The sequence below is a fragment of the Alistipes sp. ZOR0009 genome (assembly GCF_000798815.1).
Taxonomy (GTDB): Bacteria; Bacteroidota; Bacteroidia; order Bacteroidales; family ZOR0009; genus Acetobacteroides.
In genome coordinates, this window is record NZ_JTLD01000017.1 from 57,672 (window position 1) to 110,408 (window position 52,737).

The 52,737-nt window shown below is 42.3% G+C and carries 42 protein-coding genes and 1 tRNA gene (1 of these 43 cut by a window edge); 20 read left to right on the forward strand and 23 right to left on the reverse strand.

The genetic code is table 11. The features are described 5' to 3' along the window. Nucleotides 1-67: the 3' portion of a DegT/DnrJ/EryC1/StrS family aminotransferase gene (locus L990_RS05955; RefSeq protein ID WP_047446474.1), read on the forward strand. Its footprint begins 1,052 nt before the window's first position; the window shows 67 of its 1,119 coding nt (coding positions 1,053-1,119); its start codon lies beyond the left edge, outside the window; its stop codon occupies nt 65-67. A 46-nt stretch (nt 68-113) separates the two neighbouring features. Beyond that, nucleotides 114-1,055: a glycosyltransferase gene (locus L990_RS05960; RefSeq protein WP_052180781.1), complete on the forward strand. Its 942-nt coding sequence runs from the start codon at nt 114-116 to the stop codon at nt 1,053-1,055. 36 nt (nt 1,056-1,091) lie between these two features. On the opposite strand, the gene L990_RS05965 is transcribed toward L990_RS05960, so the two are convergent. The 3 genes from L990_RS05965 to L990_RS05975 form a co-directional block, all read right to left on the reverse strand. Then, nucleotides 1,092-3,440 carry a GumC family protein gene (locus L990_RS05965; protein ID WP_047446476.1) on the reverse strand — a complete coding sequence of 783 codons (2,349 nt, stop codon included), beginning with the start codon at nt 3,438-3,440 and terminating at the stop codon, nt 1,092-1,094. A gap of 3 nt (nt 3,441-3,443) precedes the next feature. Beyond that, entirely contained in the window at nt 3,444-4,214 is a 771-nt protein-coding gene (locus tag L990_RS05970; RefSeq protein ID WP_047446478.1) for a polysaccharide biosynthesis/export family protein, read from the reverse strand. A 108-nt stretch (nt 4,215-4,322) separates the two neighbouring features. Next, a complete protein-coding gene (locus tag L990_RS05975) occupies nt 4,323-5,285 on the reverse strand; it encodes an ROK family protein (RefSeq protein ID WP_047446480.1) in 963 nt (320 codons plus the stop codon). 354 nt (nt 5,286-5,639) lie between these two features. Between L990_RS05975 and L990_RS05980 the strand changes: the two genes are divergently transcribed. The 5 genes from L990_RS05980 (at nt 5,640) to L990_RS06000 (ending at nt 11,502) form a co-directional block, all read left to right on the forward strand. Further along, nucleotides 5,640-6,557, forward strand: a complete 918-nt coding sequence (locus L990_RS05980; protein ID WP_047446482.1) for an ATP-binding cassette domain-containing protein — start codon at nt 5,640-5,642, stop codon at nt 6,555-6,557. 18 nt (nt 6,558-6,575) lie between these two features. Further along, complete coding sequence (locus tag L990_RS05985; protein WP_052180782.1) at nt 6,576-7,463, forward strand: hypothetical protein; 888 nt, start codon at nt 6,576-6,578, stop codon at nt 7,461-7,463. 203 nt (nt 7,464-7,666) lie between these two features. Continuing rightward, nucleotides 7,667-9,322 carry an AMP-binding protein gene (locus L990_RS05990; protein ID WP_047446485.1) on the forward strand — a complete coding sequence of 552 codons (1,656 nt, stop codon included), beginning with the start codon at nt 7,667-7,669 and terminating at the stop codon, nt 9,320-9,322. Between the two features lie 71 nt (nt 9,323-9,393). Then, complete coding sequence (locus tag L990_RS05995; protein ID WP_047446487.1) at nt 9,394-10,281, forward strand: LysR family transcriptional regulator; 888 nt, start codon at nt 9,394-9,396, stop codon at nt 10,279-10,281. A gap of 186 nt (nt 10,282-10,467) precedes the next feature. Further along, a complete protein-coding gene (locus L990_RS06000) occupies nt 10,468-11,502 on the forward strand; it encodes a YeiH family protein (protein WP_047446489.1) in 1,035 nt (344 codons plus the stop codon). Between the two features lie 87 nt (nt 11,503-11,589). Here the strand turns inward: L990_RS06000 and L990_RS06005 are convergent, their stop codons facing one another. Together L990_RS06005 and hemW are read right to left on the reverse strand one after the other, a co-directional pair. After that, nucleotides 11,590-12,249, reverse strand: coding sequence for a DUF2461 domain-containing protein (locus tag L990_RS06005; protein ID WP_047446491.1), 660 nt, complete (start codon nt 12,247-12,249; stop codon nt 11,590-11,592). 12 nt (nt 12,250-12,261) lie between these two features. Beyond that, nucleotides 12,262-13,392: a radical SAM family heme chaperone HemW gene (hemW, locus tag L990_RS06010; protein WP_047446493.1), complete on the reverse strand. Its 1,131-nt coding sequence runs from the start codon at nt 13,390-13,392 to the stop codon at nt 12,262-12,264. Nucleotides 13,393-13,445: 53 nt separating this feature from the next. Here hemW and L990_RS06015 point away from each other — a divergent pair, with 53 nt between their 5' ends. Together L990_RS06015 and L990_RS06020 are read left to right on the forward strand one after the other, a co-directional pair. Continuing rightward, nucleotides 13,446-13,844, forward strand: a complete 399-nt coding sequence (locus L990_RS06015) for a VanZ family protein (RefSeq protein ID WP_047446495.1) — start codon at nt 13,446-13,448, stop codon at nt 13,842-13,844. Between the two features lie 454 nt (nt 13,845-14,298). Beyond that, nucleotides 14,299-14,772, forward strand: a complete 474-nt coding sequence (locus L990_RS06020; protein WP_047446497.1) for a hypothetical protein — start codon at nt 14,299-14,301, stop codon at nt 14,770-14,772. Between the two features lie 234 nt (nt 14,773-15,006). Here L990_RS06020 and L990_RS06025 read toward each other — a convergent pair whose 3' ends face one another. The 6 genes from L990_RS06025 to L990_RS06050 all read right to left on the reverse strand — a co-directional run bounded on the left by L990_RS06025 (nt 15,007) and on the right by L990_RS06050 (nt 23,310). Next, nucleotides 15,007-17,577, reverse strand: coding sequence for an adenosylcobalamin-dependent ribonucleoside-diphosphate reductase (locus L990_RS06025; protein WP_052180787.1), 2,571 nt, complete (start codon nt 17,575-17,577; stop codon nt 15,007-15,009). A gap of 396 nt (nt 17,578-17,973) precedes the next feature. After that, on the reverse strand, nt 17,974-19,800 hold the full coding sequence (ispG, locus tag L990_RS06030; protein WP_047446499.1) for a (E)-4-hydroxy-3-methylbut-2-enyl-diphosphate synthase: 1,827 nt from the start codon (nt 19,798-19,800) through the stop codon (nt 17,974-17,976). Nucleotide 19,801: 1 nt separating this feature from the next. Further along, on the reverse strand, nt 19,802-20,488 hold the full coding sequence (locus tag L990_RS19150; RefSeq protein WP_052180785.1) for a septal ring lytic transglycosylase RlpA family protein: 687 nt from the start codon (nt 20,486-20,488) through the stop codon (nt 19,802-19,804). Nucleotides 20,489-20,492: 4 nt separating this feature from the next. Further along, complete coding sequence (locus L990_RS06040; protein ID WP_047446501.1) at nt 20,493-21,173, reverse strand: porin family protein; 681 nt, start codon at nt 21,171-21,173, stop codon at nt 20,493-20,495. A gap of 58 nt (nt 21,174-21,231) precedes the next feature. Next, entirely contained in the window at nt 21,232-21,543 is a 312-nt protein-coding gene (locus tag L990_RS06045; protein WP_047446503.1) for an MTH1187 family thiamine-binding protein, read from the reverse strand. Nucleotides 21,544-21,546: 3 nt separating this feature from the next. Next, nucleotides 21,547-23,310, reverse strand: coding sequence for an Ig-like domain-containing protein (locus tag L990_RS06050; protein WP_156121374.1), 1,764 nt, complete (start codon nt 23,308-23,310; stop codon nt 21,547-21,549). 157 nt (nt 23,311-23,467) lie between these two features. On the opposite strand from L990_RS06050, the gene L990_RS06055 reads away from it, so the two are divergent. The 4 genes from L990_RS06055 to L990_RS06070 are packed head-to-tail and all read left to right on the forward strand — an operon-like array spanning nt 23,468 to nt 26,710. Next, nucleotides 23,468-24,064 (forward strand): riboflavin synthase, encoded by a 597-nt coding sequence (locus L990_RS06055; RefSeq protein WP_047446507.1) that lies wholly within the window; start codon nt 23,468-23,470, stop codon nt 24,062-24,064. 13 nt (nt 24,065-24,077) lie between these two features. Beyond that, nucleotides 24,078-25,121 carry a sensor histidine kinase gene (locus L990_RS06060; RefSeq protein WP_047446508.1) on the forward strand — a complete coding sequence of 348 codons (1,044 nt, stop codon included), beginning with the start codon at nt 24,078-24,080 and terminating at the stop codon, nt 25,119-25,121. A gap of 7 nt (nt 25,122-25,128) precedes the next feature. Beyond that, nucleotides 25,129-25,953, forward strand: coding sequence for a prolipoprotein diacylglyceryl transferase (gene lgt, locus L990_RS06065; RefSeq protein WP_047446510.1), 825 nt, complete (start codon nt 25,129-25,131; stop codon nt 25,951-25,953). Further along, nucleotides 25,910-26,710 (forward strand): hypothetical protein, encoded by an 801-nt coding sequence (locus tag L990_RS06070; protein WP_047446512.1) that lies wholly within the window; start codon nt 25,910-25,912, stop codon nt 26,708-26,710. The genes lgt and L990_RS06070 overlap by 44 nt, the downstream gene beginning before the upstream one ends. Here L990_RS06070 and L990_RS06075 read toward each other — a convergent pair. The 4 genes from L990_RS06075 to L990_RS06090 all read right to left on the reverse strand — a co-directional run bounded on the left by L990_RS06075 (nt 26,703) and on the right by L990_RS06090 (nt 30,620). Continuing rightward, entirely contained in the window at nt 26,703-27,374 is a 672-nt protein-coding gene (locus L990_RS06075; RefSeq protein ID WP_047446514.1) for a 2-C-methyl-D-erythritol 4-phosphate cytidylyltransferase, read from the reverse strand. The genes L990_RS06070 and L990_RS06075 overlap by 8 nt on opposite strands. Next, nucleotides 27,371-28,396: an NAD-dependent epimerase/dehydratase family protein gene (locus L990_RS06080; RefSeq protein ID WP_047446516.1), complete on the reverse strand. Its 1,026-nt coding sequence runs from the start codon at nt 28,394-28,396 to the stop codon at nt 27,371-27,373. The genes L990_RS06075 and L990_RS06080 overlap by 4 nt, the downstream gene beginning before the upstream one ends. A gap of 2 nt (nt 28,397-28,398) precedes the next feature. Further along, nucleotides 28,399-28,824 carry a pyridoxamine 5'-phosphate oxidase family protein gene (locus tag L990_RS06085; protein WP_047446518.1) on the reverse strand — a complete coding sequence of 142 codons (426 nt, stop codon included), beginning with the start codon at nt 28,822-28,824 and terminating at the stop codon, nt 28,399-28,401. Nucleotides 28,825-28,937: 113 nt separating this feature from the next. Then, a complete protein-coding gene (locus tag L990_RS06090) occupies nt 28,938-30,620 on the reverse strand; it encodes an ABC transporter ATP-binding protein (RefSeq protein ID WP_047446520.1) in 1,683 nt (560 codons plus the stop codon). A gap of 389 nt (nt 30,621-31,009) precedes the next feature. On the opposite strand from L990_RS06090, the gene L990_RS06095 reads away from it, so the two are divergent. Then, on the forward strand, nt 31,010-31,933 hold the full coding sequence (locus L990_RS06095; RefSeq protein WP_047446522.1) for a hypothetical protein: 924 nt from the start codon (nt 31,010-31,012) through the stop codon (nt 31,931-31,933). A 337-nt stretch (nt 31,934-32,270) separates the two neighbouring features. On the opposite strand, the gene L990_RS06100 is transcribed toward L990_RS06095, so the two are convergent. Further along, nucleotides 32,271-33,146 carry an AraC family transcriptional regulator gene (locus L990_RS06100; RefSeq protein WP_047446524.1) on the reverse strand — a complete coding sequence of 292 codons (876 nt, stop codon included), beginning with the start codon at nt 33,144-33,146 and terminating at the stop codon, nt 32,271-32,273. Between the two features lie 225 nt (nt 33,147-33,371). Here L990_RS06100 and L990_RS06105 point away from each other — a divergent pair, with 225 nt between their 5' ends. The 3 genes from L990_RS06105 to L990_RS06115 all read left to right on the forward strand — a co-directional run bounded on the left by L990_RS06105 (nt 33,372) and on the right by L990_RS06115 (nt 41,480). Continuing rightward, nucleotides 33,372-34,766 (forward strand): sugar porter family MFS transporter, encoded by a 1,395-nt coding sequence (locus tag L990_RS06105; protein WP_047446526.1) that lies wholly within the window; start codon nt 33,372-33,374, stop codon nt 34,764-34,766. Nucleotides 34,767-34,905: 139 nt separating this feature from the next. After that, nucleotides 34,906-38,223 carry a DUF5107 domain-containing protein gene (locus L990_RS06110; protein ID WP_047446528.1) on the forward strand — a complete coding sequence of 1,106 codons (3,318 nt, stop codon included), beginning with the start codon at nt 34,906-34,908 and terminating at the stop codon, nt 38,221-38,223. 80 nt (nt 38,224-38,303) lie between these two features. Beyond that, nucleotides 38,304-41,480, forward strand: a complete 3,177-nt coding sequence (locus L990_RS06115; protein WP_052180786.1) for a discoidin domain-containing protein — start codon at nt 38,304-38,306, stop codon at nt 41,478-41,480. Between the two features lie 258 nt (nt 41,481-41,738). Here the strand turns inward: L990_RS06115 and L990_RS06120 are convergent, their stop codons facing one another. The 5 genes from L990_RS06120 to panC form a co-directional block, all read right to left on the reverse strand. Continuing rightward, nucleotides 41,739-44,477: a M16 family metallopeptidase gene (locus L990_RS06120; RefSeq protein ID WP_047446530.1), complete on the reverse strand. Its 2,739-nt coding sequence runs from the start codon at nt 44,475-44,477 to the stop codon at nt 41,739-41,741. A gap of 170 nt (nt 44,478-44,647) precedes the next feature. Then, nucleotides 44,648-46,012, reverse strand: a complete 1,365-nt coding sequence (gene radA, locus L990_RS06125) for a DNA repair protein RadA (protein ID WP_047446532.1) — start codon at nt 46,010-46,012, stop codon at nt 44,648-44,650. A 100-nt stretch (nt 46,013-46,112) separates the two neighbouring features. Next, the gene (locus tag L990_RS06130; protein ID WP_081981615.1) at nt 46,113-46,601 is read right to left on the reverse strand and encodes an adenylyltransferase/cytidyltransferase family protein; all 489 of its coding nucleotides are present in this window, start codon (nt 46,599-46,601) and stop codon (nt 46,113-46,115) included. 142 nt (nt 46,602-46,743) lie between these two features. After that, a complete protein-coding gene (gene panD / locus L990_RS06135) occupies nt 46,744-47,094 on the reverse strand; it encodes an aspartate 1-decarboxylase (RefSeq protein ID WP_047446534.1) in 351 nt (116 codons plus the stop codon). 6 nt (nt 47,095-47,100) lie between these two features. Beyond that, a complete protein-coding gene (gene panC / locus L990_RS06140; protein ID WP_047446536.1) occupies nt 47,101-47,943 on the reverse strand; it encodes a pantoate--beta-alanine ligase in 843 nt (280 codons plus the stop codon). Nucleotides 47,944-48,112: 169 nt separating this feature from the next. On the opposite strand from panC, the gene L990_RS06145 reads away from it, so the two are divergent. Beyond that, nucleotides 48,113-48,925 (forward strand): glycogen/starch synthase, encoded by an 813-nt coding sequence (locus L990_RS06145; RefSeq protein WP_047446538.1) that lies wholly within the window; start codon nt 48,113-48,115, stop codon nt 48,923-48,925. Beyond that, complete coding sequence (locus L990_RS06150) at nt 48,900-50,321, forward strand: DUF4270 family protein (protein WP_047446540.1); 1,422 nt, start codon at nt 48,900-48,902, stop codon at nt 50,319-50,321. Before L990_RS06145 ends, L990_RS06150 begins: the two co-directional genes overlap by 26 nt. A gap of 29 nt (nt 50,322-50,350) precedes the next feature. Here L990_RS06150 and rfbB read toward each other — a convergent pair whose 3' ends face one another. Further along, nucleotides 50,351-51,403 carry a dTDP-glucose 4,6-dehydratase gene (rfbB, locus tag L990_RS06155; protein ID WP_047446542.1) on the reverse strand — a complete coding sequence of 351 codons (1,053 nt, stop codon included), beginning with the start codon at nt 51,401-51,403 and terminating at the stop codon, nt 50,351-50,353. Nucleotides 51,404-51,491: 88 nt separating this feature from the next. Next, nucleotides 51,492-52,532, reverse strand: a complete 1,041-nt coding sequence (gene galE, locus L990_RS06160) for a UDP-glucose 4-epimerase GalE (RefSeq protein WP_047446544.1) — start codon at nt 52,530-52,532, stop codon at nt 51,492-51,494. 129 nt (nt 52,533-52,661) lie between these two features. Here galE and L990_RS06165 point away from each other — a divergent pair. Continuing rightward, nucleotides 52,662-52,734, forward strand: a tRNA-Lys gene (locus L990_RS06165). The last annotated feature ends 3 nt before the right edge of the window (nt 52,735-52,737 follow it).

Below are 52,737 nucleotides of genomic sequence, written 5' to 3' on the forward strand. Positions count from 1 at the left end.
ACCGTTGCATCAAAATATTACGGATGAAGAGGTTGACCGAATTATTAAGGCAATTATCAAGAGGTAGCGGCTTATTATATAAAGTTGTCGTCTTTCAAACTTAAAAAATCTGAATGAAGGTTTCCGTTAAAATGCTGACCTACAACCATGAACTTTATGTTGCTCAGGCAATAGAAGGTGTTTTGGCGCAGGTTACTGATTTTCCTGTTGAGCTTATAGTTGGGGATGATGCTTCAAGGGACGCAACTGCAGATATTATACGCGATTATGCATCTCGTTACCCGCAAATAAAGGCGACTTTGAGAACTGCCAATGTGGGGATGGTTGAAAATTTTTTTAGCCTAGACTCTGAGGTTGATGGTGATTTTATTGCTTTTTGCGAAGGCGATGACTACTGGGATGATCCCTATAAGCTCCAAAAGCAGGTGGATTTTTTGTGTAAAAATCGGGATTACGCAATTGTTTATACCAATGTAAGGCAGTATGTTCAGAATGTGGGGTTTAAAAAGGAAATCCCTGCGGCTAGCTATTCTGGTTTTGTTTTGAGGGAGCTACTTAAAGGAGCGTTTATGTCAACGGTTACCGTAATGGTTCGTTCCTCTGCCTATAATGAGGTAAAAGAATCGGTATATCAGGTTATCAGCGAGCGCAGCTTAAGAATGATAGACTATCCTCTTTGGATTGAAATAGCAAGCAAGTATAAGGTGCATCATCTTAATGATTTTACTGCTGTTTATCGAATTTTAGGAGAATCAGCTTCTCATTCAATTGATCCTGAGCGACAGATCAAGTTTATAGAGTCGGTACTCGATGTTATTTCCCACTACTCCAATCAGTTTTCGTTAGCTTATATGGCGGAGCCTGGCATTGCCTCTAAGCTTCTGACTATTTACAGAATTGCGTTGATATATAAGTTACCAGATACTTCGAAGTATCGAAAACAGTTTTTAAAAGCCAAAAGCAGCACTTTGAAGATGAAGGTATATAACTTTATGGCTCGTTTTACTTTAACCGAGAATATTTTAAGGTATTTGCTACGAACTTTTACAAAATAAAAAGGCGGTGTTAACCGCCTTTTTATTTTGTATGTATTAGTTTTCGTAGTATTCGTGGTTATTTTCCTTGTTATACTTATAGCGATATTTGCTATAGTAGGCATGGCTCTTTTTGGAATCGAAATCATTAACAACAAGTGCTAGCTTATTATTAAGGGTGGTATGTAGGTCTTTGCAGTAGTCCACAACATCTTTAGGAGATACTCCTATTCGGGTAACAAATAGCACCAAATCAACATTGTTGAAGATAATCCTAGCGTCTGTAACAATGCCAATAGGAGGCGTATCAATGATTATACAGTCATAAGTTTTGCGGGCAATACTAAAGAACTCATCCATTTTTGGCGATCCTATAAGCTCAGATGGGTTTGGGGGAATAGCACCAGATACGGCTAACCATAGGTTGGTAATATCTGTCGGTTTTATGGCATCCTCAAAAGTGCTCTGATTGCTTAGGTAGCTGCTAATTCCTTTATGGTTAGTTGTTTCAAAAACTGTTTGAATCTTAGGCTTTCTAAGGTCGAGACCTATAAGTAGCGTCTTTTTTCCAGAGGAAGCAAAAATAGCAGCCAAGTTAGTGGCACAAAAAGTCTTACCCTCTCCGCTTATTAGAGATGAAACCATTATTACTTTGCTTTTGTTGTCGTTTAGAACAAAGTTAATATTGGTGCGAAGCGTTCTAAAAGACTCAGAGAGTCGCGATTTTGGACGTTCTTTTACGGGTAGGTCTATTTTGAATGTCGAATGGTCTAAAGTAGCAAGTAACGGAACATTTGATAGCTTTTTGGTGAGATCCTTTATGGCTCGTATTTTATTGTCAAAATAATCCCGTAGAATAATGGTTATTAGTGGAATTAGCAGCCCTAAGATAAAACCTAAAACATAGTTCATTTTTGGCTTTGGCTGCTTAAGAACAGCGTTGATAGGCAGTGCTGGATCAACAATTTTACAATCGGAGATATTGGAAGCTTTGGCTATGGATGCCTCCGATTTTTTTTCTAGCAGGTAGGTGTACATCTTGTCGAGCAAGTCGTATACCTTGGTTTTATTGAAGAGTTGCTGCTCATTAGATGGTAAAAGGGCAATTTTTGATTCTATATTGCCAACCTGCTCGTTGATATCATCGTTAGCCAGCTTATTTGTTGCTAAAAGGCTGTTTACCTTTTCAGTAAGCCCATTTTTTACATTTCTAATTTTACCATCGAGCTGAATTAGAGTCGGGTTATTATCTTTTAAGCTAAGCTTTAGGTTTTGGCGTTCATTACTTAATGTCGAAAGCTCATTTAGTAAGTTAGCCAGCTGTATATCGTTTATCCCTAGCGTATAAGGGGCTACCACATCTGTGTAGCTATCTCTTTTGGCTAGGTAGGTCTTTAAGTAGCTGTAGTAGCGTTTGTTGATATCTATGGTTGCCTTATTTGTTTGGAGCTCCTTCATTTTGTCCAGCAGCATGCTAGACTCTTTGTTTACATCTAAGATGCGGTTTTCTACCCTAAAATTTCGAAGGTTAACTTCTGCCTTTTTTAGAGAATCTCGCATTCCAAAAAGTTGATCATCAATAAAATTGATTGTGTTTTTAGCGATTTGATTCTTCTCTTCAAGGCTTTGAGATATGTACGTTTGAATAAGCTTATTTAGGTAGTCAGCCTCTTGTTCGGCAGATTCTCCTGTCGAGGAAAGGCTTATTAGCGATGCGTTTTTATCAACAAGGTTTATAGTCACTCTTGACTGGTAAAGTTTTGCAAGGCTATTTAAATCGTTTTTGGTAAGGATAAAGGTTCGTCCTATAGCCGCCTCTTTGTTGAAGAAGGAGGTCGGAGTTATCGTGAATCCAAAATTGTTTAGCTTGATAAGCTGCCCAAAGCTGTATGCCTTTTCAGATTCATGGTCATCCGTTTTTACTTCAAACCTGTTTTCGCCTATGAATGTGATGAATATATTTTTTCCTGTTGGGTTAACGCAGGTTGTGTCGTAGGTAATATTAAATGGGAAATCTTTATAAATAACGTTGTGCCTAACCATGCGCTTGCCAAGCAGCTTGTAGGTAGTTTTAAACTCTGGAAGATCTTTTACTGTGTTGAATGCTAGTGTATAAGATTTTAGTATTCCAATTTCGTTTTGAATACTTTTCGTGTTATTTACTAAGCTCAGTTCGCTTAGCAGCGCTTCGGCTCCACTGCTGCTTCTATTCTTATCATCTCTTATAAGTATGGTAGCGTCTACCTGATAAACATTATGGGTCGATTTTGTTAGAATATATGCCAAAGCCATGCATACAACTAGAGAAATCGCAAACCAGTACCAGTAGCGGAGTGTTAGATTTACATATTTCTTAATATCAAGCGTTTCTTCTGCTAGCAGTTGTTCTATTTCCTTTGCGTCCATAATTTATTTTGCCATGAAGTTTAGAAGTAGAACTAACGTAGAGATTGAGCTAAGGAATATCGAGTAGGTTGGGATATTCATTTGGGTTGTTTTTCCTTTTCGAGGATCGACAATTACTACATCGCCAGGGGTTAGGTAGTATCCTTGGTTGGAAAGTATCATTTTTGAGGTTAAGTCTACGGGAATGGTTATGCTTTCACCATTAATATTACGTACAATGGTTACAGCCTTGCGATCTGCAAAATCAGATAAGTCGCCAGCTTGCGCAATGGCTTCGAGGATAGTTAGCTTATCGTGGTAGTTGGTTATAACGGCAGGACGCTTCACCTCTCCTATTACTGTAACCCTAAAACTCATAAGCTTAACAACAACAACGGCATCGTTTACGAATTCCGAGGCTTTTCTTTTTATGTCGGCTGATGCCTGCGAAATACTTTTACCGCCAACCTTTACAAGACCAATAAGGGGAACCTCTACGTATCCAGAGTCGTTAACGGAATAGGTGTTGACGTAAATACCGCTTTCCGAGTTCATTATATTTCCTTGGTTGCCTGTGTTTAGGCTGTTTGAAAAGATGGAGTTCACCTCTTTATTCAAAAGGCTAGATATTTGAATGTAAATTTCATCTTTTGGGGTGATTTTATACTCTTGCGGTTCCATTTTGTAGGAAGGAGCAGGTTTTCCCTGCATGTAAAGCAGCTGGTTGTGCTTATTGCACGAAAAGAGCAGCATCGCTAGAATTAAAATGCCAGCCAATAAATATCCCTTATGCATGTTTTAAAAAATTACGGCGATAAAAATAGCTATTTATAGTATTGGTAGATAGAAAAAAAGAGTAGATGTAGGTACATCCACTCTTTTTTATGTTAATAAATGAGCTATCTAGTTTAATTCGGCCCAAGCAAGCGCGGCTGCTCCAAGTACAGCTGCATTCTTATCGTTGAGTTCAGATAGAAGTACCTTTATTTTATCCTTATAGATAAAGCAGAGGTTCTCTTCCATGTAACGCTTGGTTGGTTCAAGAATGTAATCTCCTGATTTGGCAAGTCCTCCAAAAAGGAAGAAAGCTTCGGGTGTCGAAAATGCTGCAAAATCAGCAAGAGCCATACCTAGGCGTTTTCCTGTTTCTTCGAAAGCCATGAGCGCAATTTGATCGTCCTTTTGAGCTGCTTTGTAGATCTTCTCAGAGGTTACTTCCTCAAAGCTAAGTCCACGAAGCTCGCTAGGTACATTTTCATTGGCTAGAAGATCAAAAACGGTGCGCTTGATACCTGTAGCAGAAACGTAAGTCTCTAGGCATCCACGACGTCCACACCCGCACATGCGGCCGTTACGTTCAAATATTATGTGGCCAAGTTCACCTGCATTGCCATCCAGCCCGTAAACAACCTGGTGGTTAACAACTACGCCGCTTCCTAAACCAGTTCCTAAAGTAATAACAATAAAATCTTTCATCCCTTTAGCGCCGCCGTACACCATCTCTCCTACTGCTGCTGCGTTGGCATCGTTGGTTAGCACCACCAGCTTGTCCTCGCCAAATAGCGATTTGAAGGTGGTAACAACGTTTTGCTTCCCGTTCCAGTTTAGGTTAACGGCATCTTCAATGCATCCGCTATAGTAGTTGCCATTGGGTGCTCCCATCCCAATGCCGTAAATGGCAAACTCATTGCCAAGCTCCTTCATTTTATCGTCTATAGACTTATGAAGAGCTTCTGACCAGTCCTCAAAGTTTTGGTAAGCTTGGGTTGGAATGGATCCTTCTCCATAGATGTTACCATCTTTATCTACAATACCGTATACAGTATTTGTTCCGCCAACATCTATACCAACAACAACATTTTTCATATAATACTTAAGGGTGAATTGGTTATTACAAAAGCGGGGCTAATATACAAAAACTATATACTTGTTTAAGTCGTCGCTATTTTTCGTCAGCTTTTTTTATGACACCATGATTATAAAAGGCTGTTTGTAAAATGATTATGTAAAAGTTTGATGCTTTATAACATCTCCAATTAGGTTGAAAATCATGTTACAAGGGATATTTACGGTGCCTATGCAACATTTTGCAGTAGAGAATAATGGGACCTACTCGACTGTCCCGATTGTACAAACAAGCAGTTACATATTAAAAAGATGCGCTACCATAAAAGAAGGCTCTAAATATTTCGCTACTTTTGAAATCCAAAATAGAAAGCAATGTCGATTGTAGTTGAAGGAATTACCAAGCATTATGATACGCAAGTTGCGCTGAATGGCATTTCGTTTACCATACCTTCCAAGCAGGTTGTTGGTTTTTTGGGACCCAACGGTGCTGGAAAATCAACCATGATGAAGATACTAACAGGCTATATTCCTGCAACCTCGGGCATTGCCTTGGTTGATGGATTTGATGTAGCTTTAAATCCGATTGAGGCGAAGCAAGTAATCGGGTATCTTCCGGAGAATAACCCTTTATACTACGATTTTTATGTAAAGGAGTATTTGGAGTTTGTGGGTAACATATACAAGGTACCAAATTTAAAGACCAGAGTTGCTGAGGTTGTTGATATGACGGGGATTGGCGACGAACAGCGAAAGAAAATAGGGTCACTATCAAAAGGGTATAAGCAGCGTGTTGGCTTGGCACAGGCGCTTATTCACGATCCTTCGGTTTTAATACTGGATGAGCCTACTTCTGGGTTAGATCCCAACCAAATTGTGGAAATTCGTTCACTTATTGAGCAAATAGGAAGAGAAAAGACGGTGATGCTTTCCACCCATATAATGCAGGAGGTGGAGGCTATATGCCAAAATATCATTATAATAGATAAAGGTAATATTGTAGCCAACGGGCCGACTAAGGAAATTGCAGGATTGGCACAAGATTCGAAGGAGGTTGTGGTGGAGTTTACCGCGAGCCTCTCTGTGGAGCAAGTAGCATTAATGTCTGCTTTTGGAAAAGTTGCCAACCCACAAGAAAATGTTTATATTGTCAACTATTCTGATAATGTAGATATTAGAACGAAGCTATTTAACTTCGCAGTCGAAAATGGGCTGGTTATAGTGCAGCTACAGCAGCGCGAGGCGCATTTAGAAAATGTATTCCGCACTCTTACCGGCAATAAACAGGAGTAGAAAGTAAAGTAACATAATATGGAAGATCAAAGTCAAGTAAAGAAAACCAGTAAGGTTTTAATAGGAGTAATTGCAGCCCTATCGGTTGTGGTTCTAGTATTGGGTGGCATGTACCTTAAGCAGGTTAATAGCTCAAAATCAATTCAGGAGCAGCTAACACAGGAGAAGGATTCCATTCAGGCTAACCTTCAAAATATGGCTTCGGAGTATAAGCAGCTAAAAACTGATAATGACACCATCAACACCCAGCTTCAAGGTCAGAGAGCTAAGGTTGAAGAGCTTTTAACAGAGATCAGACGAGTTAAGAGCGTAAACTACCAGCAAATCAAGCAGTATCAAAGCGAGTTGGGAACGTTGCGCGCTATCATGCGTAGCTATATTACGCAGATCGACTCTTTAAATACCTTGAATCAAGCTCTTATTGCGGAGAATATAGAGGTGAAAAAGAGCTACTCTTCTGAGAAGGTAAAGAATCAGGAGCTTTCTCAAAAGAACGAATCGCTTAACACGCAAGTTGCCAAAGGATCGCAAATCAAGGCACGAGGTGTAAGCGCGCTTCCAATTAATGCAAGAGGTAAGGAGATGAGCCGTGCCAGCCGTGTAGAGAAGGTGAAGGTTTGCTTTACTTTGGTTGAAAACAGCATTGCTAAGCCTGGAATAAAGGTGGTTTACTTGAGAGTTAACAGTCCCGACGGATTTCTCTTGGCCAAAAGCGAAGCCGATGTATTTACTGCAGGCGGCGAGAACTTAGTTTATTCGGCAAAGCGCGAGGTCGACTACCAGAATCAAGATGTTGATATGTGTATTTTCTACGATACGCGAGGAGAGTTGAAGCCCGGAACCTACTCTGCTTCTATTTTCTTAGATGGCCAAAAGGTGGGTACAACGCAGTTTATTCTGAAGTAAAACTTTGCAAAATATTATAAAAAAGGCTGTTATTTAACAGCCTTTTTTAGTTTGCCCTGAACCTATGAGAAAATATGTTGTCTAACATGTATTTTAGTACAACGTAAGAAAATTATTTCTATCTTTGGCCGTTTGCAATCTATTTAAAGGATTGAAAAATTGGCTGTTATAGAGATAACAATCGTTTAACTAAAGATTTTTTGATGGAGACATCATACATTAAGCAGTTTGAACGTGCGATTAAAGAAAATTGGGAACGGACGGCACTAACTGATTACAAAGGAGAGTCATATCGATTTAAAGATGTGGCCCGTCGAGTAGAAAAAATACACCTTATATTCGAAAGATGCGGGGTGGAAAAGGGGGATAAGATTGCTCTTATTGGGCGAAACTCCTCGAACTGGGCGGTAACCTTTATTGCTACGGTAACTTATGGAGCGGTTATTGTTCCAATTCTTCACGAGTTTAAGATTGATAACATTCATCATATTATCAACCATTCTGAAGCAAAGGTTGTTTTTGCTGGTGAGTCGTTTTTAGAGCAGCTAGATGAGAAGCAAATGCCTCAGCTCAACGCGATTATCAACCTAACCAACTTTACGGTTGCTTTTGATGCCTTTAATAAGGAAATATCTCTGCTAACCAACAAGGTTAATGAACTTTACAAGGAGAAATATCCCAATGGGCTTCAAGCGAAAGATCTGAGCTACCAAGCTGAAGAAAATCCCGAAGATATAGGACTTCTAAACTACACATCTGGAACATCTGGGTTCTCTAAGGGTGTAATGCTCCCATACCGAAGCTTGATGGCCAACTACCTTTTTGGTGTTGATGTGCTTAACATCGAGAGAGGCGAAAAGATGGTTTCCCTTTTGCCGTTAGCTCATGCTTATGGGTTGGCGTTCGAGTTTGTTTACGAATTTCTATCGGGGGTCGAAATAGTTTTTCTTACCAAGAACCTATCGCCAAAGCTTATTCTTGAGGCATTTGGAGAGGTTAAACCCCGTATAATTCTGCTTGTTCCCCTTATTTTGGAGAAAATCTACAAGAAGGAGATTCAGCCAAAGCTATCTACGCCAAGTATGAAGTTCCTGCTAGCAATACCAGGCCTTCGTAACATCATCTATAAAAAAATCAACGATAAGTTAACATCGCTATTTGGGGGTAACTTCCTAGAGGTTATCATTGGTGGCGCCGCCATGAATCCAGAGGTGGAGATGTTCTTGAAAAAGATAGGTTTTCGCTATACGGTAGGCTATGGAATGACCGAGTGCGGTCCAATCATAGGATATGCCTCATGGGATGAGAACCAGCTATATTCTTGTGGGAAAATTGTGAAGAGGTTGGAGATGAAGATCGATTCTACCGATCCGTACAATATTCCTGGTGAGATTTTGGTGAAGGGCGAGAACGTGATGCTTGGATACTACAAGAACGAAGAGGCTACCGAAGCTGTTTTTTCAAATGGATGGCTGCATACCGGAGACCTTGCCGTTATTGATAAGCAAGGATTTATTTACATAAAAGGGAGAAGTAAGAATATGATTCTTGGACCTTCTGGGCAGAATATCTACCCCGAGGAGATTGAGAATAAGCTGAACAACCTTCCTTTCATAAATGAGTCGTTGCTTGTTGAAAGCAACTCCCGATTGGTTGCTCTTATCTACCCCGATGTTGAAGGCGCCAAAAGTGCTGGATATAGCGAGGATGAGCTGCATAAGTATATTGAAAAGAAGAGGGTAGAGGTGAATAAGCATTTGCCGCTTTACTGCCAAATTTCTGCCGTTAGGCTTAGGGATGAAGAGTTTGAGAAAACTCCAAAGAAGAGTATAAAAAGGTATCTTTACCAAGAAGCATAGCATCTAAGCCTCCTTTTAGGGGGCTTTTTTTTTGAGGTTTATATTTGTAATTTGTGTCCAAACTAACTTATATGCTCGATTTTAAGCTCAAGGTGTTTCTATCAGCAAGCCGCTCGCTTAGCTTTACCAAAGCTGCTACCGAAAATTTTATATCACAACCGGCAGTGAGTAAGATTATAAAGCAGCTGGAGCTGCAAATAGGGCATCATCTTTTTGAACGAAAAGGAGCAAAGCTGGAGTTGACTCGTGCCGGAGAGATTCTAATGGGGCACCTAGAGCAGGTTAGCCAAACCGAGAAGCAGCTACAGTTTGACCTAGGACTCCTAAGCAATGAGCATAAGGGCGTTTTTACGATTGGAGCCTCTACTACCATTGCTCAGTACGTTATTCCAAAGCTGCTGCTGCAGTTTAGTAACGTTTACCCGAACTTGGAGGTAAAGCTTCTAAGCGGAAATACTAACGAAGTAGAGCATGCGATGCTCGAAAAACGGGTTGATTTGGGTGTTGTAGAGGGGGTAAGCCACCGCAGTGGATTAAGATATATCCCTTTTATGGATGATGATTTGGTGGTTTGTTGCCATAAATCTAATCCTATAGCAAGCAGAGGCGACATTACGTTAGAGCTTCTGCAAAATCAGCCTGTACTGTTGAGAGAGCGAGGATCTGGAACGCTAGAGGTGATAGAGTATGCCTTACGAAGCTCTGGCTTGAGGCTATCTAACCTAAACGTGAAGCTATACCTAGGAAGTACTGAGAGTATTAAAAATGCGCTGGAGGCTGGAACTTGCATTGCAATTATTTCGCGATTAGCCGTTCGTAAAGAGCTGGAAGTTGGCTCGATAAAGCAGCTACATGTCGCAGATATCTCTTTTAGGAGGGAGCTCGCCTTTGTAACTCCTGTTGGAGGAGCAACCGGAATTGCTGATTCATTTATTCAGTTTGTTCGAATTAATAGATAGCTTATAGCTATGTACCATAGCTATAACACCGTAGAGAAAGCATCGTTAAGGCTGTACTTTTGCCTTCATAAGTAAAGAAACCCTATACTTGAATAACCAATCTGTGTGGCTGCCTGAGTTTAGCGGCTATGGACCGAGCATTTATAGCATAGGGTGACTTCAACCGTTAAAAACAACTTTATTCGGATGAAAAAAAAGTTACAACCTCATGTTCTTCATGGGATTTTGCTGGTTGCTCTATTTTCGATGTCGGCCTTTTATATTGCCGAGTTTCCTCTATTTCAAAAGTTATCTTTTAGCCCCCTCATTATAGGGATTGTGATTGGTATGCTTTATGCCAACAGCTTGCGCCAGCATTTACCCAAGGCGTGGGTTGGAGGGATCCTTTTTTGTACCAAGACTTTGCTAAGATGGGCAATAGTTTTTTATGGGTTCAGGCTTACCTTTCAGAACCTGCTGGATGTTGGGTTGGCAGGAGTTGTGACAGCCGTGCTGGTGGTGGGGCTAATAACCACTATTGGGTACTTTATAGGTAAGTGGATGGGGATAGACAGGGATATTGCCATCCTAACATCGGTAGGATCTGCCGTATGTGGCGCTGCTGCGGTGCTTGGCATGGAGCCAGTGCTTAACAGCAAGCCCTACAAAAGCGCCGTGGCCGTATCAACAGTTGTTCTTTTTGGTACCACTGCGATGTTTCTTTATCCCTACCTATTCCGTATGGGGCTTTTTGACCTCGATCCAACACAAATGGGGATATTTACCGGTGGTACAATCCACGAGGTTGCTCAGGTGGTGGGTGCCGGTAAGGCAATATCGTCGGAGGTGGCAGATACGGCCATTATCGTGAAGATGATTAGGGTAATGATGCTGGCTCCTTTGCTGCTGCTGTTTAGCTTTATGCTAGCCAAGCGGAGGGAGGTATCGGAGGATGGTACGGTTGCGAAATCGAAAATAACGATTCCTTGGTTTGCTTTTGGATTTATTGCCGTAATTGGTTTTAACTCGCTAAACCTGCTTCCGGCTAATGTAGTGGGAACCATAAATAGCCTAGATACGTTTGTTTTAACCATGGCGATGACTGCTTTGGGGATGGAAACGAGCATTGCCAAGATGAAGGGTGCTGGAGTAAAGCCACTTGTCTTAGCGCTGATACTATTCATTGTGCTAACCGTTGGTGGCTACTTTTACAGCAAGTATTTTCTGCCATTTTTGCTGTAGTCGGTGCTACATTTCGAAATAAGACTTAGCTGTAAGATGCAAAAAGGAAGCTTAGAGAAGCTTCCTTTTTTTATGCTGCTGCTTTGGTTACGGCATATCCTCTATAGCCCGATTCAGAAAATCGTTGAAGGGTTTTAGCTCGCGGAAGGCTTCTGCCGCATACGAGATAAATTTGGGGCTAGATACCTCTTCGTTCGAGAGCGGATGCATTACATACAAATCCTTGTGTTTTAGGATATCTGCCGCTGGATTTTCTTTGCTATAGCCTTTAGGAATCGTCTTTAGCTTATCTCCATGTAGTATGGGGTACAGTTTACAGAAGCTCGGGTTCTTGATTATGTTAATGAAATCTTCATGGTAGATATCTAGATCCTCGCGCACCCTACTTAAGACGGCCGATTCGGGCATGTAAAGTCCTCCCGAGAGGAAAGACGCTCCCGGTTCGAAGTGCACGTAGTATCCCGAGAATCTGCTCTTGCGTCCACCGCGCGAAAGGTAGGCTCCCATGTTTGTTTTGTAGGGATCCTTATTTTTCGAAAACCGAGTATCCTTATAGATTCTAAAGATGCAATCTTTAGGTTCAAGCACGCGAATCGCGTTATCAAATTCGCCAACGGCTGCAATTAGCTGGCCTACGACTCCTTCAAATTCGGATAATGCCGCCTTGTATTGCTCCTTGTTGGCGTTAAACCAATCGCGGTTGTTATTCTCTTTAAGCGTGTTCAGAAAGTCGAATATTTTACTCATAATCCTCTTTTTTTAGTCTTCAACAAAGAAAAGGTCCGACATGATGCCATCCGATACTAGGAAAAAGTGGCTGGGTATTCGGATGTTTGTTCCTGTATCAACCAGCTTCCCGCTTGCCAAATGGGGCTCGATGGATGTATAAAAGTAATCAATAAAATGGTGCTGAAACTGCTGCTGGAGCCTCTTTTTATCGATGCCCCAAGCCGTGCGCAACGAGGTTAGGATAAACTCGTTGTACTGCTCGGCTGCGCTCATGTTCTCTTGCTCCCAGTATATCTCCGAATTTTGGATGGCGTTTAGGTATTTGCCGTTGTTGGCGATATTCCATTGGCGCGAAATCCCGTTAAAGGAGTGGGCCGATGGGCCAACACCAATGTACTTTGTGTAGTTCCAGTACGAGGTGTTGTGCTTGGAGTAAAAGCCGGGTTTGGCAAAGTTTGATACTTCGTAATGCTCAAATCCGCCCTCTATGAGCTTCTTCTCGAGGATGGCGTAGAGCTGTTCGCTTAGCTCATCATCAACGGGGTGGAACAAGCCACGCTTCATCCTATTCCCAAAAACAGTTTTGGGCTCGATGCTGAGATGGTACGACGAGATATGCTGTACGCCAAGCGAGAGGGCTATGGTCAGATTTTGCTCCCATTCGGCTTGTGTTTGCTCTGGTATGCCGTAAATGAGGTCGATGGTGATGTTGTTAAAGCCTGCGGCTTGCGCCATGGGAACTACCTCCATTGCCATCTGCGCGTTGTGGCGGCGGTTCATCAGCAGCAAATCGCGCTCGACGAAAGACTGAATTCCGATGCTTAGCCGGTTTACTCCAATGGCTTTAAGCTGAGAGAGGTAGTCGGCCGACAGGTCGTCGGGGTTTGCCTCCACCGTTACTTCCTCGAGCTGGCAGGGGTAAAACCTTTTTACGGTATTAATAAGCTCCTCCAGCTCGGCTGCAGTGCATATCGTCGGAGTTCCTCCCCCAAAGTATAGGGTGGTTATCGTTTCACCCCCGAGGTATTCTCGTCGTTGCTCAATTTCGAGGGCGAGCGCTTTCAGCATCTTCTCTTTGTTCTCTAGCGACATCGAAAAGTAGAAGTCGCAGTAGTGGCAAAGCTTCTTGCAGAAGGGTATGTGTATGTAAAATCCAGCCAAAGGAATAAAGTGTTACATTTGTGCTACGAATTTACAAAGTAAAGCCGAAAGTTATGGTAAAAGCGAGATATTGGATATCAATAATATGGGCTATTGTTATACTAATTCTTTGTGGCATGCCTCCTAAGGATGTAGAGGCCATTAAATTTGTTGATATACCTTATCTTGATAAGATTGCCCATGTTGGCTTATACCTCATATTTGGACTGCTGGTAATGGCGGTTTTAACGCTGCATAAGAGGCTTAAGGCTTCGAGCTGGATATATGTTATTGCCATTCTTATATGTATTCTGTATGGCTGGCTTATTGAGATTTTGCAGCGTACGATTTTTCCTGGGCGCAGCTACGAGCTGATGGACTTGGTTGCCGATACGGCAGGAGCGGTAATAGGAGTGCTGCTTTACGGATGGGTAAGCCGTAAGCTAAAGCGATGGCTTAAAATAGAGGAATAGATAGAAGAAGCACTTTGGGTGCTTTTTTTTATGCCCGTTAGCGAATTTCTGGAGATATTAGGAGCATCTCTACTACGTAGAACCGTACTCGGTTTTTTTATTCAATCTCGCCGTTCGAGCGGTTGCCAACCTTGGTGGGAATGCCGCTGCGCTTGTTGCCCTCAGAGCCCTTTTGGAGCGGCTTTAGCTCAATCTAAAGGCCATCTTCGGAAAATGCTTCATCATGGGAGCCGATACGCTATTCTTGCCGCTTAGACGCCTGCGATGGGAGAGTCTTCTTATGGCCTCCTTTTGAAAGGCTTTATGAACGAAGCTTTCCCTGTTTTCTTTCTCTTTAGATGCCTGTACGCTTGACGTTACCATTTTGTAGATAGCGCTCCGCTAGCAGCCTACCCATTCCATCGGCTATTTATGGGAGGTGTTTCGCCTAGCAATTAATGGGTTTCTCCTAGCCATGCAGGTGCTGCTATTAACCCTACAGGGTTATCTCTCAGCCATCGACAGTTTGCTCCTAAGCTTGCATGGTTTGCTCGAAACCATCGACAGTTTGCTCCTAAGCTTGCATGGTTTGCTCGAAACCATGGACGGTTTGCTCCTAGGCTTGCATGGTTTGCTCGAAATGATCGACGGTTTGCTCCTAACCGTGCGTGGTTTGCTCGAAACCATCGACGGTTTGCTCCTAACCATGCGTGGTTTGCTCGAAACCATCGACGGTTTGCTCCTAACCATGCGTGGTTTGCTCAAAACCATCGACGGTTTGCTCCTAACCATGCGTGGTTTGCTCGAAACCATGGACGGTTTGCTCCTAACCGTGCGTGGTTTGCTCGAAACCATGGACGGTTTGCTCCTAACCTTGCGAGGTTTGCTCCAACTCATCGACAGTTTGCCCCAAGCCATGCATGGTTGCAGCCTTCGCATGGAAGGCTAAAAGACTATGATTGATAGGTAGTTGATGATAGGTGAAGTTTCTCTCTACAGCTGCGGCTGTTCCAAGAAAGGGATTTTTAGTAAAAGGAGTGGCGCATGTATAGGTAAAGCTATTACGGGTGGGGTGGTGCATTTATTTTGTTGCTTTTTCGGGTAGTAGGCGCTGTACCTCTGGTTGGGAAACAAAAAAGGCCTAAGATTATCTTAGGCCTTTTCAAGTTGTAAATATGGAGTGCTATCCGCACTTAGATGTTCCGCAAGAGGTGCAAATAAGGCATCCTTCCTGGTATATCAGGGTTTCAGCACCGCATTCTGGGCACTTCGCACCTTTTTTTGCTTTGGTTCCGTTGGGGATAAAGCGCTTTAGGGCACGCTCTACACCGCTTCTCCACGAGTTGATGGTGTCGCTATCCAATCGGAGCGAAGTAACGAGGTTAACGATGTCGTTAATAGGCATTCCGTTGCGTAGCACACCCGAAATTAGCTTGGCGTAGTTCCAGTACTCCTTGTTGAACATATGCGATATGCCGCCAAGAGTGTTGGTGTAGCCAAATTTATCAACGTACTGAAAGTCGTAGCGGCTTCCCTTTTCATCCTTAACCTTAATAATTTTACCCTTGGTAATGGTTTTCGGAATTGGGCGAACCTCCTCGTCTACAATACCTGTAAATATCTCGTAAGGACGGTTGTTGATGATTCCCACAAAGGCAATCCACTGCTCGTCGTTATTCTTAAAGCGGATAACTTCAGCTTCTAGCGATTGAGGTCGCTTGCTAGGGAATTCGGCGCTATTCTCCTTCTTCTCTTTTTTGCTTGATACTAGCACGCCTGCTCGCGAGCCGTCACGGTAAACGGTAACTCCCTTACAGCCGCTTTCCCAGGCCGTTTTGTAAACCTTTGATACGAGATCTTCGGTAACATCGGAGGGTAGATTTACGGTAACGCTGATGGAGTGGTCTACCCATTGCTGGATACGGCCCTGCATCTTCACCTTATTAACCCAGTTTACGTCGTTAGAGGTTGCCATGTGGTAGGGCGACTTGGCGATAATTTCCTGCATTTGATCGTCATCGTACTGCTTTACAGCCTCTACGTTGTAGCCGTTAATTTCTAGCCAAGTAATGAACTTGTGGTGGAATACGTAGTATTCTTCCCACGAGTCGCCTACGTCATCGATAAAGGTAACAACCACATCTTGGTCGTTAGGGTTAACCTTGCGGCGGCGCTTATATACAGGTAGGAATACCGGCTCGATGCCCGACGTTGTTTGGGTCATAAGGCTGGTCGTTCCTGTAGGAGCAATCGTTAGTAGGGCAATGTTACGACGTCCAACTTCAGTCATCTCCTTGTAAAGGGCAGGTTCTGCTTCCTTCAGACGGTTGATGAATGGGTTGTTAGCCTCACGTTTGGTATCGTAAATAGGGAATTTTCCGCGTTCACGAGCCATAATCACCGACGAGCGGTAGGCCTCGATGGCCAGCATGCGCTGGATGTTTTCGGCAAAATCGGTAGCCTCTTCGCTGCCGTAGCGAATGCCAAGAGCGGCAAGCATATCGCCTTCGGCGGTGATGCCTAACCCTGTACGACGTCCGTTTATTGCCTTAACACGTATTTTTTCCCAAAGATTACGCTCTACAAACTTGATCTCTTCATCCTCTGGGTCCTTGTTGATCTTGTCAACAATAGCATCAATCTTCTCCAATTCAAGATCGATGATGTCGTCCATCATGCGCATGGCGATAATCACGTGGCGCTTGAACAGCTCGTAGTCGAACTTTGCCTTAGGCGTGAATGGGTTTTCGACGTAGCTGTACAGGTTGATGGCCAACAGGCGGCAGCTATCGTAGGGACAAAGAGGAATCTCGCCACAAGGGTTGGTAGATACGGTGCGGTATCCAAGATCAGCGTAGCTGTCTGGCACCGATTCGCGAATGATGGTATCCCAGAAAAGAATACCTGGTTCGGCCGATTTCCAAGCGTTGTGAACAATCTTTTTCCAAAGTTTTTGGGCGTCGATTTCGACTCTATACTTTGGTTCTTTTGCACCAATAGGGTACTGCTGTACGTACTTTTTGCCTGTTTGGATGCATTTCATGAACTCGTCGTCAATCTTTACCGATACGTTGGCACCTGTAACCTTTCCAGTTTCCATCTTAGCATCGATAAAGCGCTCGGCATCGGGATGTTTAATCGAGATACTAAGCATTAGGGCACCACGGCGGCCATCCTGAGCTACCTCGCGGGTAGAGTTGGAGTAGCGCTCCATAAACGGAACAACGCCAGTAGAGGTAAGCGCGCTGTTGAGTACAGGGCTTCCGGTGGGGCGAATGTGCGACAAGTCGTGACCAACTCCACCACGGCGCTTCATGAGCTGTACCTGCTCTTCATCCATGCGGATGATGCCACCATACGAGTCGGCTGGATTGTCTTGGCCAATAACAAAACAGTTAGATAGCGATGCTACCTGCATGTTGTTGCCAATACCTGTCATGGGGCCTCCTTGAGGAATAACGTACTTGAACTCCTTTAGGACCTCATAAATCTTGGCTGCCGTTAGCGGGTTGGGATACTTCCTTTCAACTCTCTCCAACTCGTTGGCAATACGCCAGTGCATTTGATCGGGGTTGCTTTCGTAAATTTTACCGAAAGAATCTTTAAGCGCGTACTTGCTTACCCATACAGTTGCTGCAAGATCGTCCCCCTTAAAATAATCCCTAGCTGCAGAAACGGCGTCTTGGTAAGAGTAAACCTTCAACTCTTCACCTGTCGTTTCCACCTTAACTTTTGCTGACTTGGCTGCTTCCATCATTCTTTTATTTATACTATTTTTTTAACTCTCTAAATTGAAATAGGTTAGTTTTGATATTACACACAGTATCTCTATGTGTCGTTTCTTTGTGCAAGATATGAAGGTTCTGGCATCAACACCAAGCTGTTTTTTGGATAGATATCAACAATTCGGAAAAGTTATCAACAATTGTTAGTGTTCATAAAATCAACAACATCCCTATTTATTAAAAAAAATCACAGAGTTGTTTTTTTCCCATTTTTGGATAAATATAACTTCTGATAAGCCGAGCAAGCGTATTTCATCGAATTAACACCTGTAAACAATACCATGTGTATATATGTAGATATTAACAAAAGAGGGATACGTGCTTACTGCCACCGTATCCCTCTAAATATATCTTTATGTTAAGTTTTAATCCTTCCAGTCGCCGTTTTCTTTAATCAGCAGGACGAGCTGTTCTAGGGCTTCTTCTTGGGGTATATTCTTTTTAATGGCATTTTTACCCTTGTAGAGAGTAACTCTGCTAGGTCCTGCACCAACATATCCGTAGTCGGCATCGGCCATTTCGCCCGGCCCGTTAACAATGCAGCCCATGATGCCAATTTTAAGTCCAGTTAAATGTTTTGTACGTTCGCGAATTTTGGCAGCGGTTTGCTGCAAATCAAATAGCGTACGTCCACAGCCAGGGCAGGAGATGAACTCTGTTTTTGAAATTCGTACTCTTGCCGCTTGCAGAATGGCAAAGGCAGTAGAAACCGCTGTTGTTGGTTCTATGCTCTCTTTGTTCGAAATCATTATTCCGTCTGCTAAACCGTCGATAAATAGCAATCCACAGTCGGCAGCTGCCTTTAGCTGTAGGAGGTTGATTTCTGTTTCGTTGTAGCTGCGGCGAATTATTACTGGATTAAGCAGCTTCTTTCCCTTTAGATGTAGAATTGCAGCGCGTTGCTCTGCCACTCCATTGCTATTATTAGTTTCGAGGATGATGGCTGCATTGGGATTTTGCATTGCCTTTTGGGCTAGCACCTCTATTTGTGCTGCATCTGCAAAAATAAACAAGCTTTCGTCGACAAATCGAAGGCCTTTTGTGCCGCCTACTTTTAGGGAAGAATCGGCTACAAGTAGGAAATCAGGAGCCGTATCTGTTACTTTGTTCCATCTGTTTTCAGCTGAGATGTACTGGTAACCTAACGCTTGAATGGATTCATCATCTACCGTGGGTAGGGAGGTCAGATCAGCAATAACTATAGGGCTACTATTTCCTCCTATACCTGCAACTGACGTGCTTGTGGCTTTTATGTACTCGTACGGACTGTAAATCGCCGAATCAACAGCTGCTATTGGCTGATGATTTTCGCGATTGGTAAAGTAATCGACCAATGCTTTTGCTACAGGAATTTCAGCTTCAGGCTCTTCCGTTAGCGAAACGCGAATCGTATCTCCAATGCCATCTGCGAGTAGTGCACCAATGCCAACGGCCGATTTTATTCGACCATCTTCGCCCTCTCCAGCTTCGGTTACACCGAGGTGCAGCGGGAAAGTCATTCCTTCCATTTTCATGCGCCTTTCCAGCTGGCGGTAGGCATGTACCATAACCCTCACGTTGCTGGCTTTCATCGATAGAACGACATCCGCAAAATTTTCTTTTACGCAAATCCGTAGAAATTCCATTGCGGATTCCACCATTCCTTCCGGAGTATCGCCATATCGGCTCATGATTCTATCAGAAAGAGAACCATGATTAACGCCTATGCGTAAGGCCGTATGATGCTCTTTGCAGAGGTTTAAAAGATTGACAAACTTTTCCTTTAAGCGGTTTAGCTCCTCGGCATACTGTTCTTCGTTAAGATTTACATCGACAAAACTGGCTCGTTTGTCAATAAAGTTGCCTGGGTTTATGCGAACTTTTTCAACGTTGCAAGCCGCTGTTTCTGCCGCATTGGGATTGAAGTGAATGTCGGCAACTAGCGGCTTAGTATAGCCATCCTCAATAAGTCTTTGACGGATGTTCTTTAAATTTTCAGCCTCTCTAATGCCCTGAGCGGTTAAGCGAACAACATCGGCTCCTGCGTCAAAAATTCGCTTGCACTGCGCCACCGAGGCTTCCGTGTTAAGCGTGTCGGTGGTGGTCATTGATTGGATTCTGATGGGATGTTCGCTGCCCATTAGCAGGTTGCCAATTTGAACGGTATTGGTTTTTCGGCGTTCAAATTTTGAAAGGCTGTTAAAAAAGTCCATGTTACTTAAATGGGATAATAAATGCTGTTGGGTACGTTTTCTTCAGCAGCGACAGGAAGGTTGATGCTTCGTCGCGCGAGGAGAATGCTCCAACAAGTACTTTGTAAAGCGATCTACCTCTTCGTGTTTTCACTTTTTTGTGATCTGAAACAACGTTATAGGTACTGGTTAGATGGCTGGTTAGCCTATTCGCATTCTTTAATGTTGCAACGCTAGCCACCTGAACCGAAAAGTTTCTTTCGCTGCTTACAAGGTTTGGGCTGAGGGTTGCCGTAGAGTCGGCTCCTGTCGAATCTGTGTTGATCTCCTGCGCTAGATAGGATTGTTTGATGCTGTCGGTAACAACCTCTATTCTCACCATTTTCATTCCAGCACCTATCATATCTATTTTGGCGGCTGCCGCTTTCGATAAATCGATCGCTATTCGGCGAGGGGAGCACCTGTCGTTGATTCTGACAATTACCGATTTTCCGTTGTCAATATTGGTAACTTTTACTTCCGTACCAAAAGGAAGGTTGGGGTGTGCGGCTGTAAGCTTAGTTTTGCGGTAAACTTCGCCGCTGGAGGTCTTTCGACCATGGAACTTGTTGCTGTAGAAGGTGGCCAGACCCTCTTCGGTAGTGTAAGTTTGGGCATTACCCCAAAGTGCGATTGCCGAAAAAAGAAAAATCAGGACAACATTCCGCATAAAATTATTTTTTAGTTAGCTTAGGCTGCTTTACAAAAATCGAACCTAAGTCGAAAAAAAGACTCCCTGATATCTGAAACTGGTATAGACGGGAATCGTCTGGCTTGTGATTCATATATACAGGGGACATCATATTGGTTAACCCGTAGTAGTAACGGGCTGATAGCTGAAAAAGTATGGGCTTGAGGTCGAAGTAGAATCCGCCACCTGCTAGCACACCAAATTCGTAGCGATGATCTCGAGCTAGCAAAAAGTCGTAATCGGTTGATGGACCATTTGCGGGGCTTTTTTCTTGCGAATTTAGAATGTAGCTGGCGTAGCATCCTAAATCGACTATGGCGTTTAGGCGTTTGTAGGTTACATTACCTTGCGCCATGATTGGAATCATTACCGCGTTTAGGGTTCTTTCGTAGTCAACTTTTTCGCCCACCTGCCTATAACCTCTATGGGAGTAGTTTACTTCTCCCTGAAATGACATATACTTTTCTCCTTTATACTTAAAGGACAAACCTCCACTATAGCTGGATGGATATGCTTTTTGATCCATTTTAGGCTGGAACATAATTCCAGAAAAGCCATATCCAAAGTTTACCCCAAGATATGTTTTATGAGGGTACTTATTCGATTGAGCAGAAACGGAACTTGCTGCTGCTACTACTAACAGTATGAGGAGTATTTTTTTCATTCAAATAGTTATTTGCGGCATTTAAAGTTTCGTTTAAATGCGTCACGAGATGCTATATTTACAAATTTACGTCGCCAATTTTCTGCTGAATAGAGCTTACCTTTTGCTCCATTCTTCCGTTTTTGCCGTTGCGAATGTCTACGTTAATAGTCAGGTAAATCCTTTCGGCATACGGAGCAATTGCCTCGTTGGCCTTGCCAACAGCCGCAAAGGCTTCCTCCAACGTTTCCGTTTCTATGATGGTACACATTGGCGTGAGCTGGTAGGGATACCCGGTGTTGCGGATAGCCTCAATTGCTTTGCTAACGTATTGGCTAACACTCGAACCTTTGTCGGTTGGAAAAATGGCAAATTGAAGAATTACTGACATATGCTAATAGTTTGCAAAAACTTCGTCAATATCGACGGTAATTTCGTTTTCCCATCCAGTGCGTAGCTGAAATTGCTCTTCCTTCTCCTTGTGAAGATATCCAACTCGCTCTGGTTCTACTTGGTTTAAGTAGTTTCCGGTGTCCCAAACCCCATTTTTGTTGGCATCTTCAACAATTCGGATGTAGTACGAGCTTGCCTTAATGTAGGGGAATTTTACTACTCCATTTTTTAAGACAATCTTTTCGCGCGTAATTTTGTATTTAGAATCAAGAATTTGGACAATGAGATTTGTCTTTACATTTTTGAAGTCTAAAAGGAAGGTTCCAAATTTGCTAGAGCTGGATGTTTGGAAGCTGAATTTGATGGAATCGTTTACCGCATGGGCAATGTTGGTGACTACATTCGAGTCTGCTACGATTTCATAGCGGCTATCTTCTATCCATTTCGCTACAATTTCGTAGCTGGTTAAGCTGTTTGTAACAGGCTTAAATTTGAAAGGAATGGGAACTTTCGCATCGTTCTCATCAATACGAACTAGCGAAAACTTAGAGGTGTCGAGCCTTGTTAACGGCAGGTTTAAGTTCATAAATAGTCCACCCTCATCGTTTACTGTGCCATCAGGCATTTCAAATTGGGTGGTGGCTGCGCTTACCTTTTTAGACTCTTCAGCCTCCTTCTTCTTGCTCTTTACCCTATCCGATTTGGCGAGGGGAAGCTCCCACGAAATTTTTTCAACCGTTTCCACCAATTTTCCGGTACTGTCACTCTTCATGTAGGTGTAGTTCGCTACAAGAGTATCGGCAACCTTACGTGTTGCATCTTTTAGCCAGTAGGTAATGGTGTCGTTGTTGGCTGTTTTTTGAATCAGAAAATCGTTTTCTGTTAACCCGTCAATCGCTAGCTTTTTAATGATAGGGTTTGGGCTATTAAAGAAAACGGACATTTTGAACTTTTCGGGACGGTCTTTGCCCTTGATATACTGTTGCCTTTTCTCTTCAGAAAAGATTTTAAGCTTGACTTGAGGCGGAAGTTGCGATCGCCAAGTAGAATCCGGCATGGTATCAGGGCGTGCTGATATGTTGACAGGGCCGAATCGCTTTTTGTCGAAGGCGATATCATCAAAACCAGGGTCGAACAGATAGTTGCGGTTTGCATCTTTTATTGCAATAATCTTATAGCTTCTATTTTTAAGATTGTTGGCAATAAAAATTCCGTTCTTATCTGTTTTGGATATTACGTTGGGCTTATGCCGCATTGGTGCTTCTAAGCTGTCATTTTCATACATAAAAATGAAGGCATCTGCCATAGGACGCATTGTTTTTGCATCAAAAACTTTACCGTTAAGGCGCATTGTGTCCAGTTGGCTGCCAGTTGAGAATATGTAGCTGAAATTTTTAACCGGGTTATTCTCGTTGACATCAACAATTGAGTTGGCGAAGTTGATGGAGTAGGTGGTGTTATTCTGCAGCTTTTTGCTGATTAGCACCTCAATTTTTTTCCCTTTTTCTCGTATGTCCAGCTCCTCGTCAATGGGAGGCGATACGTAAAGGTTTTTCTGAAGATCTTTAAGCGTAACGTACTCGTTGAAGGAGAGCTCGAGCTTCTTCTCTGCAACATTTCGGCTAAATTGGGCTGGCAAACTTCTTACAATAACTGGTGCAAGGCTGTCTTTAGGACCACCGGTTGGACTCATCACATGAGCGCATTGGGTGAACGCTAGCATTATCACCCCACTTGAAACAAGAAGTATAGGTAATTTTCTCAAAATTGTATTCTTTATGGTAGATACACAATATCCCACAACTCGCAAAAATAAGAAAGATTGTTAGATTTCTTCGGAATTTATTAGCTCTTTTGGATATTGGAATCTTGATAAGGCGTTATATCTTGCACTTTTTTAGGACGTAATAACAAATTTGACAATGTTTTCAGGAATTGTAGAGGAAGCAGCCAAAGTGGTTAAGCTTGTAAAGGACAAAGAGAATCTGCACATTACTGTGAGCTGCTCGTTTGCAGACCAGCTTAAAATAGACCAAAGTGTAGCGCACAACGGCGTTTGCCTTACCGTTGTAAATTTAGAGGAGGGGCAATATACCGTTACCGCTATTTTAGAAACGTTACAGAAAAGTAACCTTGGATTGCTACAGGAAGGCGATAAGGTAAACCTCGAGCGCAGCATGCGCATGGAGGCGCTTCTTGACGGGCACATTGTTCAGGGGCATGTAGACCAAACCGCAACTTGTACCTCCATAGAAGAGGTGGATGGAAGCTGGTACTTTACCTTTAAGTACGATCCTTCGCTAGGTAATGTTACCGTAGAAAAGGGCTCCATTACAGTAAACGGGGTTAGCTTAACGGTGGTAAATTCTAAAGACGACCAGTTTTCGGTTGCGATAATACCTTACACCTACGCGCATACCAACTTCCACGAATTTAAGGTTGGAACGGTAGTTAATCTGGAGTTTGATATTTTAGGAAAGTATGTCACTAAGCTGATGAAGCAGTATCTCGGGAAGTAGAAAACGTTTAACTATGCAAATAACCTCGCCTAAGCAGATGTCGGTGTTGATTTCAACAATTACATCTGCCATTGTTCTGCTTGTTTTTTGGTGGGCATACCCCCATGGTAAAAATTCGGAGGATGTACTGCTGGGTGTTGCAATTGCATTGGTGACGTTTATGGTGGTGTTTATCATTATCTACTACTTGCTAAACCAGCTAATTTTCGAAAAGATAACGCCTATATATAAAACTATTCAGAAGTTGAATCTTTCCGATTCTGAGCTGAAGGAGTTTTTGGAAGGAAAAGATATTGGAAAGGAGCTGGAAGAGGAGCTAACGCAGTGGGCTGCCAAGCGAGGTAACGAGCTTACTCGTCTTCGAGAAATGGAAAAATATAGAAAGGAGTTTTTGGGCAACGTTTCGCACGAGCTCAAGACTCCTATTTTTAATATTCAGGGATACATTTCCACCCTTTTGGATGGAGGTTTGGAAGATCAAACGATTAACCGCGTGTACCTTGAAAGAGCCGAACGTAGCATTAACCGCATGATTTCTATCGTGCAAGATTTGGAGTCTATTTCGCGGTTAGAGGCGGGCGAGCTCAAAATCAACTGCGAAAAGTTTAACGTGGTTGCTCTTGTTCAAGAGATTGTGGATAGCCTCGAAATGAAAGCGGCGGCTCGAAACATAAAAATTGAGATTGCAAGAAGCAAGGATACACCTATTTATGTGAGTGCAGATAGGATGCGTATATCGCAGGTTTTTGTTAACTTAATCGTCAACTCGATTAACTACGGAAAGGATGGGGGAACAACTATCGTCTCCTTTTCCGACATGTTCGACCACGTGCTGGTCGAAGTTTCTGATGATGGTGCAGGTATTGAGCAGAAGGATTTAAACCGTATTTTTGAACGTTTCTTTCGTGCGGATAAAAGCCGTTCGCGAGATACGGGTGGTACGGGGCTCGGTTTGGCCATTGTCAAGCATATAATAGAGGCCCACCGCCAAACAATTAATGTACGAAGCAAGGTTGGTGAAGGCAGCTCGTTTGTTTTCACCTTAAATAAAGCATAATAAAAAGATGAGTTTACTTGTAATTAACTGGAATTTGGACCCCGTGTTCTTTTCTGTATTTGGCTTTGATGTACGCTACTACGGAATTCTATTTGCTTTTGCGTTTGTGGTGAGTTACTGGGTTTTCACTAAAATGTACAAGTACGAAGGAATTAAGGTGACAGAGATTGATACCCTAGCTTTTTATGTGGGTATAGGGGTTGTTGTTGGCGCTCGATTGGGGCACGTGCTCTTTTATCAGCCAGAATACTATTTCTCGCACCCTTGGCATATATTAAATATACGAGAAGGTGGGTTGGCAAGTCATGGAGCTGCAATTGGGATTCTTTTAGCTTTATGGCTATACTCCCGAAAGCACAAGCGTCCATTTATTTGGCTGTTAGATCGCATTGCTTTAGCCGTACCTATTGCTGGTATGTTTGTTCGTCTTGGAAATCTGATGAACTCAGAAATATACGGCCACGTTACAAACCTTCCATGGGGTTTTGTATTTAGAAGAGCAGGAGAAACTTTGCCGAAGCATCCAACGCAGATTTATGAAGCTCTAGCGTATCTTTTTATCTTTTTTGTGCTATATTGGCTTCACTTCAAGAAGAATTATGCCTTTAAAAAGCCAGGGGCACAGTTTGGTGTTTTCCTGATTCTACTCTTTATGGCAAGGTTCTTAATAGAGTTTATTAAGAACGATCAGGTAGGATTTGAGCAGGCCATGGCATTGAATATGGGACAGCTATTGAGCATTCCTTTTATTTTGTTGGGGATCGGATTTATCATTTACTCGAATAAATATGCAAAGCCCTATCCACTTCCACAGGACAGTAAGCGGAAATAGGCTAAAAATAGCTTTGATTTCTCTCTCGTTCTTTATTTTTTTGGTTGCAGGACTTTACTACTTTCTGAGCTTCAAGAAAAGCCACATTCCGCTAACCCTTGAGGGGACGTGGGTTTGTCAGCAGTATCTTGATAGTATTGCTGCAAGAAAATCGGTAGCAAAGGTTGGGATCTCTCCTCTTTTTTTGCAGATGTCTTTTAAGAAGGGGTGGAATGATTCTGTTCTATGTACAGGTATTTCGTCTACCTACAATTTAAAGTTGGCGAAAATTTCGAAAGGAAAGTACTTACTGTCAAGGTTTACGGATACCATTGGAGTGGTAAACATCAAAAAGGTATTTAAATTTGAGGAGAAGTGGAGCAACAATTGCTGGCAGTATGCAAAGGTGGATACCGCTTTTAAAAGGTTGGATAGGGGAAGTGTTTTTAGAAAAAAGCTTAACCAAATTCTTCTTTCAGGAACATATCGTTCGGTGCTGGGAGCGTCTTTGCTAAAGGAGGTTGTTTTTACCGATTCGGGATTTGTAACCGGAATAAAGGGAATAAAAAACTTTAAGATCTGCTATGGCGCCGATTGTTTTCATGGTACCTTTCCGAAGGATGCCATTTTTATGAGCAATGGCAAAAAAACGCTTTTATACGCGTTTGATGTAGTCAAAGATACGTTGACCTTTTATACGATTGTAAAGCAGGATACGGTGAATATCTTTAAGCCATACTGGCAAATGGTAAAGCAGGATATTATAAAATTTAGATAACACTTTCGAAAACCCTCTCGGCAATAGCTAAGTCGAGAGGGTTTGTTATTTTAATGTTTTCAACATTCCCTTCTGCTAAAGTAATGGGGTAGCCCATTGCTTCAACCACCGATGCATCATCTGTAAATGTAGGAGTATATTCCTGCTCGTAAGCTGATTTTAGCAAGCTGGATGGAAAGACTTGAGGTGTTTGAACGAGCCTTATGAGGCTTCTGTCTAACGCAATATTTCCATCGTTTGTAACCATTCTTAGCGAGTCAACTGAGGGGATGGTGGGGACAACAGACTGGCCATTGGCAGCTTCCGCAAAACATCTCTCAATTACGTTTGACGCGATAAGTGGCCTGACACCATCGTGTATACCTACTATGGTGTTGCCATCAACAAGTGCAAGCCCATTTTTCACGGAGTGAAAGCGAGTGCTTCCTCCTTCTACAACCTGATGGGCAATGCTGAAATGGAATTCATCACAGAGCCTTTCCCAGCGATCAGCCTCGGACTTTGGAAGCACGATGATTAGCTGCATGTTGCTATCAAAACGGTGAAAGCGAGTGACGGTATGCATTAGTATGGGCATACCTTTAAGTAGTAAAAACTGCTTCGGAATTTCGCTGTTCATTCTAGTTCCTGATCCTCCGGCTACAATAACTACTGCTCGCTTCATTTTTTAGAGGGGTTATCTTTTTTATAGCAATCGCAAGCAAATCGGATAGTTTCGGAGATGGGCGTATACTTAAAGTTTAGCAACTTTTCTATTTTTGAGCCATCGTAGTACATTTTGTTCCAAGCAGAACGTGCGATGCTAAATGTGATTTGTGGCTCTTTCCCTGTAAGCAACGATGTGCTCATGCATGCGCAAGCCACAACTTTCATTAGGGCTGGTGTTGCCTTAATGGAGGGGCGTTTTTTTCCAAGTTCATCTGCCATACTGTTGAATAGCTCTTGATAGCTGATGTTTTCTGCGCTTAGAAGGTATCTTTCGCCAGAAAGCTCACTTTCGAGGGTAAGCCTGCAGGCGTGTGCTACATCCTTTACATCGACAAAACCGGTAACCCCGAGGGTGTAGAATGGTGTTCCTTTTCCAGCCGTTGCGACAAAGGTTGAGCTGCTACTTTTCCAGTCTCCTGCGCCAAAGATTACAGAAGGGTTGAGTATTACGGCATTTAAACCGCTGTTTATTCCTCTCCAAACCTCCATCTCTGAATAGAACTTGCTTATAGAGTATCCGCTTTGCTCCTTAACCGATGAAAACTTTGTTTCTTCGTTTATTAAATCCCCGTTAGTGGTCGATCCAAGAGCCGCAATGGAGCTAATGTGGCATAGCTTTTTAACCCCTGTCTCGAGTGCAGCATCAACAACGTAGGCGGCCATCCGCGTATTATTTTCTATAATTTGGTTTTTACGGCGTTTGTTAAACGAAACTTCGGCAGCAGTATGTACTACAAAGTCGACATTCAAGAATGCTTTTCTTACTTCGTTATAATCTTCAAGATCGACATTAACCCATTCGATGCTATCAAATAGCTTTAGGCCATCGGGGTGGTAGCAAAATATGTGCTTTGCTTTTTTTATGGAGGATGTGCTGCGGTAGGTCCCTTTTACTTTATATCCTGCTCTTAGAAATTCGAGCGCGGTGTATGCGCCAAGAAAACCAGTTGCACCTGTAATTAGTGTCGTTAGTTGCATTGTTACTTTTTCCACGTTAGCTTTTTGCCAAAGCCTAGCTCGCTATCGGTGTATTTTATGTAGGTAAGGTCTATTACCCAGAGGGTGGTGTTCATGCCTGCAGAAAAAGAGAACTTTGTAGTATAGCTTGCTTTTGCTTTTTGAGCAAAGTCAGTATTGGGTTCCGAAATAACACCCTGAAACTGTATTCCTTTGTATTCATTGGTTGTTTCGTTGGCGTCAACTACGCTTCCTGCAACAAATATGTTATGGGAAATATTTCGGATATGCTTGGTATTCATGTCGGAGGTGATTACTAGGCAACCCTCCTCCGGGAGGTAAGCATAGAACAAGTTAGCGCAATAGGGTTCGTCTCCAAAGCTGGTGGCTAAGGTTAAAACCTTGTGCTGGTTTAAGAAGTTGGTAATTCTTGAATCTGGTGCGCTCATCTTGCATCGGTATGGTTAGCAAACTTATTAGTTTCCATCCAATATGCCAAGAAAAAGATGGGATATGCGCATATCTTTTTTTGTTTATTAGAAACTTTGCCTCCAAATAGGCGTTAGCTCGATTTGGGTATTGCTCCAATTAGCTGTTTTGTGTACGCTTTTTGGGGATGTCGGTACAGCTCGTCGGCTTCGTTTAGCTCAACAAGCTCTCCTTTTTGCATCACCATTATACGATCGCTCATGTATCGAACTACGCTTAAATCGTGGGAAATGAAGATGTAGGTGAGGCCCAACTCCTGTTTTAGGTCGTTAAGGAGGTTGAGAACCTGAGCTTGAACAGAGACATCTAGGGCAGAAACTGATTCGTCGCAGATAACCAGCTTGGGCTCTAGGGCTAGCGTGCGTGCTATAACGATTCGTTGTCGTTGTCCTCCCGAGAACTCGTGAGGATAGCGGTTGGCAACTTCAGCAGGGAGTCCAACCTTTTTGAGCAGGTGGTTCATTCGTTCTTTTCGTTCTGCCTCGTTTTTGCCCACTCCGTGTACGCGCATTGGTTCGAGAATAGCTTCGCCAACGGTAATTTTAGGGTTTAACGACGAGAAAGGATCTTGAAATATCATTTGGATGTGGCGACGCATTAGGCGAAGCTCCTCTCCAGCTAGCTTGTCTATTCTTTTTCCTTCAAATTCGATGCTCCCGCTTAGGCTTTTTACTAGGCCAACCAGCGTTCTACCTAACGAAGTTTTTCCGCAGCCCGATTCGCCTACCAAGCCAAATGTCTCGCATGGATAAACATCGAAGTGAACATTTTTTACCGCCTTGAAGAGCTTACGAGTTTTGCTAAATAGCGATCCACCAAAAGAGTATCCTGCATATAGATCTTTTACTGAAAGAATTGGTGCTTGTTGGTATAGCTGGTGATGCTGATTTTGGCGTGCTTCGTCGGTTTGCAGTATAATTGACGGCGATTCCTGTTCGGTGAACTCCTTAACGGTAAGTAGCCGTTCTGGACGATAATTAATGGGGGGAAGGCAGCTAATTAGCGCTTTGGTATAGGGTTGCTGCGGATGGTGAAAAATATTGGTAGATGACCCTTCCTCCACCATGTCACCGCGCCGCATTACCACAATGCGATCGCATACCTCGGAAACAATCCTCAAATCGTGTGATATGAATATTAGCGCCATTCCATACCGATTTTTCAGCGATTTCAGCAGCTCTAGTATCTCCTTTTGTACGGTAACATCTAGCGCAGTTGTAGGCTCGTCGGCAATGAGCAGCTGTGGCTTACACGATATGGCCATTGCTATCATAACCCGTTGGCGTTGGCCGCCACTTAGCTCGTGAGGGTAGGAGCGATAGGCCTTTTCGGGGTCGGGAAGAAGCACCTCGCCGAAAAGCTGCAGCGTTTTGGCCTTTGCTTCGCGACTATTTAGGCCTAGATTTTCTCTGGTCATCTCATCAACCTGCTCGCCGCAGCGAATGGTTGGGTTCAGGGCCGTCATTGGCTCCTGAAAAATCATAGCAATCTCGCGCCCCCTAACCCGTTGGGGGTAATTTTTGTCGGCCACGCAGAGCTCTACCTCTGTTCCATCCTCCTTACTAAAAAGAATGCTACCGCTAACTTTTGCCGCTGGTGGTAGTAGCCCCATGACGGCAAGAGAGGTGATGGATTTACCCGAACCTGACTCTCCTACGAGCCCAACCGACTCTCCTTTGTTTACCTTCAGGCTGATACTTTTAGCCACTGGGCCAACACCTTCGAACTCTACCGTGAGATTGCTAATTGTAAGCATGCTGATTTTCTAAAACGATGCTGCAATATCGCGAAAAATGATGGAGAGGCAAACTGTATTGCTTTTGTTGAACCGATTTAGGGCTGTTTTTTGGTGTACGGAAGCATTTTATGGACAATTTATTTGCTTACGATCTACTTTGTGTTAAATATTTATCTCCTGTATACGCTTTTTATCTGCCTTTCATCCGTTACACATTAGTAAATGTGCAGTTGTTGTGAAAATAAATCAAGTATTTTAACAAATTGATTTGTAGTATGTTTAGCCTTGGCTTATGGGTATTTATATTCATATTTTTTGACATGCTCTTTTGCTATACATTACTAACCATTTAGTGTAAAAGCTCCTTTTTGCGAACTTTGCACAAATTATTAATATCAATTTTAGCTATGAGAAAATTTAAATTACTGGCAATGTCCCTGTTGCTAGCAGGTGCAGCATTTACCTCTTGTACAAAAGACGATTTACTAGACGCTCCAGAGGCCGACAAGCCTGTTGTGACTGTTAAGCAAAACGGTGTTGCTGTTACTTCAATTACCGCAGAAGCAGGAGAAACAGTACCTGTTGTTGTTCGCTTCGATATGGGCGCTCAAAAAGATAAGCTAGAGAAGGTGAAGATTTCGACTACTATTGGTTCGCAAACCTTTACAGTAATGGATAGCACTTTGAACGAAGGTTGGTTCAATGGAGCGGATAAGTTTCATGAAGAAAAGTATAACGTTGCTGTAGGGCAAACTATTTCTACTATTACTTTCCAAGCGGTAGATAAAAAAGGACGTATTGGATCTACTACAATTTCTGTAGGACCAAAGGGTACGGTATCTTTAAAGCCACAAAGAGTTGTGTTGCTTGCTGGACAGCTTAATACAACAAGCACTTACGGCGGATTCTACTCTGTAATGACAGATAAAACCTATAAGCTTGAAGATGCAGTTTTCAATGCTCAGTATGTAGACTTTGTTTACTACTATGGTGATACAAATGGAGCAACCATATCGCCACTTTCTGATCCAATATTTAAGAAAGTTGATGCTGCAGGAAAGTATGTTGGACCAACTAACTACGATAACATAATTAGAAAGTTTGCTTTCTTGAATGCTACAAAGTTTGCGGTAGCAACTAGCGATGAATATACAAATGGTAAGATGCCAGCTGCCAGTTTAGTAGCAGATGGTCAAATAAAACTTAATGTTGGCGACTGCCGTGCATTCCAAACTGTACTTGGTCAAAAGGGTATTTTCAAGGTGGTTAAGATGGAAGGAACAAATGGTTCTAACCGCTCAATTACCCTAGATGTTAAGGTGATTCAGTAGTTTTTTGAAAAGAATATATGTGGCCATCTCCAGTTGGGGATGGCCTTTTTTGTTTTATCCGATTTTTAGATTGGTTCTGTCGTTATCTTAGAGGCATCTTTCACCATTTAGATCGCTTCTGTCATCATCTTGGAAGCATCTTTCAGCATTTAGATCGACATTGTCGCTAGCTTGGAAGCATTTGTCGGTGTTTAGATTGACATTGTCACCATCTTGGAAGCATTTGTCGGTGTTTAGATCGACATTGTCACTATCTTGGAAGCATTTGTCGGCTTTTGGATCGATATTTTTCTTTGGTTTTATTTTTCAGGAGGTGGTTTGGGGGCTGGTGCCTTCTTTATCCTTTTCTCGCGCTGCGGTATTCGGATGGAGAAAGCAGCATCACCTTGCTAAAGAGGCGCGAAAAGTAGAACGGGTCGTCGAATCCAAGCATTTGGGCAACTTCCTTTATGCGGATGCTGTTGTTGTCGAGCAGGTGGCAGGCTCGTTGTATTTTTAGGAAGGTAAAGTACTCCATCGGTGATCGGTTGGTTCGCTGCTTAAAGAGAGTCGAGAAGTGGGAGGCCGATAGGTTGGATGCTGCGGCTATTTCGGAGAGAATCAGTTTTCTGTGCAGGTTGTTTTTCATGTAAATGATGGCCTGCTCGAGAAAATTGTTATAGCGGGGGTGGCGATTACGGTCGTAAATATGGTTGTACTTAAAGAGGGTGAGCAGGTGGTTTAGGCACCCGCACGAGTAGGCAATGTTTTCGTCGCTTACTCCAGCGCTTAGCGTGGCTATAATCTCGTCAAACAGCAGGGTGTGCTCATCCCTTTCCTGGTAGGCGATGGACTGGAGAAGGTTGTCCTCGTTGGCGGTAAAAGTAGAGGCTGTGTGGCCAGTGAAATGTACCCAGTAAATGCTCCACGGGTTATGCCGATCTGCCCCATACCGGTGCGCATTGCCGGGCGGAAGGATGAAGAAGTTGCCAGGAAGCACCTCCTGACGGGGCTGGTTGCTATACTTAAACCAGCCTTTGCCTCCAACACAGTATATCAGGATGTACTCGGCGCATCCTTTTTCGCGCTCTCGGTAGTGGAAGTTGGCCACAGGGTAGTAGCCAATATCTGCCAGGTATAGATGGTTGATATATCCATCTTTTACCACCTGTTGAATAACCGAGCCAGGAATGTTTACCGCCATCTGCCCTGTAAACCCATCCTTCCTTTTCATTGTATTTGAGTTTGTTTTATGGTCGTATCTTGGCGGGCAAGATAGCAATCAATTGTTTCTTAAGAAAAAAATCTTGTTAACATTAATCGTGATATAATCCATGCTATCGTAGGATTGGGCATTTATTTATCCTTTAAGGTGCATTTAATTTGATTTTATTAAAAAAGAAAACTTAGCAAGTAACCGATAGTCTTAAAATCGTGAGGCTATCCTACAATAAAACAAATGGGAAAAAGCAATATTAACTTAGGTTACATCTTGGCAATCTCGGTTGCATCTGCCTTTGGTGGCCTGCTGTTTGGCTACGACTGGGTGGTGATTGGTGGTGCAAAACCATTCTACGAACCTTTTTTTGGAATTGCTGGCTCGCCTTTCCTGCAAGGATGGGCTATGAGTAGCGCTTTGGTTGGGTGTTTTGCTGGCGCAGGTCTTTCGGGAATGTTGAGCGATGCATACGGGCGCAAGAAGCTGCTGCTGCTAGCTGCTGCGCTTTTTATAATCTCTGCGCTTGGAACGGGAGCAACCAGCACCTTTTGGATCTTTATACTATTTAGGTTGATGGGTGGTGTGGGCATTGGCTTGGCTTCCAACCTTTCGCCGATGTACATAGCGGAGATATCGCCATCGAGCGTTAGAGGGCGGTTCGTATCGTTAAATCAGCTGACTATCGTTATTGGTATTTTGGCGGCTCAGCTTATCAACTGGCAAATAGCCGATCCCGTTGCGCCTAATACAACGTTATCGGAGATCTTGGCATCGTGGAATGGGCAAATGGGGTGGCGTTGGATGTTTTACGCTTGCGCCCTGCCGGCTATTTTATTTTTTGTATTTGTACTTTTTATCCCAGAGAGTCCGCGTTGGCTTGCAAGCAAAGGTCGGAATGAGCAGGCTTTTGCCATCCTTAAGCGAATAGCAGGCGACGAGTCGGCTAGAAGGGAGCTGGAGGAGATTAAAAAGGTGAGGGCTGAGGATGATACAAAGCCTTCGTTTGGGAGCTTGTTTAAGTCGGGTGCTGGACGAATTCTTACCATAGGTGTTGTTATTGCAATCTTCCAGCAGTGGTGTGGAATAAATGTGATATTTAACTATGCACAGGAAATTTTCTCGGCTGCTGGTTATAGCGTAACCGACATACTCTTCAATATTGTGATTACTGGTAGCGTTAACCTACTCTTCACCTTTGTTGCCATTTATACGGTAGATAAAATTGGGAGAAGGGCGCTTATGCTGATTGGTGCAGGTGGATTGGCACTTATTTATACCATTCTTGGTTCGCTCTATTTTTTTCAGGTGCAAGGGTTGCCGCTCCTTATTTTGGTGGTGCTGGCAATTGCCTGCTACAGCATGTCGTTGGCTCCAATTACCTGGGTGGTTCTTTCCGAAATATTTCCGAATAGGATTAGAGCTGCAGCCATGTCGGTGGCCACATTGGCCTTATGGGCTGCCTGTTTTTTGCTAACCTACACATTTCCGCTACTCAATAAGGGTTTTGGTGCAGCAGGAACCTTCTGGCTTTATGGGATAATATGCGTGTTCGGGTTGGTTTTTATTTGGATAAAGCTGCCCGAAACAAAAGGGAAATCGCTAGAGCAAATAGAGGAGGAGCTGCGGGGTAAATAGCCGTATGGCTTATCGCGGATTTGTCTATGTCTGAATCTGCAAGTCTAGGTTATACTCTCTTTTTCTCTCCAGTCAGAGAGCTGTAGTGTTGTGTTATGAAGGTATATTACTTATTAAAATATTAGGGAGTCGCTAAAAGATGGAAGTAAAAGCGTGGAGCGAGGTTGTGGTCATTCCTACCTACGGGATAGGGCAACCCGAAAAGAATCCAATTTTTTTAGAAAAAAGAGTCTACCAAGGGAGTAGCGGCTCGGTTTACCCGCATCCTGTAGTCGAAAAAATTGAGGATGTTAAACAGGATGTGGAGTGGAATGCCGTTTTTCTCGAAAACAGGTATTTGAAAATTATGATTCTGCCCGAGCTCGGCGGGCGTGTACAGATGGCGTACGACAAGGTAAAGCAGCGTCATTTTGTTTACTATAATCAGGTAATTAAGCCTGCGTTGGTGGGGCTAACTGGCCCTTGGATATCGGGAGGTATCGAGTTTAACTGGCCGCAGCACCACCGTCCTAGTACTTATCAGCCAACTAGCTGGTGCATCGAGGAAAATTCTGATGGGAGTAAAACGGTTTGGTGCAATGAGGTGGAGCGGATGTTCCGAACTAAGGGAATGGCGGGATTTACGCTTTATCCAGATAGCGCTTACATGGAGATAAAGGTGAAACTTTACAACCGGACAGCTCTGCCTCAAACTTTTTTGTGGTGGGCCAATCCCGCTGTTAAGGTAAACGACGACTATCAAAGCGTTTTTCCACCAGATGTGCATGCCGTTTACGATCATGGAAAGCGAGACGTTTCCTCTTTTCCTATAGCTACAGGAACCTACTATAAGGTGGACTATTCGGAAGGTGTAGATATCTCTCGGTATAAAAATATTCCGGTACCAACTTCGTATATGGCTGTTGAGTCGAAGTACAATTTTGTTGGAGGATACGAAAATGATACTAAAGGTGGGTTGCTGCACGTGGCTAACCATCATGTGTCACCAGGTAAAAAGCAATGGACTTGGGGACACGGCGACTTTGGTCGAGCTTGGGATCGGAATCTTACCGATGAGGATGGCCCTTATATTGAGCTGATGTGTGGTGTTTATACTGATAATCAGCCAGACTTCTCGTGGTTAATGCCCTATGAGGAGCGCGATTTTAGGCAGTACTTTATGCCATATCGCGATCTTGGGATGGTGAAGAACGCTACTAAGGAAGCTTTGGTTAACTTGGAAGTGGACGAAAAAAGAGCTTTAATAAAGGTGTATACAACCTCGGTATACAAGCAGGCGACCGTTTGCTTGAGGGTGAATGGAGTGGTTGCTTTTGAAAGTAAGGTTGATTTTTCACCAGAAATGTCCTTCGAACAGCTCGTCGAGTTGCAACGTAGCGGGATTAATGTCGAGGATTTCTACGTAGTAGTAAAAGATTCCAGCGGAAAAATTTTGGTAGACTATTGTCCCGAAAAACCAGCTGAAAAGCCCATTCCAGCACCTGCAAAGGCGGCTCTGCAGCCTGCTGATGTGGATACCATTGAAGGTCTTTTTCTAACCGGATTGCATTTGGAGCAGTATCGTCATGCTACCTATAATCCAACAGATTACTACCAGGAGGCATTAAGGCGCGATCCTAAAGATGTTAGATGTAACAATGCAATGGGGTTGTGGTTGGTTCGTCACGGAAAGTTTGCCGATGCAGAGCCATATTTGCAGCAGGCTGTAGCAGCTCTTACCGAGCGTAATCCAAATCCTTACGATGGAGAACCTCTGTTTAATCTAGGCGTATGCCTTCGTTTTCAGGGTAAAAATGACAATGCGTTTGGTAAGTTTTATAAATCAACATGGAATGCTGCGCTTCAAGATGCTGCGTACTTTAATTTAGCTCAGCTTTCATCCATCAAACAGAATTGGGATGAAGCGTTAGACACCATAAATCGTTCGCTAATCCGCAATTGGCATAACCATAAAGCGCGCCATTTAAAGATTGCCATACTTCGGAAGAAGGGGCGTTTAGATCAGGCTAGGCTTCTTGTTCAAGATTCGCTTCAGCTAGATCAATTTAATATAGGAGCAATTTTTGAGCAATGGATCCTCGAAAACACTTCGGAGGTATTGCTAAGAATAAAAGAGCTTACCAATAAAAACATACACGATTTAATCGAATACTCGTTAGATTATGCTGCCGCAGGAATGTACGATGAAGCCATTGAGTTGCTTAGTTTAGGCGTTGATTGTGGTAACGACACCTATCCGATGGTTTACTATCTGATGGGGTGGTATGCGATGAAAGCACCATACGAAGATCAACCTGATGAACTGAATGAGCCTGCACGTGACTACCTTAAAAAGGCAGCCTGCATGAGGCCTGATTACTGCTTTCCCAATAGATTGGAGGAGGTGGTGGCACTTCAGTTTGCTATAAAAGCGAATGGATCCGATTCGAAGGCTCCTTACTATTTGGGCAATTTTTGGTATAACGCACGTGAATATAGCATGGCAACGGCTTGTTGGGAAAAGGCTCGTGAGTTGGACTACACCTTCCCTACGGCGCATAGAAATCTTGCGCTGTCCTACTACAACAAGCAAGGTAAGCCTCAAGCTGCCTTGGCAGAGCTGGAAGAGGCCTTTAAGTTGAATACACGAGATGCGCGGATTCTGATGGAGCTAGACCAGCTTTACAAGAAGTTAAACTATCCTTACAAGTTTAGGTTAGAGCTACTCGAAAAGCATCCTGATTGTCTTTCTTTAAGGGACGATCTGCTATTGGAGCAGGCTACACTATATAATATGCTTGGAGGCTACTCAAAGGCTTTAGAGCTGCTTTCATCAAGACACTTCCATCCTTGGGAAGGTGGAGAAGGAAAGGTTACTGGGCAGTATGTATACGCTCATACGGAGTTGGGTAAGCAGGCGTTGAGAAATGGGGATTACAGCCAAGCAATCGTTCATTTTAGTGAGGCTCAATATTATCCTGATAATTTGGGAGAAGGAAAGTTGACAGGTGCATTGGAAAACGATATTTTATACTATCAAGGTTGCGCGTATTCTGCACTAGGAAATACGGCAAAGGCTGAAGAATGCTGGACTTTAGCAACTAAGGGGCAAAAAGAACCTTCTAATGCCTTTTTCTATAACGATCAGCAACCTGATAAGATTTTCTACCAAGGTTTATCTCTTCGTAAGTTAGGCTATGAAAGAGAGGCTATTCAACGATTTAAAGCATTAAGCAATTACGGAGAGCTGCATTTTGATGATCAGGTGAAGATCGACTACTTTGCAGTTTCGCTACCCGATTTGCTTATTTGGGAAGAAGATCTAAACCGTCGTAATACAATTAACTGTAGCTATTTGATGGCGTTAGGATTTCTTGGACAAGGAAGAACCGAAAAGGCAATTGAGCATCTTCGATGGGTGCTAAGTAAGGATGTGAACCATCAAGGAGCAGTGAGAGAACTAACAAACCTAAATTAATAGACTTTGTGTGCATTTTGCATTACTGAAGCTAGTTGAGTAATGCTGCCGCATCTGTTTGTTTAAAACATAAGTATACTATGAGAAAATTATTTAGCGTACTAGTGGTATCTTTTCTTTTTGTTGCACCAGCTGCTTGGGCTCAGAAAGATAAAATAGATCTATCTGGTAAGTGGGGATTTCAGCTGGATGCAACAGATTTTGAGCGAGCTTTTGAAAATAGTGGAGCTCACAAGGATTTGTTAAACGATCAGGTCATACTTCCAGGAACGACCGATTCAAACAAAAAAGGTATTCAGACAACCAATAAGCCAATTAATAGACTTTCTCGCTATTACGAATACGTAGGCCCTGCTTGGTATCAAAAGGAGGTGGTAATTCCAGAAAGTTGGGAGGGTAAATCTATAGAGTTGGAGTTCGAGAGAATACTTTGGATGAGTTCGCTATATATCGATGGGAAGCTGGTCAACTCCGTAAAAAGTTTTAGTACGGCGCACATTTATGATCTAAGTAAGGTTTTACGTCCCGGCAAGCATCGCATATCCATATGCGTAGATAATAGGGTTGGGCCTGAGTTTGATAGGTGGAGTCATGCTTTTTCTGAATATACGCAAACTTGCTGGAATGGTATCGTAGGCAAAATGGAGCTACGTGCATATGATGCTGTGAACATAAAAGATATTCAGGTGTATCCCGATATTGAAAAAAAGCAGGCAAGAGTTGTATGTACCATAGAAAATCTAACCAATAAAGAAGTAAAGGGTAGCCTAAGCATGTCTGCTACTACGACGAATTCTTCTAAGATGCATCAGGTAAAAGGAGTAAACATCCCATTTGGAGGTTCGGACAAGATGATTAAGGCTGAGGTTGTTTTGCCAATGAGTAAAGATGTTCAGCTTTGGGATGAATTCACGCCTGTTTTATATGATTTAAAAGCGAGCTTGTATGCTAATGTCGAGGATGCTCAATTTAGCAACACAAAGAACGTTGTATTTGGAATGCGAAGTTTTGGATCGGATGGCTCGAAGTTTACATTAAACAACCGAAAAATATTTTTAAGAGGTACGCTCGAGTGCGGAATATTTCCATTAACAGGCTATCCAGACATGACGGTTGAGGGATGGTTGAGAATTTGTAATATAGTAAAAAGCTACGGTTTAAATCATATCCGTTTTCACTCGTGGTGTCCACCCAAGCAAGCATTTGTAGCTGCCGATCAAACCGGAATTATGCTGCAGGTAGAGCTCCCTTTTTGGGGCGAAGCAACAAAAAAAAGTGACCCTTTAAGCCTGTTCTTACATGATGAAATGGCTAATATACTTAAGGCGTATGGCAACCACCCTTCGTTTGTAATGCTTTGCATGGGAAATGAGCTGCGTGGTAACTTTGACGTAATGGCCGACTTAGTTGATTTTGGTAAGGCTACCGATTCTCGGCATCTCTATAGTGGTTCAACAGCTCGTAAGCATTTGGATCAGGATCAGTATTACGTGTCGCATGTAACATCAGCAGGTGGTATTACAACTTATGGAGCTCGTGGCCCTCAAACCGATTACGATTTGCGTAAGGCGTACGATGTTCTTAAAGTTCCAGGTGTGGCTCACGAAGTTGGCCAGCGTGCAGTTTATCCAAATTTTGATGAGATAAAGAAGTACACCGGAGTTCTTTACCCTCGCAATTTTGAGCTTTTCCGAGATTCTCTAATCAAGCACGGGATGATGGATCAGGCTAAAGATTTTTTCAACGTTTCGGGGAATATGACAGTTATGCTTTACAAGGAAAGTATTGAAGCCCTATTGAGAACTCCCAATAGTGGAGGTTTTCAGCTGCTTGATTTGCACGATTTCCCAGGTCAGGGAACGGCTTTAGTTGGAATATTGGATCCTTTTTGGGATTCAAAAGGATTTGTAACCCCAGAGAAGTTTCGAGAATTTTGTAGTCCAACAGTTCCTATTTTACGTCTTAAAAAAAGGGAGTATTTTGCTACAGATACGTTAGTTGCTACAGCTGAGCTATTTCATTATGGCCTAAAGCCCATCGTGGCTCCGTTAACATGGGATATTCGTAAAGAAGACGGAAAGGTTGTTGCAGCAGGTAAGTTTAGTAAGCAGGTAATTCAGCCGTCTTGTTTGGCTGCGTTGGGTAATGTGCAGGCTTCATTAAGGAGTATTGATGTTGCACAAAAACTTACTGTAACTATTTATGTTGGAAAGTCGGTTAAGAACTCATGGGATATCTGGGTTTATCCAACTTCTACCATGCAGGAGGCTGTTGGCTACGTTGTTGCGAAGACAATCGATGATGCGACAATTGCAGCACTAAATGCAGGTAAAAAAGTGCTCCTTATTCCAGATATAAAGCAGCTTAATGGGAAAGTTGGTGATTTTCAAAATCACTTCTGGTGTCCAATTATGTTCCGTTGGGATCCAATGACAATGGGAACACTTGTGAATCATCATCATCCTGCATTTAAGCATTTTCCTTCCTCTTTTTTTACAGAGTGGCAATGGTGGAATATCATAGAAAATTCTGTTTCTCTCAATCTCGATCAAGCACCTGTGGATTTACGTCCTTTGCTTCAGCCAATTGATACCTACGATCGTTGCTTGAAGTTGGGAGTGATATTTGAGGCAAAAGTTGGCAGAGGGAAGCTGCTAATGGCTTCAATCGATTTCGAGAAAAACATGGAAAATCGTCCTGCGGCACAGGAACTTCTTAAAAGTTTAAAACAATACGTTGCTAGCTCTGATTTTGCCCCTAACAATCAGCTAACAGTAGAGTTTATTCAGGGGTTATTTAAAAAGCCAACGTTACTTACAGGGGCAAAAATAGTGAAGTGTGACAGCTATGAAACAGGTAATGAGCCTGATAAGATGATCGATGGAAACCCCAATACTATTTGGCACACGGCCTACAATAATCCTGGCAATTTTGCAGTGACCAATAAACAGACGGAAACCAATTATCCTCACGAAGTTCAAATAGAGTTGGCAAATGACGTTGATTTTTCGGGATTTACCTACATTCCTCGAACTGATGGAGAGAATGGCTTAATTTCAGATTATGCTTTTTACATAAGTAATGATGGGAAAAATTGGGGCGATCCTGTAGTTAAAGGATCGTTTAATCAGTCTGTTGATCGTACAAATGTGCTATTTAAGGCTAAAGTTAAGGCTAAGTACATTCGCTTTGTGGCTCTGTCTGGTTTCGATGGGCAGAAGTGGGCTTCTATGGCAGACTTGGAGTTAATACCATAGTTTAAAATAAGGGGGATATGCTCACGCATTCCCCCAAATCAGTTCTATGGGCATTTGGTAGCCAATGCTACCTTGTGCCTATGAAAATATATAAACGCCATTCAAAAGTAAGAAAATTGTCTTATTAACGCTTATGAAACGAATTTTTTTAACCAGATAAGAGAGTATTTAGGTTTATCTGGTTTTTAGAAGCGAGGTGTTTATGGCATATAAAAAAAGAGCGCGAATTATTTCGCGCTCTCTTTTTTATAGGATCTACTATTTTACAGGGTTTCCATCTGCATCAATAATAATAACTTCAAGTCCAAGACTTTTTACGCTATCTAAAACTTTCTCTTTGTCTCCAACAACAACCCAAGTAAGGTGTCCTGGTTTGATAATTTGCTTAGATGCTTGTTGTACATCTGCTGTTTTTACGGCCTTTAGGTTCTTGGCGTAGTCTTCAGGATAGGAATCCTTAAGATTGTTAGAAACTATTTTGTTGATGGTGTTCAAAACGGCACTACCTGTTTCGTAGTTTCCAGGAATTTGTAGCAGCATGTTGTTTTGATTCTTGGTTATTTCCTCTACAGTGGCAGGTTTTTCTCCCACGTATTCCTTAAGTTCTCTTTCAATTTCTTGAATAGTCTCCTTCGTCTTGTCTGACTGAACAGCGGTGGATACTAAGAAGGGCTGCTGGCCGGCGGTTTCGCGAACATAAGATCCCGCTCCGTATGTCCAATGCTTGTCTTCTCTAATGTTCATGTTAATGCGAGAGGTGAATTCGCCACCAATGATTGCATTGGCAATATCAAGAGCCGCTTCGTTCATGCCTTTTGCTGCAGGAGTAAGATTTCCAACAAGAACTGTAGATTGTTGTGATTGAGGACGATCGATGAAGTAGATAACCTCTCTGGATGGAAGGTCAACGTTGGCTATTTGCTTTTTAGGAGCAGTTCCTTTTTTCCAATCCTTAAGGGCAACTTCCATTTTTTGCTTCAAATCGTTAATGCTAATATCGCCAACAACAATTAGTGTTGCGTTGGAAGGAACAAGCCATGTCTTGTATGCTTTAAGCAAATCATCTTTGGTGATGCTGCTTACAGAAGCTTCGGTACCCGAACCGGTAAACGGATTGCTGTAAACGTGGTTGTTCCCGTAAAGTGCTCTTGGGAAAACACGTTGTACCATTGCGTTAGGACGTGATTTTTCTTGCTTAATGCCTACGAGCATCTCTTTCTTAAGACGATCAAACTCCTTTTCGGGGAAGGTTGGATTCAGGAGGACATCCGCAAATATGGCAAGAGATTTGTCTACGTTACCTTTAAGCGAGTTAAGGAAAATGTAGGATTGATCTAAGCTAGCGCTAGTGCTTAGTCGGCTACCTAACGACTCAATATCTTCGCTAACTTGTAAAGCGGAACGAGTCTTGGTTCCCTCATCTAGCATATTCATAAGCAGCTTGTTGGTTCCTGCCTTATTTCCAAAGTCTGCGGCGTATCCAGCATCAAAAGTAAGAACCATGTTAACAGCTGGGATCGCTTTTCTTTCGGCAAGAATGATATTAAGCCCATTGCTAAGGGTTGCTTTTTGGAACTTAGGGAAGGTTGGTGTAGGAGGCACACCAAGTTCAGGCATTTTGGTTCTGTCTGCATCGGCGGTTGTGGGTTTTGCTTCTTTAAAAGGAACAACTTCAAGAACGTACAAACCGTCTGTTAGCCATTTGTTTGCTACCTCTTTTAGGTTTTGGGGCGTAGCGTCCATCTGTTGCTGAAGAACAACTTTGTAGAAATCAGGATCGCCATGGAAAGTTTGGTAGGTTGCTAAAACATCAGACTTACCTCCAAATCCACCAATACGCTCAAATCCTTGAACCATGTTGCTGTAAAGCTTTGTCTTTACCTTTTCTAACTCTTCGGCAGTTGGGCCTTCTTTTAGAAATTTCGCCAACTCCTCGTTAATTACTGCTTCAATTTTTGATAGTTCTACTCCAGGTTTGGCAGAAGCCATAATCATAAATTGTCCCGCAATTTCGTTAGTTCCGGCATAGGCATTTACGCTAGTTGCCAGCTGATCGGTGTATACCAACCTTTTGTATAACCTAGAAGTTTTGCCACCGCTAAGCACAGATGATACCAAATCAAGCATATTACTATCCCAGTTTCCATCTTCGGGGATATTCCAAACCATGTGAAGCCTTGCTTGAGGGACACGGTCCTGCATTATTTGGCGTTGTGTTCCTGTCATTTTAGCCGGGAATGCTGTGTATTTTGTTACAGGAGGTCCTGCTTGAAGCCCTCCAAAATATTTTTTCACTTTTTCTAATGCTTCATTGGTATTGATGTCTCCAGCAATAACAACGGTGGCATTATTTGGACCATAGTAGGTTTTAAACCATTCTTTTATGTCAGCAAGACTTGCGGCGTTAAGATCTTCCATTGAGCCTATAACTTCCCAAGAGTATGGATGTCCTACTGGGTAAGTTGCTTTTCCAATGGTTTCCCAAACACGTCCGTAAGGCTCATTTTCACCTTCACGTTTTTCATTTTGAACAACACCGCGCTGCTCGTCAAGCGTAGCTTGGTCAATAGCATTTACCATGTAGCCCATACGGTCGCTTTCCAACCAAAGAATTTGATCGAACGACGATGTTGGCACGTTTTCAAAGTAGTTGGTACGGTCGTTACTCGTTGTTCCGTTAAGGTCTGTTGCTCCAAGTTTGTCTACTGCTTTAAAATAGTCGGTTTTGTGGTGTTCGCTGCCATTAAACATTAGATGCTCGAAAAGGTGAGCAAATCCTGTTTTGCCTACTTTTTCATTTTTCGAACCCACATGGTACCATACGTTGAAGGCAACAATTGGTGCTTTGTGATCCTCGTGGATAAGCACTGTAAGACCATTGTCGAGAACAAACTTCTTGTAAGGAATATCAATATCCTTGATGTTGAAGTTGCTCGGCTGCGCAAAAATGGACGTAACGCCAATTAGGCACAGGAGTGAAAGAATAGTTTTCTTCATTTCATCTGAATTTTTATTACAACTAAGGGTAATTAAATAAATAGACGTTAAAATACGTGGTAAGTTACAAATTTTAGTCAATATTTTGAACAAACATTAACGATATACTACAAAACAGGAGGCTAGTTTTGCAGCCTCCTGTTTTGTATTGTTGATAGTTTACGGCGATATTATTCTTTTCGATTAAATAGGCTTCTGAATAGCTCTTCCACTTTGGTAACAAATACAACGTTGATTCCAGAAGGTATATTAAGCCCTTTTTGTCCATATTTTGATATGTATATTGTCTTAAATCCAAGACGTTGGGCTTCTGCAATTCGTTGATCTAACCTTGTTATTGGTCGAATTTCACCCGATAGTCCAACTTCGGCCGCAAAGCAAACGTCTGTTGATATTGGGATGTCTAGGTTGGATGAAAGTACGGCACTTATTACAGCCAAGTCGATGCAAGGGTCTGCGAGCTTGATACCTCCGGCGATATTAAGGAATACATCTTTAGCTCCGAGCTTGAAGCCAACGCGTTTTTCAAGCACGGCAAGAAGCATGTTTAGCCGTCGTATATCAAATCCTGTTGTCGACCGTTGAGGTGTTCCGTATGCAGCAGAACTTACAAGTGCTTGTACTTCTATCATAAATGGGCGATTGCCATCGAGAGCCGCTGTTATAGCTATTCCGCTCAGGAGGCTATCGTGTTGCGTTACCAGCATTTCGGACGGGTTGTCAACTTCGCGTAGGCCATGCCCTGTCATTTCGAATATGCCCATTTCGGCTGTCGAACCAAATCTGTTTTTTGCAGAGCGTAGCAGTCGATAAATATGGTTGGAGTCTCCTTCAAACTGAAGCACAACATCCACTATATGCTCTAAAACTTTAGGACCAGCAATGGTTCCATCCTTTGTAATGTGGCCTATTATAAATATTGGAGTTGAGGATTGTTTAGCGTAGCGCAATAGCATCGCGGCAGTTTCTCGTATTTGGCTTACACTTCCTGGAGAAGAATCTATACGATCGGTTAAGAGTGTTTGTATAGAATCAATTACAACCAAATCTGGATTAACATTTTGTGCTTGATTTATAATGTTTTCTACTAATGTTTCACAGTAAATTAGGCAGTCTGAGTTTTTTCCACCTAAACGTTCGGCTCGTAGCTTAATTTGCTGAGCACTTTCCTCTCCCGAAACGTAGAGTGTTTTCAGTCCATGCGTACGAAGTGCAATTTGTAGGCTTAGTGTCGATTTGCCAATTCCTGGCTCTCCTCCTATAAGAATTAGCGATCCAGGAACAACACCACCTCCTAGTATTCTGTTTAGTTCTCCTGAATTTAATGCAATTCGAGGTGTTTTTTCAAGATCAATTTCGTCTATCCGCAGTGGCTTGCTGGTTTCTAAGCCAAAAGAAGTTGGTGCTGCAGAACTTTTTGATACAATTTCTTCTGCAAAGGTGTTCCATTCTCCGCAGGAAGGGCACTTTCCCAGCCATTTAGGAGAATCGTATCCGCAACTTTGGCAGAAGTAGGCTTTTTTCACTTTAGCCATATAGCTGATTTCTTGATTTGGTAAATCTTGGTTTAAAATAAATCAAAAAGTGGATTTATTTGCTAGTTAAATCCACTTAAAATATATAAAGGCATGGCATTTACTTTCGAATGCTATCTAGCAGCGCTTTGGTAGACAGGCCTTCCTTTATATCGAGCGTTAGCACTTTTCCTCCTTTGGAGGAAACGATGTCGTACCCAACAATATCTTTAGGGAGTTGGTCGGCACCTTTTACCAGCACGTTTGGTTGGATGAATTTGATAAGACTATAGGGCGAGTCCTCCTCGTTAATAATTACCGCATCAACAAAGGACATTGCAGCAACCATCATTGCTCTCGATTCCTGATCTTGTATCGGTTTTCCTTCACCTTTTAACCTAAGCACAGAGCTGTCTGATTGCAGCCCAACAATAAGCACATCTCCGAGGCTTGCGGCTTGTGTTAGGTACTCAATATGTCCTCGATGGAGGATATCAAAGCAGCCGGTTGTGAACACAACTTTTTTGTCGAATAGGTTCCAGATGGCTAAATGGCGACCAAGTTCTTCTAGATCAACCATCTTTTTTTTAATGCTAGTGAGCTTGTTCATGAGTCAGGATGGTTTTTGTTGCTATTTCTTTTATTTGAAGGTAATATAAGAAAATAAGTCTAAAAAACAGCAATTTTAGATTATGGGAATAAAAGAAAACCTCGCCAACATGTTGACGAGGTTTTCGGAATACTATTTACGGCTAGATCACTCTATTGGTTTCGGTATCTGGGAAAACTATCCAAGGTTTAAATGTTTTGGCTTCCTCGAAATCTAACGTTGCGTAGGATATGATGATGAGTACATCGCCAACCTCTGCTTTACGGGCGGCTGCTCCATTTAGGCAAATAGCACCGCTTCCGCGCTCGCCTTTAATTATGTAGGTTTCTAGGCGCTCTCCGTTGTTAACGTTTACGATCTGAACCTTTTCGTTTTCAATCATATTGGCCGCTTCTAGCAACTCTTCGTCGATGGTGATGCTGCCGATATAGTTAAGATTAGCTTCGGTAACTTTTACGCGGTGAATCTTCGATTTTACAACCTCAATAAGCATAGCCTTTTACTTTAGTCTGATATTATCGATTAGTCGTATTGCTCCTACTTTAACGGCAATACATCCATAAATGTTGCTTGATTCGTCCCACGATGAAACGCTTTGGAGCGTATCCGCATCGACGATGTCAAAATACTCTACGTCAAGTTCATTATCGGCATTAATTTCGTGAACAACCATTTGGTTTAATGCCGAAATCGAAGTTGAACGCTCCTGCTTTTGGGCGTTGCTTAAGGCGCGGTATATTAAAGGTGCGCTGTTTCGTTGTGCAGGATTAAGAAGCATGTTGCGCGAGCTTAGTGCCAGCCCATCGCTGTCGCGAACTATCGGGCAGGGAATGATCTCCACCTTGAGCTTAAGCTGCTTAACCATATCTTTAATGATGGCTATTTGCTGAAAATCTTTTTCGCCAAAGTATGCCTTATCTGGCTGAACAATGTCAAATAGCTTGCTGACAACTTGTGCCACTCCATTAAAATGACCAGGCCTTTTAGCTCCTTCCATCACCTTATCGATGGAGCCGAAATCAAAAATACGGGAATCCTCTTCTGGATATATTTCTGCTACCGAAGGCGTGAAAACAAGGTTTACACCACGTTCTTCAAGTAGGGCAATGTCCTTTTCGGGCATGCGCGGGTAATTCTTCAGGTCGTTTTTATCGTTAAATTGAGTTGGGTTTACAAAGATGCTAGAAACGGTAAAGCAGTTATCGTTCAAACTCTTATCAACCAACGAAACGTGACCTGAATGTAACGCCCCCATGGTGGGAACAAAGCCTATTACGCGACCTGCTGCTTTTTGAAGTGCAACTTCCTGCCTTAGCTCTGCCGCTGTTGTGACAACCTTCATTAATCAAAAAATTTGCGCAAATATACCAATATCCCAATAATACAATCTAAAACAGGCTACTCTTTTTCAGTTAAAGCAGGTTAAGCAAGTTTTCCACAACTCTTTCTAACCTCAAGAAAAATAGCTACCTTTGCATTCAACTTTCTCCATCTATAGACCTGAAAAAGACATGAAAAGCAGTAGGGTACTTTTTGTGAGTACGGAAATTACTCCATATTTACCAGAGAACGAAATTTCAATCTTAAGTCGTTATCTCCCTCAAGGAGTTCAAGAACAAGGTAAAGAAATTAGAACCTTTATGCCTAGGTTTGGCTGTATTAACGAACGCCGTAACCAGCTGCACGAAGTGATTCGACTCTCCGGAATGAACCTTATCATTAATGACACTGATCATCCACTAATCATTAAGGTTGCATCGATTCCTGCAGCGCGTATGCAGGTTTACTTTATCGATAATGAAGATTACTTTCACCGGAAGCAAATCTTGAAAGATGAATCGGCCGAATTTTTTGAAGATAATGACGAGCGCGCCATCTTTTATGCCCGGGGTGTTTTGGAAACAGTACGAAAACTTCGTTGGTCTCCTGACATTATACATTGTCAAGGTTGGTTTACTGGGCTGGTTCCTTTATATGTAAAAAAACTTTTCAAGGAAGATCCTCTCTTCTCGCATACTAAGGTTGTATTTTCTGTTTACGACGACGAGTTTACAAAACCTTTAGATGTTAATTTTAAGAAAAAAGTAATCCTAGAGGGTATTAAAAATAAGGATGTAGAACAATTAACGGATCCAACTTACGTTAATCTTATTAAGTTTGCCTCCCAGTATTCCGATGGTATGATAATTGGTAGCGAAAAGATAAACTCTGAAGTCGCAGAATATCTTAAAGGTTACGATAAGCCAGTTCTTCAGTACCAAGGAATGGAGAATTATGTTGAAGCTTACACCGATTTTTATGATCAAATATTTGACAAAGCATAGCCGTAAGTTTTTTGTATTAGGAGTAGTTGCGTCGTTGGCGTCGCTTTCTTTTACCTCTTGTACTGACGTAGATAATACCTTAGGGGAAGATTTAGTTGATAAGAGGCCTGTAAAAATAGATGATACCTTTATTCTTAATGCCTATACAGCAGAAGGTACCCAGTTTCCATCTAGTTTGTCCAATACGGGTTGGCTTGGATCGTATAAGGATCCTATATACGGGGAGACTGAGGCTTCGTTGGCAATCCCCTTTTATCCGATAGATTTTTCATTATATAACTCATTGTGTGATAGTATGATGAAGTCTAAATTGAAAATACAAAGAATGGTGTTGACTCTAAAACTGAATAAAGGGGTTGGAGATTCTTTAGATTTTCAGGGATTAGAAGTTCATAGAATGACAGATTCAATTAGAGCATATACTCAAAATTACTCAAACTCATTGTTAAAAGATAAAATAGAAGGGAAATCTATAGGATTTAAGAAGTATAATAGAATTAAAAATGATACCATACAAATTAAGCTAGATCAGGAATTTGCCGAAAAAATATTCAGTCTTACTCCTAGCGATACAACAAAAATAGATAGAAGTATAACTGCTTTTCATCGGAAGATTTATGGACTTTACTTGAAGAGTACTCGTATGGCTGGTAATGGGGGATTGCATGAAGTTTTGTTTAGTAATTCAAGTTTAAGTTTGTCTTATACGGCTAAATCCAAAAAGACAAATAAGGATACAACGCTTTATTGTAATTTTGGTATTACTTATAATACTCAATATGGTCCGTTAACTCCAGGAGTAGGTTTTGTTAGCCATACGTATAATGGAACAAGTGCCTTGAGTCCAAAGAAAATAGTAAACTCCAAGACAACCGATTTAGGAACTCCAGAATCGCTGACTTATGTGCAAGGGTTAGGAGGGTTAAGAACTTTGCTAAAGTTTGATCAAGAATCGGTAAAAAAATGGGAAAATAAGAATAGAAATATTCACCGTGCAGAGTTGATTGTTGATGTTCCTGAAGAGGGTGGCCCTTTAGATTACTACAGGCTTCCAGCAGCTTTAAGTGGCTACAGCATGAATGTAAAGGATACGACTTTTATACCAGATATGGCTGTTTATGCAGGAAATAGAACGAATGCATATTTTAATAGGAGTAAAAAGCAGTATTCGATAAACATTACGACTTATTTTAAAGATGTAATGAGGAATCCATCAAAGGCTAGGGAACTTTATTTGTATGCTGGCTTTCCTAATGGGCTTTCATCGTCGTCTTCTCAAGTTTCATATACTACGCTTACGGCTGATTATTTAGCGTTTCCTTCGCAGATAATTTTAGGAAACAGAAATTCGGCAAATCCGTTCAAGTTGCGAATAACATACAGTGAAAACGAATAAAAAAGAGGGCTTTGCCCTCTTTTTTATTTTTATCTGGTTGTATATTGTTCCTTATAGTATTTTTCGTATTCTCCAGAAACAATTCTTTCTAACCAGCTAGTATTGTTAAGATACCATTCTACGGTTTTTTCGATACCTTCCTCGAATTGAAGAGAAGGGGTCCACCCTAACTCTTTTTCAATCTTAGTTGCATCAATAGCATAACGAAGATCGTGGCCTGCCCTGTCTTTGACGTAGGTAATAAGAGATTCTGCAGTTCCTTCCGCTTTGTTCATCTTCTTATCCATTATTTTGCAAAGCACTTTAATGAGATCGATATTTTTCCACTCATTATGACCTCCAATATTGTAGGTTTCCCCGTTCTTACCACGATGGAATACTAGGTCAATTGCACGAGCGTGGTCTACCACGTAAAGCCAGTCGCGAATATTTTCACCTTTACCATAAACGGGTATTGGATTTCCTTTTTTGATATTGTTAATTGCTAAAGGAATTAATTTTTCGGGAAACTGGTTTGGGCCATAGTTATTAGAGCAGTTAGATATAACAACTGGCAATCCAAATGTATGGTGGTAAGCCATAACTAGGTGGTCAGAGCTGGCTTTAGAGGCAGAATATGGACTACGTGGATCGTAAGAGGTGTTTTCGTAGAAGAACCCAGTTTCTCCCAATGATCCATATACTTCGTCGGTAGATACATGGTAGAATAATTTTCCTTCGTAGTTTCCTGCCCATTTCGATTTAGCAACATTGAGCAATGTTACTGTTCCTACTATGTTTGTTTGGATAAACTCCATAGGATTGGTAATTGAGCGGTCTACGTGTGATTCTGCAGCAAGGTGTATTACTGCATCAACGTTTTCTTCGTCGAAGAGCTTGTCGAGCAGTGCAGCATCACAAATATCACCTTTTACAAACTTGTAGTTTGGAGCTTGCTCAATATCTTTTAGATTTTCAAGATTACCAGCATAGGTAAGCTTGTCGAGGTTGATAATGCGATAGTTGGGGTACTTGTTTACCAGTAGTCTCACAACGTGGGATCCAATAAAACCAGCACCTCCTGTAACAACGATTGTTCGCATGTTTAAAAATTTTGTAAGGTTAAACCTCTTATTTCTGTTTTGCAAAAAATTATACTCTAAGAATGCAGCATGCGCCGAAAAGGGGGTATTACTGTTTCTTTTCTCTCTCCTTTTGCAGCTTTAACTCCCATTTCCAGGCCGAAAGAAGCGTATCTTCTACCGTTTCTTCGGCTTTCCACCCAAGCTCGTTGTTGGCAAGGGTGGTATCAGCCCAAACCTTTTCAATATCACCTGCTCTTCTGCTTACTATTTTGTAGTTAGGTTTAACGCCCGATACTTTTTCGAAGATATCTACTATTTCAAGAACAGAGAGTCCTCGACCTGTTCCTATGTTGAAAAATTCGTAGTTACTTTTCTTTTTGTTTTCAAACATACGATTGAGGGCAACAACGTGTGCCTTGGCTAGATCTACAACATTGATATAGTCACGAATACAAGAACCATCGGGGGTGTTGTAGTCGTTTCCAAAAATAGAAAGTTGCTCACGAATTCCAATTGCTGTTTGTGTAATAAAAGGAATAAGATTGGCAGGAACACCATTGGGTAATTCTCCGATAAGAGTCGTTGGGTGTGCTCCGATTGGATTAAAATAGCGAAGGGCTACAACTTGTAACCAAGATTCTGCATTACAGGTGTCTTGCAAAATTTCTTCGCAAATTTGCTTGGTATTTCCGTATGGAGATTCTGCTTTTTTTGTTGGTGCTTGCTCTGTTACGGGTAGCGTATCAGGTTGCCCGTAAACAGTGCATGATGAAGAAAATACAATATTTTGACAGGTATATTTCTTCATTAATTCTAGTAGGTTCATTAAAGATACAAGGTTGTTGCGGTAGTAGAGAAGTGGTTTTTGAACCGATTCCCCAACCGCTTTACTTGCAGCGAAATGAATGATGGCATCAATAGGATCGTGCTTTTTGAATACATGATCCATTGCAGAAAAATCGGTGCAATCTACATGTTCAAAGGCGGTTTTTTTGCCCGTGATTTGTTGAATAGCATCTGCCACCTTGGCTTCTGAGTTAGAAAGGTTATCTACAATTACTACTTCGTAACCTGCATTTTGTAGTTCTACGGTAGTGTGCGAACCGATAAAGCCTGTGCCTCCTGTAACTAGTATTCTCTTACTCATTTCTCAATAATTTAGAGTTGCTAATGTACGAAAAAGCATAAAAGGTTAACAAGAAAATTTATTGTAAAAAAGTGTTATAGCCTATTGCTGTTTTATGAAAAGGTTCTACCTTTGCACACGCAAACAGAACGGTTCGTAGCTCAGTTGGTAGAGCACGTGACTCTTAATCATGGGGTCGTGAGTTCGATCCTCACCGAACCGACAA

Excerpts from the sequence above, each read along its gene's own strand:
- L990_RS05960 (WP_052180781.1), top strand. The coding sequence starts at position 114 with ATGAAGGTTTCCGTTAAAATGCTGACCTACAACCATGAACTTTATGTT.
- L990_RS05965 (WP_047446476.1), bottom strand. The coding sequence starts at position 3,440 with ATGGACGCAAAGGAAATAGAACAACTGCTAGCAGAAGAAACGCTTGAT.
- L990_RS05970 (WP_047446478.1), bottom strand. The coding sequence starts at position 4,214 with ATGCATAAGGGATATTTATTGGCTGGCATTTTAATTCTAGCGATGCTG.
- L990_RS05975 (WP_047446480.1), bottom strand. The coding sequence starts at position 5,285 with ATGAAAAATGTTGTTGTTGGTATAGATGTTGGCGGAACAAATACTGTA.
- L990_RS05980 (WP_047446482.1), top strand. The coding sequence starts at position 5,640 with ATGTCGATTGTAGTTGAAGGAATTACCAAGCATTATGATACGCAAGTT.
- L990_RS05985 (WP_052180782.1), top strand. The coding sequence starts at position 6,576 with ATGGAAGATCAAAGTCAAGTAAAGAAAACCAGTAAGGTTTTAATAGGA.
- L990_RS05990 (WP_047446485.1), top strand. The coding sequence starts at position 7,667 with ATGGAGACATCATACATTAAGCAGTTTGAACGTGCGATTAAAGAAAAT.
- L990_RS05995 (WP_047446487.1), top strand. The coding sequence starts at position 9,394 with ATGCTCGATTTTAAGCTCAAGGTGTTTCTATCAGCAAGCCGCTCGCTT.
- L990_RS06000 (WP_047446489.1), top strand. The coding sequence starts at position 10,468 with ATGAAAAAAAAGTTACAACCTCATGTTCTTCATGGGATTTTGCTGGTT.
- L990_RS06005 (WP_047446491.1), bottom strand. The coding sequence starts at position 12,249 with ATGAGTAAAATATTCGACTTTCTGAACACGCTTAAAGAGAATAACAAC.
- L990_RS06015 (WP_047446495.1), top strand. The coding sequence starts at position 13,446 with ATGGTAAAAGCGAGATATTGGATATCAATAATATGGGCTATTGTTATA.
- L990_RS06020 (WP_047446497.1), top strand. The coding sequence starts at position 14,299 with ATGCAGGTGCTGCTATTAACCCTACAGGGTTATCTCTCAGCCATCGAC.
- L990_RS06025 (WP_052180787.1), bottom strand. The coding sequence starts at position 17,577 with ATGGAAGCAGCCAAGTCAGCAAAAGTTAAGGTGGAAACGACAGGTGAA.
- ispG (WP_047446499.1), bottom strand. The coding sequence starts at position 19,800 with ATGGACTTTTTTAACAGCCTTTCAAAATTTGAACGCCGAAAAACCAAT.
- L990_RS19150 (WP_052180785.1), bottom strand. The coding sequence starts at position 20,488 with ATGCGGAATGTTGTCCTGATTTTTCTTTTTTCGGCAATCGCACTTTGG.
- L990_RS06040 (WP_047446501.1), bottom strand. The coding sequence starts at position 21,173 with ATGAAAAAAATACTCCTCATACTGTTAGTAGTAGCAGCAGCAAGTTCC.
- L990_RS06045 (WP_047446503.1), bottom strand. The coding sequence starts at position 21,543 with ATGTCAGTAATTCTTCAATTTGCCATTTTTCCAACCGACAAAGGTTCG.
- L990_RS06055 (WP_047446507.1), top strand. The coding sequence starts at position 23,468 with ATGTTTTCAGGAATTGTAGAGGAAGCAGCCAAAGTGGTTAAGCTTGTA.
- L990_RS06060 (WP_047446508.1), top strand. The coding sequence starts at position 24,078 with ATGCAAATAACCTCGCCTAAGCAGATGTCGGTGTTGATTTCAACAATT.
- lgt (WP_047446510.1), top strand. The coding sequence starts at position 25,129 with ATGAGTTTACTTGTAATTAACTGGAATTTGGACCCCGTGTTCTTTTCT.
- L990_RS06070 (WP_047446512.1), top strand. The coding sequence starts at position 25,910 with ATGCAAAGCCCTATCCACTTCCACAGGACAGTAAGCGGAAATAGGCTA.
- L990_RS06075 (WP_047446514.1), bottom strand. The coding sequence starts at position 27,374 with ATGAAGCGAGCAGTAGTTATTGTAGCCGGAGGATCAGGAACTAGAATG.
- L990_RS06080 (WP_047446516.1), bottom strand. The coding sequence starts at position 28,396 with ATGCAACTAACGACACTAATTACAGGTGCAACTGGTTTTCTTGGCGCA.
- L990_RS06085 (WP_047446518.1), bottom strand. The coding sequence starts at position 28,824 with ATGAGCGCACCAGATTCAAGAATTACCAACTTCTTAAACCAGCACAAG.
- L990_RS06090 (WP_047446520.1), bottom strand. The coding sequence starts at position 30,620 with ATGCTTACAATTAGCAATCTCACGGTAGAGTTCGAAGGTGTTGGCCCA.
- L990_RS06095 (WP_047446522.1), top strand. The coding sequence starts at position 31,010 with ATGAGAAAATTTAAATTACTGGCAATGTCCCTGTTGCTAGCAGGTGCA.
- L990_RS06100 (WP_047446524.1), bottom strand. The coding sequence starts at position 33,146 with ATGAAAAGGAAGGATGGGTTTACAGGGCAGATGGCGGTAAACATTCCT.
- L990_RS06105 (WP_047446526.1), top strand. The coding sequence starts at position 33,372 with ATGGGAAAAAGCAATATTAACTTAGGTTACATCTTGGCAATCTCGGTT.
- L990_RS06110 (WP_047446528.1), top strand. The coding sequence starts at position 34,906 with ATGGAAGTAAAAGCGTGGAGCGAGGTTGTGGTCATTCCTACCTACGGG.
- L990_RS06115 (WP_052180786.1), top strand. The coding sequence starts at position 38,304 with ATGAGAAAATTATTTAGCGTACTAGTGGTATCTTTTCTTTTTGTTGCA.
- L990_RS06120 (WP_047446530.1), bottom strand. The coding sequence starts at position 44,477 with ATGAAGAAAACTATTCTTTCACTCCTGTGCCTAATTGGCGTTACGTCC.
- radA (WP_047446532.1), bottom strand. The coding sequence starts at position 46,012 with ATGGCTAAAGTGAAAAAAGCCTACTTCTGCCAAAGTTGCGGATACGAT.
- L990_RS06130 (WP_081981615.1), bottom strand. The coding sequence starts at position 46,601 with ATGAACAAGCTCACTAGCATTAAAAAAAAGATGGTTGATCTAGAAGAA.
- panD (WP_047446534.1), bottom strand. The coding sequence starts at position 47,094 with ATGCTTATTGAGGTTGTAAAATCGAAGATTCACCGCGTAAAAGTTACC.
- panC (WP_047446536.1), bottom strand. The coding sequence starts at position 47,943 with ATGAAGGTTGTCACAACAGCGGCAGAGCTAAGGCAGGAAGTTGCACTT.
- L990_RS06145 (WP_047446538.1), top strand. The coding sequence starts at position 48,113 with ATGAAAAGCAGTAGGGTACTTTTTGTGAGTACGGAAATTACTCCATAT.
- L990_RS06150 (WP_047446540.1), top strand. The coding sequence starts at position 48,900 with ATGATCAAATATTTGACAAAGCATAGCCGTAAGTTTTTTGTATTAGGA.
- rfbB (WP_047446542.1), bottom strand. The coding sequence starts at position 51,403 with ATGCGAACAATCGTTGTTACAGGAGGTGCTGGTTTTATTGGATCCCAC.
- galE (WP_047446544.1), bottom strand. The coding sequence starts at position 52,532 with ATGAGTAAGAGAATACTAGTTACAGGAGGCACAGGCTTTATCGGTTCG.